Source organism: Humitalea sp. 24SJ18S-53 (assembly GCF_050632385.1).
Taxonomy (GTDB): domain Bacteria; phylum Pseudomonadota; class Alphaproteobacteria; order Acetobacterales; family Acetobacteraceae; genus Humitalea.
The window spans coordinates 1,735,370-1,791,967 of the sequence record NZ_CP192599.1 but is presented as its reverse complement, the minus strand read 5'-3'; the positions used below and the strand labels follow the sequence as shown (position 1 = coordinate 1,791,967).

Annotated in this window: 51 protein-coding genes (2 of these 51 only partly in view); 34 read left to right on the top strand and 17 right to left on the bottom strand. The window is 69.4% G+C overall.

Going from position 1 to position 56,598, the window contains the following annotated elements; translation table 11 throughout:
* The 3 genes in view from ACQW02_RS08665 to ACQW02_RS08655 are tightly spaced (at most 37 nt apart) and all read right to left on the bottom strand, a layout consistent with a single transcriptional unit that may run on beyond the window.
* On the bottom strand, positions 1–540 hold the 5' end (the start) of the coding sequence (locus tag ACQW02_RS08665) for an ABC transporter substrate-binding protein (RefSeq protein ID WP_431284868.1). It extends 990 nt beyond the left edge of the window; the window shows 540 of its 1,530 coding nt (coding positions 1–540); its start codon is at positions 538–540; its stop codon lies beyond the left edge, outside the window.
* 37 nt (positions 541–577) lie between these two features.
* Positions 578–2,212: a hydantoinase B/oxoprolinase family protein gene (locus tag ACQW02_RS08660; RefSeq protein ID WP_431284867.1), complete on the bottom strand. Its 1,635-nt coding sequence runs from the start codon at positions 2,210–2,212 to the stop codon at positions 578–580.
* Positions 2,209–4,278 (bottom strand): hydantoinase/oxoprolinase family protein, encoded by a 2,070-nt coding sequence (locus ACQW02_RS08655; RefSeq protein ID WP_431284866.1) that lies wholly within the window; start codon positions 4,276–4,278, stop codon positions 2,209–2,211. Before ACQW02_RS08655 ends, ACQW02_RS08660 begins: the two co-directional genes overlap by 4 nt.
* A 152-nt stretch (positions 4,279–4,430) precedes the next feature.
* Here ACQW02_RS08655 and ACQW02_RS08650 point away from each other — a divergent pair, with 152 nt between their 5' ends.
* Positions 4,431–5,258 carry an IclR family transcriptional regulator gene (locus ACQW02_RS08650; RefSeq protein WP_431284865.1) on the top strand — a complete coding sequence of 276 codons (828 nt, stop codon included), beginning with the start codon at positions 4,431–4,433 and terminating at the stop codon, positions 5,256–5,258.
* 280 nt (positions 5,259–5,538) lie between these two features.
* Positions 5,539–6,558, top strand: coding sequence for a sterol desaturase family protein (locus tag ACQW02_RS08645; protein WP_431284864.1), 1,020 nt, complete (start codon positions 5,539–5,541; stop codon positions 6,556–6,558).
* Positions 6,559–6,583: 25 nt separating this feature from the next.
* Here the strand turns inward: ACQW02_RS08645 and ACQW02_RS08640 are convergent, their stop codons facing one another.
* Entirely contained in the window at positions 6,584–7,537 is a 954-nt protein-coding gene (locus ACQW02_RS08640) for a glycosyltransferase family 2 protein (protein ID WP_431284863.1), read from the bottom strand.
* Between the two features lie 13 nt (positions 7,538–7,550).
* The gene (locus ACQW02_RS08635) at positions 7,551–8,333 is read right to left on the bottom strand and encodes a class I SAM-dependent methyltransferase (RefSeq protein ID WP_431284862.1); all 783 of its coding nucleotides are present in this window, start codon (positions 8,331–8,333) and stop codon (positions 7,551–7,553) included.
* A 67-nt stretch (positions 8,334–8,400) separates the two neighbouring features.
* Here ACQW02_RS08635 and ACQW02_RS08630 point away from each other — a divergent pair, with 67 nt between their 5' ends.
* Genes ACQW02_RS08630 through ACQW02_RS08620 form a run of 3 tightly spaced genes read left to right on the top strand, consistent with a single transcriptional unit; the run spans position 8,401 to position 13,057 of the window.
* Entirely contained in the window at positions 8,401–9,765 is a 1,365-nt protein-coding gene (locus tag ACQW02_RS08630; RefSeq protein ID WP_431284861.1) for a right-handed parallel beta-helix repeat-containing protein, read from the top strand.
* A 7-nt stretch (positions 9,766–9,772) separates the two neighbouring features.
* Positions 9,773–10,852, top strand: a complete 1,080-nt coding sequence (locus ACQW02_RS08625) for a glycosyltransferase family 4 protein (RefSeq protein WP_431284860.1) — start codon at positions 9,773–9,775, stop codon at positions 10,850–10,852.
* Positions 10,853–10,876: 24 nt separating this feature from the next.
* Positions 10,877–13,057 (top strand): hypothetical protein, encoded by a 2,181-nt coding sequence (locus tag ACQW02_RS08620; RefSeq protein WP_431284859.1) that lies wholly within the window; start codon positions 10,877–10,879, stop codon positions 13,055–13,057.
* 6 nt (positions 13,058–13,063) lie between these two features.
* Here ACQW02_RS08620 and ACQW02_RS08615 read toward each other — a convergent pair whose 3' ends face one another.
* Positions 13,064–14,605 carry an exopolysaccharide biosynthesis polyprenyl glycosylphosphotransferase gene (locus ACQW02_RS08615; RefSeq protein WP_431284858.1) on the bottom strand — a complete coding sequence of 514 codons (1,542 nt, stop codon included), beginning with the start codon at positions 14,603–14,605 and terminating at the stop codon, positions 13,064–13,066.
* 214 nt (positions 14,606–14,819) lie between these two features.
* Here ACQW02_RS08615 and ACQW02_RS08610 point away from each other — a divergent pair, with 214 nt between their 5' ends.
* Complete coding sequence (locus ACQW02_RS08610; protein ID WP_431284857.1) at positions 14,820–15,986, top strand: DUF1972 domain-containing protein; 1,167 nt, start codon at positions 14,820–14,822, stop codon at positions 15,984–15,986.
* Positions 15,987–16,240: 254 nt separating this feature from the next.
* Here ACQW02_RS08610 and ACQW02_RS08605 read toward each other — a convergent pair whose 3' ends face one another.
* Together ACQW02_RS08605 and ACQW02_RS08600 are read right to left on the bottom strand one after the other, a co-directional pair.
* Positions 16,241–17,635 (bottom strand): oligosaccharide flippase family protein, encoded by a 1,395-nt coding sequence (locus ACQW02_RS08605; RefSeq protein WP_431284856.1) that lies wholly within the window; start codon positions 17,633–17,635, stop codon positions 16,241–16,243.
* Between the two features lie 7 nt (positions 17,636–17,642).
* Positions 17,643–18,620, bottom strand: a complete 978-nt coding sequence (locus ACQW02_RS08600) for a class I SAM-dependent methyltransferase (protein WP_431284855.1) — start codon at positions 18,618–18,620, stop codon at positions 17,643–17,645.
* A 158-nt stretch (positions 18,621–18,778) separates the two neighbouring features.
* Here ACQW02_RS08600 and ACQW02_RS08595 point away from each other — a divergent pair, with 158 nt between their 5' ends.
* Complete coding sequence (locus tag ACQW02_RS08595; RefSeq protein WP_431284854.1) at positions 18,779–19,930, top strand: hypothetical protein; 1,152 nt, start codon at positions 18,779–18,781, stop codon at positions 19,928–19,930.
* On the opposite strand, the gene ACQW02_RS08590 is transcribed toward ACQW02_RS08595, so the two are convergent.
* From ACQW02_RS08590 to ACQW02_RS08580, 3 genes are read right to left on the bottom strand one after another with little or no spacing between them, the layout of a single operon-like run.
* Positions 19,847–21,376 carry an O-antigen ligase family protein gene (locus tag ACQW02_RS08590; RefSeq protein WP_431284853.1) on the bottom strand — a complete coding sequence of 510 codons (1,530 nt, stop codon included), beginning with the start codon at positions 21,374–21,376 and terminating at the stop codon, positions 19,847–19,849. The genes ACQW02_RS08595 and ACQW02_RS08590 overlap by 84 nt on opposite strands.
* 13 nt (positions 21,377–21,389) lie before the next feature.
* On the bottom strand, positions 21,390–22,346 hold the full coding sequence (locus ACQW02_RS08585) for a glycosyltransferase family 2 protein (protein WP_431284852.1): 957 nt from the start codon (positions 22,344–22,346) through the stop codon (positions 21,390–21,392).
* The gene (locus ACQW02_RS08580; protein WP_431284851.1) at positions 22,343–23,191 is read right to left on the bottom strand and encodes a class I SAM-dependent methyltransferase; all 849 of its coding nucleotides are present in this window, start codon (positions 23,189–23,191) and stop codon (positions 22,343–22,345) included. Before ACQW02_RS08580 ends, ACQW02_RS08585 begins: the two co-directional genes overlap by 4 nt.
* A 450-nt stretch (positions 23,192–23,641) precedes the next feature.
* On the opposite strand from ACQW02_RS08580, the gene ACQW02_RS08575 reads away from it, so the two are divergent.
* The 11 genes from ACQW02_RS08575 (at position 23,642) to hpf (ending at position 34,876) form a co-directional block, all read left to right on the top strand.
* Positions 23,642–24,907, top strand: coding sequence for an ATP-binding protein (locus tag ACQW02_RS08575; RefSeq protein WP_431284850.1), 1,266 nt, complete (start codon positions 23,642–23,644; stop codon positions 24,905–24,907).
* On the top strand, positions 24,904–25,986 hold the full coding sequence (locus ACQW02_RS08570) for a polysaccharide biosynthesis/export family protein (RefSeq protein ID WP_431284849.1): 1,083 nt from the start codon (positions 24,904–24,906) through the stop codon (positions 25,984–25,986). Before ACQW02_RS08575 ends, ACQW02_RS08570 begins: the two co-directional genes overlap by 4 nt.
* On the top strand, positions 25,983–27,557 hold the full coding sequence (locus tag ACQW02_RS08565) for a GumC family protein (protein ID WP_431284848.1): 1,575 nt from the start codon (positions 25,983–25,985) through the stop codon (positions 27,555–27,557). Before ACQW02_RS08570 ends, ACQW02_RS08565 begins: the two co-directional genes overlap by 4 nt.
* A 20-nt stretch (positions 27,558–27,577) precedes the next feature.
* Positions 27,578–28,240 (top strand): CpsD/CapB family tyrosine-protein kinase, encoded by a 663-nt coding sequence (locus tag ACQW02_RS08560; protein WP_431284847.1) that lies wholly within the window; start codon positions 27,578–27,580, stop codon positions 28,238–28,240.
* Between the two features lie 28 nt (positions 28,241–28,268).
* The gene (locus ACQW02_RS08555; RefSeq protein WP_431284846.1) at positions 28,269–29,285 is read left to right on the top strand and encodes a glycosyltransferase; all 1,017 of its coding nucleotides are present in this window, start codon (positions 28,269–28,271) and stop codon (positions 29,283–29,285) included.
* A 45-nt stretch (positions 29,286–29,330) separates the two neighbouring features.
* Entirely contained in the window at positions 29,331–29,981 is a 651-nt protein-coding gene (locus ACQW02_RS08550; RefSeq protein ID WP_431284845.1) for a ribonuclease D, read from the top strand.
* A gap of 171 nt (positions 29,982–30,152) precedes the next feature.
* On the top strand, positions 30,153–30,851 hold the full coding sequence (lptC, locus tag ACQW02_RS08545; RefSeq protein ID WP_431284844.1) for an LPS export ABC transporter periplasmic protein LptC: 699 nt from the start codon (positions 30,153–30,155) through the stop codon (positions 30,849–30,851).
* Positions 30,848–31,840: an LptA/OstA family protein gene (locus tag ACQW02_RS08540; RefSeq protein ID WP_431284843.1), complete on the top strand. Its 993-nt coding sequence runs from the start codon at positions 30,848–30,850 to the stop codon at positions 31,838–31,840. Before lptC ends, ACQW02_RS08540 begins: the two co-directional genes overlap by 4 nt.
* Before the next feature lie 41 nt (positions 31,841–31,881).
* Entirely contained in the window at positions 31,882–32,640 is a 759-nt protein-coding gene (gene lptB, locus ACQW02_RS08535; protein WP_431285880.1) for an LPS export ABC transporter ATP-binding protein, read from the top strand.
* A 43-nt stretch (positions 32,641–32,683) separates the two neighbouring features.
* Complete coding sequence (gene rpoN, locus ACQW02_RS08530; RefSeq protein WP_431284842.1) at positions 32,684–34,234, top strand: RNA polymerase factor sigma-54; 1,551 nt, start codon at positions 32,684–32,686, stop codon at positions 34,232–34,234.
* A 54-nt stretch (positions 34,235–34,288) separates the two neighbouring features.
* Positions 34,289–34,876 (top strand): ribosome hibernation-promoting factor, HPF/YfiA family, encoded by a 588-nt coding sequence (gene hpf / locus ACQW02_RS08525; RefSeq protein ID WP_431284841.1) that lies wholly within the window; start codon positions 34,289–34,291, stop codon positions 34,874–34,876.
* Positions 34,877–35,192: 316 nt separating this feature from the next.
* On the opposite strand, the gene ACQW02_RS08520 is transcribed toward hpf, so the two are convergent.
* Entirely contained in the window at positions 35,193–35,795 is a 603-nt protein-coding gene (locus ACQW02_RS08520; protein WP_431284840.1) for a hypothetical protein, read from the bottom strand.
* Between the two features lie 117 nt (positions 35,796–35,912).
* Between ACQW02_RS08520 and ACQW02_RS08515 the strand changes: the two genes are divergently transcribed.
* The 6 genes from ACQW02_RS08515 to ACQW02_RS08490 all read left to right on the top strand — a co-directional run bounded on the left by ACQW02_RS08515 (position 35,913) and on the right by ACQW02_RS08490 (position 41,401).
* A complete protein-coding gene (locus ACQW02_RS08515) occupies positions 35,913–36,482 on the top strand; it encodes an invasion associated locus B family protein (RefSeq protein ID WP_431284839.1) in 570 nt (189 codons plus the stop codon).
* 158 nt (positions 36,483–36,640) lie between these two features.
* On the top strand, positions 36,641–37,624 hold the full coding sequence (locus ACQW02_RS08510; protein ID WP_431284838.1) for a Bug family tripartite tricarboxylate transporter substrate binding protein: 984 nt from the start codon (positions 36,641–36,643) through the stop codon (positions 37,622–37,624).
* Between the two features lie 14 nt (positions 37,625–37,638).
* Complete coding sequence (locus ACQW02_RS08505; RefSeq protein ID WP_431284837.1) at positions 37,639–39,363, top strand: M28 family peptidase; 1,725 nt, start codon at positions 37,639–37,641, stop codon at positions 39,361–39,363.
* A gap of 14 nt (positions 39,364–39,377) precedes the next feature.
* Complete coding sequence (locus ACQW02_RS08500; protein ID WP_431284836.1) at positions 39,378–40,292, top strand: 2-hydroxyacid dehydrogenase; 915 nt, start codon at positions 39,378–39,380, stop codon at positions 40,290–40,292.
* A gap of 219 nt (positions 40,293–40,511) precedes the next feature.
* Positions 40,512–40,904 carry an antitoxin Xre/MbcA/ParS toxin-binding domain-containing protein gene (locus ACQW02_RS08495; protein ID WP_431284835.1) on the top strand — a complete coding sequence of 131 codons (393 nt, stop codon included), beginning with the start codon at positions 40,512–40,514 and terminating at the stop codon, positions 40,902–40,904.
* Complete coding sequence (locus tag ACQW02_RS08490; RefSeq protein WP_431284834.1) at positions 40,901–41,401, top strand: RES family NAD+ phosphorylase; 501 nt, start codon at positions 40,901–40,903, stop codon at positions 41,399–41,401. Before ACQW02_RS08495 ends, ACQW02_RS08490 begins: the two co-directional genes overlap by 4 nt.
* 122 nt (positions 41,402–41,523) lie before the next feature.
* Here ACQW02_RS08490 and ACQW02_RS08485 read toward each other — a convergent pair whose 3' ends face one another.
* Positions 41,524–42,543 (bottom strand): hypothetical protein, encoded by a 1,020-nt coding sequence (locus ACQW02_RS08485; protein ID WP_431284833.1) that lies wholly within the window; start codon positions 42,541–42,543, stop codon positions 41,524–41,526.
* A 160-nt stretch (positions 42,544–42,703) separates the two neighbouring features.
* Here ACQW02_RS08485 and ACQW02_RS08480 point away from each other — a divergent pair, with 160 nt between their 5' ends.
* Positions 42,704–43,288, top strand: a complete 585-nt coding sequence (locus ACQW02_RS08480) for a transposase (protein ID WP_431284832.1) — start codon at positions 42,704–42,706, stop codon at positions 43,286–43,288.
* 9 nt (positions 43,289–43,297) lie between these two features.
* On the opposite strand, the gene ACQW02_RS08475 is transcribed toward ACQW02_RS08480, so the two are convergent.
* Positions 43,298–44,521 (bottom strand): mandelate racemase/muconate lactonizing enzyme family protein, encoded by a 1,224-nt coding sequence (locus ACQW02_RS08475; RefSeq protein WP_431284831.1) that lies wholly within the window; start codon positions 44,519–44,521, stop codon positions 43,298–43,300.
* A complete protein-coding gene (locus tag ACQW02_RS08470) occupies positions 44,518–45,492 on the bottom strand; it encodes a Bug family tripartite tricarboxylate transporter substrate binding protein (protein ID WP_431284830.1) in 975 nt (324 codons plus the stop codon). The genes ACQW02_RS08475 and ACQW02_RS08470 overlap by 4 nt, the downstream gene beginning before the upstream one ends.
* 160 nt (positions 45,493–45,652) lie before the next feature.
* Between ACQW02_RS08470 and ACQW02_RS08465 the strand changes: the two genes are divergently transcribed.
* The 7 genes from ACQW02_RS08465 (at position 45,653) to lexA (ending at position 51,553) form a co-directional block, all read left to right on the top strand.
* The gene (locus tag ACQW02_RS08465; RefSeq protein WP_431284829.1) at positions 45,653–46,144 is read left to right on the top strand and encodes a hypothetical protein; all 492 of its coding nucleotides are present in this window, start codon (positions 45,653–45,655) and stop codon (positions 46,142–46,144) included.
* Positions 46,145–46,183: 39 nt separating this feature from the next.
* Positions 46,184–47,029 (top strand): alpha/beta fold hydrolase, encoded by an 846-nt coding sequence (locus tag ACQW02_RS08460; RefSeq protein ID WP_431284828.1) that lies wholly within the window; start codon positions 46,184–46,186, stop codon positions 47,027–47,029.
* Between the two features lie 133 nt (positions 47,030–47,162).
* The gene (trpD, locus tag ACQW02_RS08455; protein WP_431284827.1) at positions 47,163–48,188 is read left to right on the top strand and encodes an anthranilate phosphoribosyltransferase; all 1,026 of its coding nucleotides are present in this window, start codon (positions 47,163–47,165) and stop codon (positions 48,186–48,188) included.
* A gap of 2 nt (positions 48,189–48,190) precedes the next feature.
* The gene (trpC, locus tag ACQW02_RS08450; RefSeq protein ID WP_431284826.1) at positions 48,191–49,021 is read left to right on the top strand and encodes an indole-3-glycerol phosphate synthase TrpC; all 831 of its coding nucleotides are present in this window, start codon (positions 48,191–48,193) and stop codon (positions 49,019–49,021) included.
* Between the two features lie 35 nt (positions 49,022–49,056).
* Positions 49,057–49,488, top strand: a complete 432-nt coding sequence (gene moaC, locus ACQW02_RS08445) for a cyclic pyranopterin monophosphate synthase MoaC (protein ID WP_431285879.1) — start codon at positions 49,057–49,059, stop codon at positions 49,486–49,488.
* A 4-nt stretch (positions 49,489–49,492) separates the two neighbouring features.
* Entirely contained in the window at positions 49,493–50,698 is a 1,206-nt protein-coding gene (locus ACQW02_RS08440) for a molybdopterin molybdotransferase MoeA (protein ID WP_431285878.1), read from the top strand.
* Positions 50,699–50,827: 129 nt separating this feature from the next.
* Positions 50,828–51,553 carry a transcriptional repressor LexA gene (lexA, locus tag ACQW02_RS08435; RefSeq protein ID WP_431284825.1) on the top strand — a complete coding sequence of 242 codons (726 nt, stop codon included), beginning with the start codon at positions 50,828–50,830 and terminating at the stop codon, positions 51,551–51,553.
* 3 nt (positions 51,554–51,556) lie between these two features.
* Here lexA and ACQW02_RS08430 read toward each other — a convergent pair whose 3' ends face one another.
* The gene (locus ACQW02_RS08430; RefSeq protein WP_431284824.1) at positions 51,557–53,713 is read right to left on the bottom strand and encodes a ComEC/Rec2 family competence protein; all 2,157 of its coding nucleotides are present in this window, start codon (positions 53,711–53,713) and stop codon (positions 51,557–51,559) included.
* Between the two features lie 90 nt (positions 53,714–53,803).
* Between ACQW02_RS08430 and gltX the strand changes: the two genes are divergently transcribed.
* Positions 53,804–55,186 (top strand): glutamate--tRNA ligase, encoded by a 1,383-nt coding sequence (gene gltX, locus ACQW02_RS08425; protein WP_431284823.1) that lies wholly within the window; start codon positions 53,804–53,806, stop codon positions 55,184–55,186.
* Positions 55,183–55,704, top strand: coding sequence for a hypothetical protein (locus tag ACQW02_RS08420; RefSeq protein WP_431284822.1), 522 nt, complete (start codon positions 55,183–55,185; stop codon positions 55,702–55,704). The genes gltX and ACQW02_RS08420 overlap by 4 nt, the downstream gene beginning before the upstream one ends.
* Positions 55,705–55,971: 267 nt before the next feature.
* Here the strand turns inward: ACQW02_RS08420 and ACQW02_RS08415 are convergent, their stop codons facing one another.
* Positions 55,972–56,598: the final stretch of an NAD(P)H-hydrate dehydratase gene (locus tag ACQW02_RS08415; RefSeq protein ID WP_431284821.1), read on the bottom strand. The gene runs 792 nt beyond the window's last position; the window shows 627 of its 1,419 coding nt (coding positions 793–1,419); the start codon falls outside the window, past its right edge — the gene reads right to left on this strand; it ends in the stop codon at positions 55,972–55,974.

Below are 56,598 nucleotides of genomic sequence, written 5' to 3'. Positions count from 1 at the left end.
GACGAAGGTCCCGCGCGGGGAATTCCGCGAAATGATCGGCAGATGATAGGACGCCATCCAGACCGGCAAGGTCGCGACCGGCCGCTTCATCATGATCCGCACCGTGCGGTCATCCGGCGTCTCGACCCGCTCGACGCCCTGCATCTCGGCACGGAAATAGGCGGTGGAGCGTTCGGCGGCGATCTGCTCGATGGTCCATTTCACATCGGCCGAGGTCACCTTCTCGCCATTCTGGAAGCGCGCGTCGCGCAGCTTGAACTCCCAGCCCTGCGTGCCGATCGCCTGCCAGGATTCAGCCAACTCGCCGCGCAGCGCGCCATCGGGCCCATAGGAGGTCAGCCCGCGATAGATCATCAGCTTGATCGTCGCGGCAGCCGTGCCAGTGTTCTGCCAAGGCTGGATCGAGGGCGGGAAGCTCGACAGGCCGAAGGTCAGGACCCCCGGCGTCGCGGCCCTTGCGCGCGGCATGCCCAGGAAGGGCAGCATCGCGGAAGCGGCGGACCCGGCCAGGACGGCGCGGCGTGAGGCTGACATACGCATGTGATGGCTCCTTCTCATTCCCAGGCGTGACGGCGGGCTATGCGGGTTGGTGGTAGACCTCACGCGCCGTCGCGGCACCGATGACACCCTCGGCCAGGTCGCGCGCCACGGCCTCAGCCTGGCGCTGCTCGGGTGGACCGTAGCCCCCGGCGCCCGGGCTGACGATGGCAAACCACTGTCCCGCCTTCAGTTCCGCATTGTCACGGTCGAAGACCACGCCCGGCCCGCATTCCACGGCGCCATGACCACCCGGCCCGCCACCCAGCAGGCCCCAGGACCGCGAGGACAGGCGCGAGACATCGACCCGCACCCGGCAATCCTCATCGGCGCGATACACGCGGCGCAGACCCATGCCGCCACGGAACGTTCCGACACCGCCGGATTCCTCGACCATCTCGTAGCGCACCAGGGTGATCGGATACTCCGTCTCCAGCGCCTCGACCGGCAGGTTGGAGGTATTGGTGACATGCACATGCACGCCATCCAGCCCGTCCTTGCTCGACCGGGCACCGCCGCCGCCGCCCATGGTTTCGAGGTAGACCCAGATCGCCCCATCCTCGCGCCGCTGACCGATGAAGGTCGCCACGGTGCAAACGGAGTTGGAACAAGCCGTCACCCGCACCGGCACGGCCTGGGCCAGCGCGCCCAGGATCAGGTCGGCGACCCGCTGGCAGGTCTGCACCCGGCCGTTCACCGCGGCCGGATGCTTGCAGTTCAGCACCGTGCCCTCGGGTGCGGTGATGGTCAGCGGCCGCGCCAGGCCGGCATTCGGCAGGATCGTCGGGTCCACCACCGATTTCACGACGTAATAGGCGGTGGCGAGCAACGCCGTGTAGGTCATGTTCAACCCGGCGCGCAGTTGCTCCGGACTGTCGAAATGCAGCGACATCTTGTCGCCCGCCACGGTGATCGACACCTTCAGCGGCAATTGGCGTGTCACCTCGGTGCTTTCGAAGACGTCTTCAAAAACCCAGGTGCCGTCCGGCATCGCGGCGATGCCCGCGCGCATCTTGCGCTCGGCATAATCCAGCAGCGCCGCGCCGGCGGCGAGCACGGTCGCGGTGCCATACTTGCCGCACAGCGCCTGGAAACGCTGCACGCCCACGCGGTTCGCCGCCATCTGCGCGCGCAGGTCCGACAGGCGTTCGCGCGGCACCTGGCAGTTCAGCAGGATCAGGTCCAGCACGTCCTTCTGCAACGTGCCGGCCCGATACAGCCGCACCGGCGGAATCCGCAGCCCCTCCTGGTAGATGTGCTGGTGACCCCGGTCCGCGAAATCCGAATGATGCGCCAGGTTCACCGTCCAGGCGACGATGCGTCCATCGACAAAGATCGGTTCCGCCAGCACGATATCCGGCAAATGCGTGCCACCACCGGCATAGGCGTCATTGCCGACAAACACGTCGCCCGGCTGCATGTCGTCCATGCTGTGCAGCTTCAGGATATGCGGCACGATGCCGATGAAGCTGCCGAGGTGGATCGGGATATGTTCCGCCTGGCACAACGTATTGCCCGCGATGTCGAACAGCGCGGTGGAACAGTCGCGCCGCTCCTTGATGTTGGTGGAATAGGAGGCGCGGATCAGCGCCTCCCCCGTCTCCTCGACGATCGAGGACAAGGCGGCGCCGATCACTTCGACAGTGATCGGGTCCAGCACCGGCGCGTCGGTCATGCCGCCACCTCAAGGATCAGGTTCAGGTAGGAATCCACCCGGGCATGCATGCCCGGCAGGACGACGGTGGTGGTGTCCATCTGCTCGACGATGGCCGGCCCGGTGAAGCGATTGCCCGGCAGCAGCACGTCGCGGCTGTAGATCGGCGTGCGGACGAAAGCCCCGGCCTCGGGGAACCAGACCTCGCGTTCGCCGATGATCGCGCCGGCGCAATCCGGCCCGGCATCGGGGTAGGATTTCAACTCGGCCTTGCGCACCCGGCCCGTGGCTTCCAGCCGCAGGGTCACCAGTTGCACCGGCTCATCCTCGGCGACGAAGCCGTAGCGCTGCTTGTGGGAGTCGGCGAAACCGGCCGCCAGCGCCACGATGGTCTCGGCCGTCACCGGCCCATCCGGCAGCGGCACCGCCAATTCGTAGTTCTGGCCAGCGTAGCGCATATCCGCCGTGCGGGTCAGGTTGCTGTCGCCGGGGACGATCTCCTCGTCCACGAACCATGCCTCGGCCCGCGCCACCAGCCCGTCGAAGGCGGCCGCGACCTCACCCACCGAAGCCGCCGTCGCCGGCAACAGTTTTGTGGCGGCGAAGTCCGCGCGCAGGTCGGTCAGCAGCAACCCCATGGCGCAGAGAATGCCCGGGTTGCGCGGCACCAGCACGCGCTTCATGTCGAGTTCCATCGCCAGCCGCGCCGCATGCAGCGGCCCCGCGCCACCAAAGGCCATCAGCGTATAATCGCGCGGGTCATAGCCGCGCTGGACCGAGATCACCCGGATCGCCCGCGCCATATTGGCGGTCACGACCGATATGATGCCCTGCGCGGTTTCCATCACGCCCAGGCCAAGCCTGTCGGCCAGATTCGCGATGGATTGCTTCGCCAGGTCGTGATCGACCTTCATGCGGCCACCCAGCAGATATTCCGGGTTCAGCGTATGCAGCACGACATTGGCATCGGTCGTCGCGGGTTCGGTGCTGCCCAAATCGTAGCAGACCGGCCCCGGATGCGCGCCGCAGCTTCGCGGGCCAACCTTCAGCAAGCCACCCCCATCGACATAGGCGATGGAGCCGCCGCCCGCGCCAACGGTGTGGATATCCAGCATCGGCGCCTTGATCGGATAGCCATGCACGGTGGCCTCCGACGTCAGCTTGCAGGCCCCGCCATTCAGCAGCGCCACGTCGGTCGAGGTGCCGCCCATATCAAACGTGATCAGGTCGGGAAAACCCGCCAGCGCGCCGATCACCTGCGCGCCGACAACGCCGGTCGACGGCCCGGACAGCACCGCGCGCACCGGCATGTTCGCCGCGGCCTCGAACCCGATGACCCCGCCGTTGGACTGCGTCAGATGCGGCGTCGCCGTCATGCCGAGCGCGATCAACCGCGGCGTCAGCCGCTCGATGTAATTGCGCATCACCGGGCCGAGGTAGGCGTTCAGCACCACGGTCGACAGGCGTTCGAATTCGCGGAACTCGGGCGCGATCTCGTGGCCGGCGCTGATGAAGGCGTCGGGCATCTCCTCACGCAGGATCGCGACCGCGCGCTTTTCATGTTCCGGCCGGATGAAGCCGTAGAGGAAGGACACGGCGACCGCCTTCACCCCTGCGTCCTTCAACGCGCGCGCGGCCTCCCGCATGCGGTCCTCGTCCAGCGCCAGGTCGATGCGCCCGTCGTGGCGCACACGTTCCGGCACCTGGTGGCGCAGGTCGCGCGGCACCAGGGTCGGCGGCTTGTCCGCCTGCATGTCGTAAAGATCCGGCCGCTTCTGGCGACCGATCTCCAGCAGGTCGCGGAACCCGTCGGTGGTGATCAGCCCGGTGCGCACGCCGCGATGCTGGATCAGCGCATTGGTCGCGACCGTGGTGCCATGGCCGAAATAGGACACCGGCGCGCCCGGCTGCGCCGCCTCGGGCGCCACGCGGCGCATGCCTTCCTCGATGCCCTGGGCGATCCCGCGGGACGGATCGTCCGGCGTGGAGGAGACCTTCCACACCTCGACCCGGCCATCGTCTTCGTCGAACAGGCAGACGTCCGTGAAGGTTCCGCCCGAATCAACACCGACACGCCACCGGGCCATCCGAAAAATCCTCTTCGCGTTGCATAACCTCGATGCGGACTATCCGCTTGCATTCTTCGCCGCCGCAAGCACCTATTTCCATCAGCGGTAGTTTTTGTGAATTTTTTTCGACTGATGGAATAAACCTGTTCAGTGGAGGCCTTTAATTCGCCATGACGGAAATACTGCAGGATTCCACGATCAGCGGCGTCGCCCGCGTCTTCACCCTGCTCCGCCTGCTCGGCAACACCGAACCCGCCGGCATCCGCCTGACCGACATCGCCGCCCAGGCCGGCCTGCCGCGCCCCACCGCGCACCGGTTGTTGCGCGCCTTGGCGGCCGAAGGCGCCGTCGCCTTCGATCCGCGCAGCAAGCGCTACACCCTCGGCCTCGGCCTGTTCCTGCTGGCGGCCAGGGCGGGCGGGGTCGCGGGCTTGCGCGACCTGGCCCGCCCCACCTTGCTGCGCCTGACCGCCTCCCTCGGCGAGACGCTCTTCCTGCTGGTGCACAACAGTTACGACGCGGTCTGCATCGAACGCAGCGCCGGGCCGCTGCCGATCCGCTCCTTCACCGGCGATATCGGCGGCCGCGTGCCGCTCGGCATCGGCCAGGGCTCGACCGCGATCCTGGCCTTCCTGCCGCCGCTCGAACAGGATGAAATCATCCGCCACAACCTGCCGCGCATGCATGATTTTGGCGGCCCGGACGAGGCCTCCCTGCGGGCGGAACTCGCCCAGATCCGGCGCGAAGGCTTTTGCGGCGGGGCGAGCGGCCTGATCCCCGGCATGGCCGGCCTGGGGGCCCCCATCCTGGACGGCGACGGGCGGGCCGTGGCGGCGCTGAGCATCGGCACCACGACCGACCGGCTGACGCCCGAACGGCGAGAGATCATCGCCGAGATGCTGAAACGCGAAGCCCTGGCGATCGGCCGCGCGCTCAATCCCTTCGATCCGTCGCTGCGCCGCGCCGGCGCCGCCATGGCGCCGAACGGCGGGCGCTGACGCCGCCGGCGGGCCTTGCAACCCAAGGCCACAGCCAGCACGGCCGGCCCGCCCGATCCGATGCAATCATTTCAGAAATCTTTCTTTCCGGCAGCAACTCCAACGTGTCATGATGCCGCCGCAGCTCGCGCTGTGCGGCATTTTGTGTTCGTGGATTTTCCACCTTCAGCATCACCTAGTCTTTTTTTCTTATTCTCGGCAATCTCACGCCTTGCAGGAGACCCTTCCAATCTCATTGACGCGGGAGACATCCGGCACGGATCACGCCCCCGGGTTGTGGTTGGCGGCAGCATTTCTGCTTTCCGCAACGGGGTCGGTCCTGCTGCTGGGGTTCACCCTGCTGCCGGATTGGCGCGCCGCCGGCGCCAGCGCGATGGACGGCCTGCTCGGCGAACTGCCCTTCGGCCTTAGTGGAGAGGCCGCCTTCGTCCTGGCGTTGAACAAGGCGATGCTGCTCTGCCTGGCGGTCCTGCCGGTGATGCTGCTGGAAACCGCCCTGTGCGGCTGGCACCGTTCCTCCTTCGCGCGGCTGCTGCCGGGGCGCTCCACCTCGGCGGGCTATGACCTGCTGATCTTCGCGCTGCACCTGATGGGCCTGTGGAAGTTTCTCGTCGCGGCCTGCACCCTGGGCGGCATGGTCCTGGTCAGCGCCCTGACGGCCCAGTTGGTCGCGGATTTCACGGCCCAGGGCCTGCGTATCCGCACCGGCAGCGTGCCGGTCGATATCGCGCTGGCCTTCGTGCTGTTCACCTTCGCCGACTACTGGTCACACCGCTTCTTCCACACCCGCACCTTCTGGCCGCTGCACCGGATTCACCATTCGGCGACCGAGATGACCTCCCTCACCCTCTGGCGGAACCATCCCGTGGCCCCGGCGATCGAGGCCTTCTTCAAGGTCTGGCCCTTCGCCCTCTTCGACGTGCCGGCCCTGGCCGTGACCCTCATCGGCTTCGCCTTGCTGGCCTATCTGCACCTGATCCATTCCAACATCGGCTGGCATTGGGGCTGGTTTGGCCGCTGGATCCTGATCCCGCCCGCGGGGCACTGGATCCACCATGCCCATGACGCCGAACTGCATGGCCGCAACCTGGGCATTCCGGTCATCTGGGACCGGCTCTTCGGCACCTTCGCCGACCCGCGCCTGGCCAGCGGCGTGCACCGCCTGGGCGTCTCCGACGCCGCCAGCAACACCGGCCGCCCACATGCCGAGGTCTGGCACGACCTGGTCGAATGGCTCGGCGGCTTGTGGCGGCTGCTGCCGCGCTTCGACCGCCGGAAGGAAGCCAGCGGGTCCGATTGACGCCGGGGGCGAACCCCCTGCCCGTTCAGCCGAACCCGGCCGGCAAGGCCGCATCGATCGCGCGCCGCTTCCGTGCCTGGAACAGCTTGCGATACATCGCCCCGGCCGGCCCGGGCAGCCGGGGCGCCAGCCGCCGTGCCAGCCATAGCGCGACCGGTTCCGTCAGCGGGTTCAGCATCGCATCGGCCACCGCATGCCGCGTCGCGCGCGTGCCCAGCCTGCGGCTGTGCAGCCCGAGTGCGACCAGCTCCTCCCGCAGCGCCGGCTGGCGCACCAGCCAGGCCGCCAGGGCGGTGCCTTCGCGCTCCGCGATGCCAAGCCAGCCGGCCTCGTTCATCGGATGCAGGTGGGTCACGACGGCGGCCGGCGCATGCAGCACCCGCAGGCCCTCCACGCTCAGCCGCCGGCCAAGCTCGACATCCTCATGCCAGCGCAGCCCGGTGTCGAAGCCGCCATGCCGCCGCAACAGCGCGGTCTTGGCCGACAGGTTGAAGGTGAAGAACGCCCCCCAGCCCAGGTCCTCGCCGGCCGGGCGCAGGCCCAGCGCCGCGTCATGGTGCAGCCACTCGAACAAGCCGGGCGGCGGATCCTGCGGCAGCGCCAGCGCGCCCAGCACGGCATCGGCTTCCGCCGGATGCGCCGCGTGCATCCGCAGGTGTTCGGCGACCAGCCCCGGTGTCGCGATGCTGTCGTCGTTCAGGATCAGCACCAGCGGCGCGCTTGCCGCGTCGATGGCGCGGTTGCGCGCGGCATTGGCACCCGCATTGGCCTGCACCAGGCAGGTGACGCGCAGGGCCATCCCCTGCGCGGCGGCCCGGATCGCCTCGGCCGTGCCGTCGCTGGACCCGTCATCGACGATGATGACCTCCATCCGCGCCGGCGCCACATCCTGCGCGCCGAGGGCCGCGATACAGCGCAGCGCGATCTCCCGCCGGTTGAAGGTCGGGATCAGGACGGAGATGTCGGGCGTCACGTCCATCCCGGCGCCTCGTTCATGTCGCGATCGGCCACGCCCCCTCCGGCGTGGTGCCGCCGCGCTTGCGCACGAAGGCCATCATGTAGGGCTTGAACGGCGTCGGCGTCAGCCAGCCGATCGCCTGCCAGGCCCGCGCCACCGGCAGCATGTCCAGGTGGTAGAAGGGGCGGCCGTTGTAGAGGTAGTTGCAGTGCTCATACCGGTCCGTCGGGAACAGCCGGCGCAGCGCGCCCGGGGTGTTCATCCGGTAGACGGGCGGGAAACTGTCCTCTTCCTCGCGCCGCGGTTCCAGCCGGCGCAGCACCGCCGCATGCAGCCGCGACGGGATCATCCGGGCACCGATCGCGATGGCGCCCCATTTGTTCGGCGTCCAGGCGCAGAGCCAACCGCCCGGCCGCAACACCCGGTCCAACTCCCGCGCCCAGAACTCCTCGTCCTCGACATGTTCCAGCACGGAAAAGGCCGAGACCAGATCCACCGACCCATCCGCCAAGGGCAGCGGATCGCCATGCCCCGTCATCAGGATCTTCTCGTCCAACTGCGGATTCTCGGCGATGGCGGGATCGACGTCGACACCGATCACGCGCGCGCAGCGCCCGCGGAAATCACCCAGCCAGCGGCGCAGCGGCACCGGATCCTGCGCCCATTTCCCGCGCCCCGCGCCGTAGTCGAGCACCACCATTCCCGGATGCAAAAGAGCATTGACCCTAACGATGTAGTCCATACGGTGGTCACCGCGCGGGTAGCCACCGGCAGGCAATTCGGGATGGATCAGGTTTTCGACGGAATCATGTGCCATGGAACCGATACCTACCCCCCAAGCCACGCCCCCACAACGGGATCGTGCGGTGAACTGAGGCATGGACATGATGAAGATTTCCCGGCGTGGCCTGCAAGTCATGGCCCTGGCACTGCCGGCACTCACCCTGGCCCGTCATGCGCAAGCCGCCGTGATCGATGTCGGAACCGGCGGGCGCTACGCCTCGCTCGCCACCGTGCCCTGGGCCACGCTGCGCCCGGGTGACGAGGTTGTTCTGCGCGCCGGCACCTATTCCCTGCCCACCGTGATCACCGCCCGCGGCACGGCGGCGCAGCCGATCGTGGTGCGTGCCCTGCCCGGCGCCATCATCCGCGAATCCATCGTCTTCGACGGTGCCCAGCATGTGCGCCTGGACTCGCTGTTCATCGAGCGCACGCGCCATTCCGGCGTGATCATCCGCCGGGCCTCGTCCTTCATCACCGTCGCCGGCTGCACCATCCAGAATTGCGGCCTGGGCATCTGGATCGGCGATGGCGCCGGCGGCGGGCACCGGCTGATCGACAACACGCTGCAGGACACCCAGACCCATGGCATCGCCGTCGATGTCGTGAACGCCCCCCTGGGGCAGGAGACGCTGATCGCCGGCAACCGCGTCGCGCGCAACGCGATGCATGGCATGGAGATCAACGGCAACCGCTACATCGTCGAGGGCAACATCGTCTGGGACAATGGCCACGGCCTGTCCGGCACCTCCGGCATCCACACCTATTCCAAGGATGCCGCGCAGGCCTCCGGCAGCGACAACATTATCCGCTACAACATCGTCTGGGGGCAGAAGGAAACCACCGGGCAGGACGGCAACGGCATCCAGCTCGACCAATGGTGCGATCGCAACCAGGTCTATTTCAACATCTGCTTCGGCAATGACGGCGCCGGGATCGTGCTGTTCGACGCGGCCGAATGCCGCGTCGACAACAACACCCTGTTCGACAACATGCGCGACAGCGGCGGCCAGCATGCCTACAAGGCCGACCTGGTGCTGGCCTCCGACTTCACCAAGAATGTGAACCACACCTACGACAATGTGCTGCGCAACAACCTGGTGGTGACCCTTCGCCGCAACATCGCCAGCGTCTATGTCGATCCCTTCGCATCCTCCCGCACCAGGGAAATGGCCGGCAACATGTTCCACCATGCCGGCGGCGGCACGACCTTCGTCTGGAACGCCACCAGGCTGGCCAACTTGGCCGCCTGGAACGCGGCCAAGCCCGGCCGTCCCGACCTGTCGGCCGACCCGCGCTTCGTCGACCCCCAGCGCCTCGCGCTGGCGCCGCCCGAAGCCACCGGCCTGCGCCCGCGCCTGGCCGCGACCCGCAGCGGCCTGGCCCTGGCCGACATGCCGCCGACGCGCGACCTGCTGGGCGCCGCCCTCACCGCGCTGCCGATCGGCGCGCTGCTGCCGGACGCCTGACCCCCGGATGGCGCGGATCGGGGTCGATGCCCATGTGCTCGACGGCAAGTTCCAGGGCAGCCGCACCTGGATCGAGAATATGCTCGCCCACCTTCCCGGCACCGGCACCGCGCATACCTGGGTGATCTATTCGGCGAACCCCGCGGCAACCCAGGCCCGCTACCCCGCCCCCTGTTTCGAACACCGCCGCATCGGCATGTCGGGGCGCTTCGCACGGCTTTTGCTGTTCTGGCCACTCGCCGCGCGGCGCGACCGGCTGGACGCGCTGATGACCACCTTTGTCGCGCCCCCCTTCTGCACCGCGCGCCAGATGGTCGTGCTCCACGACCTGCTGTTCGAAAGCAATCCCGACTTCTTCCCCACCGCGATGCGCTGGCGCCTCAGGCTCTTGTGCCGGCTCAGTGCCTGGCGCGCCTCGGCCGTCCTGACCATCACCCGCCATACGGCGGGCGAGATCATGCGCCGCTACCGCGTGCCGGCATCGCGCATCCACCTGGCCCCCTGCGCCGCCGCCGTGGGCACCACCCCCTTCCCCGAGGATGTCGCCTACGCCCAGAACCTGCGCCCGTATTTCCTTTGCGTCGGCCGGCTGGACCGGCGCAAGAACATCGGCCTCGCCCTCACCGCCAGCGCCGCGCTGCGCGCCGATGGCGTCCATCTCGTCGTGGTGGGGCGGGAGGATGACGATGTCGGCGACCTGCCCCGCGCCCTGGCCGAAGCCCCGGGCGTCGTGCATCTGCGCGACGCATCGCCCGGCCTGCTGACGGCGCTTTATGCGCAAGCCACGGCGCTGGTCTTCCCCAGCCTCGGCGAAGGCTTCGGCATCCCGGTGGTCGAGGCCCTGGCCCTCGGCACCGCCGTCATCGCCTCCAACCACGGCGCGATCATGGAGGCCGGCGGCCCGGCCGCGCATTACTTCGATCCCTCGGCCCCCGATGCGGCGCCGGCGCTGACGGCGTTGATGCGCCGCGCCGTCGCGGGCGACCTGACCCCCGCGCCCGCCATCGTCGCGGCCCATCTGGCGCAATTCGACTGGGGCCGCGCCGCGTCGGCACTGGACGCCGCGGCAACCGACGCGACAAAATAGCGCGACCCTGACGGAGATTCTTCGATGCGAGCACTGATCCGTCTGTCAGGGTTGGATGTCGCGTTGTTCGCATTGTTCGTCGCCTCCGGTTTTTGTGGCCTGCTGTACCAGGTTGTCTGGGTGCGGCTGGCCTTCGCCGAATTCGGCGTGATCACCCCGGTGCTGTCGGTCGTGCTGTCGGTCTTCATGGCGGGGCTTGGCATCGGCACCTGGCTCGGGGGGTCGGTCGCACGCCGGCTGGGGGCGCGCTTCGGGATCTCGCCCGTCGTGATCTATGCCGCGGCCGAAGCGCTGATCGGCATCGGCGCCTTCGCCGTGCCGATGATGTTCGGCGCCGGGGCCGCCTGGCTGCTGACCCAGGGCGCGTCCAGTTCCTCCGGCTACCTGTTGTTTTCGGCGCTGATCATCGCCGGCGCGCTGCTGCCCTGCTGCATCCTGATGGGTGCGACCTTCCCGCTGATGATGGATTTCCTGCGCCAGGCCAAGCGCGACGACACCCGCAGCTTCAGCTTCCTGTATCTGGCCAATGTGATCGGCGCGATGCTGGGCACCATCGCGACGGCGGTGGTGCTGGTCGAATTGTTCGGCTTCGCCCGCACCTGGATGATCGCCGCCGGCATCAACCTGTGCATCGCGGTGGCGGCCCTGGTCCTGTCGCGCCGGGTGCCGCACGCGCCGCTGGCCGATACGGTCGTCGCCGCGCGGATCGCCCATACGCCCGCCGGCCGCTGGCGGCTGTGGGTGCTCTTCGCCACCGGCTTCACCAGCCTGGCGCTGGAGGTCGTCTGGACCCGCGCCTTCACCTTCGTGCTGCACACCACGATCTATGCCTTCGCCATGATCCTGGCGACCTACCTGCTGGCGACCTGGCTCGGCTCCCTCGCCTACCGCATGCTGCACGGCAGCCCGCGCGAACCCAGCAACGCGGGGCTGATGCAGGCGCTCGGCATCGCGGTGCTGATCCCGGTGGTGCTGAACGACCCGGCGTTGCAGGCCAATACCGCCATCGTCCTGGCCAGCATCCTGCCGGTCTGCTTCATCCTGGGCTACCTGACGCCGCGGCTGGTGGATGAATACGCGCAAGGCAATCCCGATCTCGCCGGCCGTTGCTACGGGTTGAACATCCTGGGCGGCATCTTGGGGCCGCTGGTCGCGGGCTATCTGCTGCTGCCGGTGCTGGATGTGCGCGTCGCGCAGATCGTGCTGGCCGTGCCGCTGCTGGTGATGGCAGCGCTGTCGCTATCCGGCGGCGCCGTCACCGCCATGCGGCGGGTCGCCGTGGCCGTGCCGGTGCTGGCGCTGCTCTTCATCGGCACGCGGATCAGCCACAGCTATGAGGAGGGCGTGGTCCGCGACGGCCCGCGCGAAGTCCACCGCGACCATGTCGCGACCGTCGTCGCCTATGGCACCGGCATGGACCGCGGCCTGCTGGTGAACGGCACCGGCATCGCCAAGCTGACGTCGATCACCAAGGTCATGGCGCATCTGTCGCTGGCCGAACATGGCGCCGCGCGATCGGCCGTCGCGATCTGCTTCGGCATGGGCACCACGCTGCGTTCGATGCGCAGCTGGGGGATCGAGGCGGTGGGCGTCGACCTCGCCCAATCGGTCATCGACGCCTTCGGCTTCTTCCACGCCGATGCCGCCGCGGTCGCGGCCGATCCGCGCATGACCCTGATCGCCGACGACGGCCGCCGCTTCCTGCAACGCGCCGGGCGCGACTACGACGTCATCGCCGTGGACCCGCCGCCGCCGCCCGAGGCCGCGGGGTCCAGCCTGCTCTATTCGACCGAATTCTACGATGCGGTGAAGGGTCGCCTCGCCCCCGGCGGGCTGATGCATCAATGGCTGCAGACCGGCAACCAGCAGATCCTGCGCGCGACGATGCGCTCCCTCGCGGACTCCTTCCCCTATGTCGAGATCTACTGGTCGGTCGAGAACTGGGGCCTGCACGTGCTGGCATCGATGCGCCCGATCCGCGTGCTGACGCCCGAGGAACTGCTGGCCCGCATGCCGGAGGCCGCACGCGCCGACCTGATGGAATGGTTCCCCGGCCGCACGATCGAGGAGGTGACCGCCGCCATCCTGGCCCGCCGCGTCTCGGTGCGCGACATTCTGGCCGATCCGCAGGCCACGCCGCGGATCACCGACGACCGGCCCTACAATGAATACTACCTGCTACGCCATCGCGGCTGGGCGCCGTAGCCCGCGTCAATAGGCGTTGCGGCCGCGGATCATCGCCGTGACGGTGCGCAGGATGATCATCAGGTCCAGCCCCACCGACCAGTGGTTGATGTACCAAAGGTCGTGCTCCACCCGGCGCTGGATCTTGTCCAGCGTATCCGTCTCGCCCCGCCAGCCATTCACCTGGGCCCATCCGGTCATGCCGGGGCGCACGCGGTGCCGCGCGGAATAGATCGCGACCGCATCCTCGAAGGCCAGGCCCGCGGCGCGTGTCTGCAACGCATGGGGCCGCGGCCCGACCAGCGACATGTCGCCCAGGATCACGTTCACCAACTGCGGCAGTTCGTCGATGTTGGACCGGCGCAGCCATACCCCCACGCGGGTCACGCGCGGGTCGCGGCGCACCGTCTGGTGCAGGCCGTCCGAATCACGCAGCGCATGCTGCATCGTGCGGAACTTCAGCACGGTGAAGTGCCGTTCGCCGGCCCCGACGCGGCGCTGCCGGAACAGCACCGGCCCGGGGGAATCCAGCCTGATCGCCACCGCCGTCGCCAGCAGCACCGGCATCAGGAACAGCAGAAGCAGCGGCGCCAGCAGCAAATCCTCGGCCCGCTTGATCGCCCGCGCCAAGGCCGGCGGCGGCGGCTCGCAGATCACCACCAGCGGCACGGCGCTGCGATGTTCCAACTGCTGCATCGGGATGCCCTGCATCACCAGGTCGGGCACCAGCTTCAGCGCAACGGGCAAGGGCGCCAGCAACCGCGTGACCGTTTCCAGCACCGCGCCATCCGACATCCGGCAGGACAGCAGGACACAATCGGCATGCAGCGCCCCCACCCGCGACGCCGCCTGGTCGTCGAGCGGCACCACCGGCAAGCCATCCAGATAAGCGGCCTCGGTCCCGCCCGGCATCGCCCCGGGCATCGCCCCTGGCATCGCCACGAAGCCGACCACGGCAATGCCCGATGCCCGGTTCTGCGCCATGGATGTGGCCAGCCGCCGCGCTTCCGCGTCGCTGCCGAAGATCAAGGCGCGGGATGCGGCGCGGGCGTAGAGGCCGGTGGACTGGCAGATCGCGATCAGCCCGGCACGGCAGACCAAGACCACTGCCGGCGCCGCGAAAAGCAACATGACCAACGCATCGCGCTGCCGCAGCAGCGCGCGCATGTCATCGACGATGCTGGCGACCACCCCAGGCGACGCGACATCGATCAGCAGCGACACCAGGGCCATCAGGCCGCAGGCCTGCAACCAGGTTCCCGTCACGCCGCCGATCGGCAGGTCGTGCATCAACGCCGTCTCGGATTGGTACAAGCCACGCATATCGGCGAGCAGGGAAAAGAGGCAGGCCAGACTAAGCAACACCGCCAGCCTGACATCATCCGTCAGCACCGCGGCATCGCCGGCGATCGCCTGGGTGAACAGGCCGGCCAGCAGGACGGCCACAAGGTCGCTGCAACGAAACAGCGCTTTCACCCGCAGACGGCGACGGGGCGAGGCAGGCCGAGCCACCGCATCCTCGGCGCGCGGCGTGCCTGCCCAAGGTCTGTAGACGGTCGGCTCGGACACGTGCGACTGCCCTCCGATTGCTGGTCGGATTTCCGCGGGCACAGCAACGTAAGGCTGTGACGTCTAATTTTGAGACAAATGCGAATTCATTTACACAATTCATTAATATCTCTGGCGTGCCGATCGCACAAGATATTTTTTTGGCACTGCACCATTTCAGGAGTGACGATATGGTGAGTGATGCGAAGGACGTGAAAAAATGTGGCCAAGAGCGGTGCCCGATGTTCCTGCAACGCAACAGGCCGCGCCTTTCTCGCCAGGCCGCGCGCCGCGGATCGCGATCCTGGGCACCCGCGGCATTCCCGCCGCGCACGGCGGCTTCGAAACCTTCGCCGAACGCCTCGCCCTGCACCTCGCCGCGCGGGGCTGGATCGTCAGCGTGGCCTGCCAGGCGGATACGCCGGGGCCCCATCCGGCCGAATGGCGCGGCGTGCGCCTGACGCACCACAGGCCGCGCACCGGCGGCGCCCTGGGCACCATGGAGACGGATCTGCGGGCCGTCCTGGCCAGCCTGCGCCACAACGACCTGGTGCTCACCCTGGGCTACAATACCGCGATCTTCGGCCTGCTGGTCCGGGCCGCGCGCGTGCCACACCTCATGAACATGGACGGCATCGAATGGCGCCGCGACAAATGGTCAAAGCCCGTGAAAGCCTGGTTCTGGCTGAATGAACGCGCGGCCCGCCTCACCACCGACCACATGATCGCCGACCACCCGGCCATCGCCGCCCACCTGGCCCGGCATACGCCGGCCGACCGGATCACGGTCATCCCCTATGGCGCCGATCCGCTGCTTTCGGCCGACCCCGCGCCCCTCGGCGCCCTGGGGGTGACACCGCATCGCTACATCACCTTCATCGCCCGCCCCGAACCCGAGAACTCCCTGCTGGAGGTCGTGACGGCTTTTTCGCAACGCCCCCGCGGCGTCGATCTCGTCGTGCTGGGGCGGCTGGGTGACAGCCGGTATCACGACGCCGTGAGGGCCGCCGCCTCGCCCGAAGTCCGCTTTGTCGGCGCAATTTACGACACCGCAATCGTCGCGGCGCTACGCGTGCATGCTGCGCTGCACATACACGGCCACCGTGTAGGCGGCACCAACCCCTCCCTGGTCGAGGCCCTGGGCGCCGGCAACCCCATCCTGGCCCACGACAACCCCTTCAACCGCTGGGTGGCCGGGCCTGGGATGGCATATTTCTCCGATACCCAAGGCTGCGCCGCGGAATTGGACCGGCTGCTGGCACCGCGCGCCGACCTGGCACAGATGGCCGCGGCCGCGCGCACCCGCCACGCCGAAACCTTCACCTGGCCCGCCGTGCTGGAGGCGTATGAGGCAGTGCTGGCAGGCTGGCTGCCGGGTCGTTTGAAGAACGGGGGGAAGTAGCGCCTTGAAAGGGGCTTCGCCCCTCTCAAACTCTCCCCACCAGGGGCCGCCGCCCCTGGACCGGCGGAGTATTGGTAAAATAAAGAGAGGGGCATCCACTGGAACGCTCTTGATCGAGGGCGGGCCATGCCCCTCTCTTTATTTTACCAAATGCCGTGGGTTCCAAGGGGCCACGGCCCCTTGGTGGGGGAGGCGTGGAGGGGGCGAAGCCCCTTCCACTGGCGCAACCTCCCCGTTTCTTCACCCACCCAGCCTCACGACCGCGCCATGGCCAGCGCCGGCAGCGGATTGCCCGGCAGGGCGCGCAGCAGTGCTAGCAGCGCCACGAACAGCGCGACCGCGGCCAGTGCCGCCAGCGGCCCCGGCACCGGCGCGAAGCACAGGGCCAGTGCCGGCGCCGCCGCCAGCAGGAACCGCCCCCACCACCCGGGTTCCAGCCCCCGCCCGACCGCCCGCCGCGCCATCACCAGATTGACCGAAAGCTGCCCGCATTCCGACGCCAGGGTGGCGATCGCCGCCCCTTCGATGCCGATCCAGGGCACCAGCAGCCAGGACAGCCCCGCCGTCACCAGCAGCGCCAGCAGCATGTTCCACACCGAATAGCCGATCGGCGCCAAGGTCAGCACCAGCGCGAAAACCGTCAGGTTGACGAAGACGACGCCGATCCTCCAGCCGAACAGCGCCAAGGTGCTCGACGCCGCTTCGAAGGCCTGGCCGAACACCACCCGCAGGACCGGCCCGGCGAAGCCGATCGCAAGCAGCCCGCACAGCACCGCCACCGTGGCCATGATCCGCACCATCATGTCGAAGCTGACGAGCAACCGCGCCCGGTCGCGCGATTGCGACGCGAAGACCGCCATCAGCGGCGCCAGCACCGTGATCGCCGCCGCGGCCCCCAGGTCCACGAAGCGCGCCGCGGCACCATACAGCCCCAGCATTTCCGGCGTGCCGACCTCCGCCACGATGAACACGTCGATGCGCGACGACAGCGCCGCCACCAGCGACGACAGCGCCAGCGGCAATACCGCCCGGCCAACCTCGGCCATGCCGGCGCCGCTGACCGCGCCAAACCGCGGCCGCACCAGCCGGATCGCCAGGCCAAGGCCCATGACCCCATACAGCACCCCTGCCCCGACATAGGCCAGCACCGTCCACGGCACCGGATCGGCCGCCAGCGCCGCCGCGACCGAGGTCGCGATCGACACGACCGCGAAGGTGACGGCGACATGCAGCGACAGCCACGGGCGCGCGATCACCTGGAACACCGGGTCGAAGAAACGTGCCGCGAGCAACGGCAACAGGGGCGCGCAGAACACCAGCACGCCCTGCACCGGCTCCGGCGCCAGCAACTGTGCCACGACGGCCGCCACGGCCCCGGCCAGCAGCCCCAGCAGCAGCCGCAACGTCAGGAAGTTGGCGAAATACGCCCCGCGCCCTTCGCCGGTCAGCACCAGGTCCCGCGCCAGCACCGGCGTCATGCCCAGGTCCGCCAGGGTGCAGGCGACCGACAGGAAGGTCACCGCCCAGGCATAGGCGCCCAGCTGTTCGGGCCCCAGCATGCGCGCCAGCACGACGAAGACCACGGCACCCGCCAATATATAGACGATCCGGCTGATCGCCTGCGCGCCAAGGCTGCGCCCGTAGTTCATCGCATCCTCAGCCGGTGCAGCCGATCCAGAAGGAGCTCGGCGGCGTCACGCCCGGGCGTTGCTGCTGCGGGCACAGCCGTGCCGTCTCCTCCGGATGGGTCGCGTGCAGGTGATGCAGCGGCAGCAGCACGCTGAACCGCGCGTTGAACGCGAGGAAGGCCTCCACCAGGTACTGCTCGTTCCAGAAGAACCGATAGGTGCGGACCATCGCATCGGGATAGTCGCGCGGCGTGAACACGTCGTGAATATGAACGATCACGCCCGGACGCAGCCGCCCGAGCCAGTGCAGCACCTCGGTCAGCACGTCGCCCTGCGGGCGGATCATGTGCGAACTGTCGATGAACAGGATGTCCCCCGCCTCCAGTTCCTCGATCAGCGACAGGTCGGCGGTCTCGGCGGTGGTGCGCACCAGCCGGACCGGCAATTCGGCGAGCCAGGGGTTCTCATAGGGTTCGATGCAGGTATGGACGCAAGGGGGCGCGCCATCGGCGGTATTCATGGCGGCCGCGCGCAGGGCCACCAGCGTGGACATGCCGCAGCCCACCTCCAGGATGCGCCGCGGCCGGTGGCGCCGGACCATGCCATGCAGGACCCAGGCATCGAGCGGCCCGAACAGCGTGTTGTCCCAGTGATAGACGGGCCTGTCGCCTGCGACGCGGGTGGCGGGCACATCGTCCAGCTCGGCGATCGGCGCCAGGTCCTCCAGCATCGCCATCGCCGCCGGCACGTCGAGCACGACCCCCGGAAGGTCGCGCGGCTGGTCCAGCGGATGGCGCAGCCGGTTCATGTTGATCAGCGGTTCGTAGTAGTGGTCCACCAGCGGATACAGCCCGATCCGATCCAGCACCCGCATCGCCCGGGGGGCATGCGGTGGCGTCAGGCGCCGCACCATCATCAAGGTCTGCGCCGCGACCCAGACCGCCGGCGCCAGCATGACATCGATGACTGGCGCCGCGCGGTGAAAGGCCCGACCTGTCCACGACATGTTAAGGACCCTCCTGTACCCGCCTACGGGTTTCCAAAGCGACATCATCCTATTGCCGCGACAAGGGCAACCCACTTGCCGCGTTGATCCGGCGCATCGCCCGGCGCTAGCCTGACCCGCGGGAGCGCCAACGGCATACGAGACGAGGTAGGAGCCGCATGACCGATTGGACGACAACGCGCGCGGCGATGGCCGCGGACCACGATCGCTTGGCCGCGGTGCTGGGTCGCCCGCCGCGGCTGCATGCCGGGCTCTGGGCGCTGCGGCTCTATCGTGTCGGCCACTGGCTGCATCGTCGCGGGCACAAGACACCGGCCCGGCTGTTGTGGTCGTTCAACCTGCTGCTGACCGGGGCCGACCTGGAATGCGCCGTCGTCATCGGGCCGGGCTGCGTGATGCGCAAGCCACGCGGCGTCATCATGTATGGCGCGATCGGGCCCGATTGCACCCTGGGCACGCAATGCGGCGTCGGCGGGCTGTTGCGCGGCGCCCCGGCACCGCGCGGGGAACGCGGGCTTCGCCCGGACGTCGGCGCCCGTTGCGTGCTGGGCGACCGGTCCCTAGTCCTCGGCAGCGCCGTGATCGGCGATGACTGCACCATCACGGCTGGCTGCACGGTGCTGCAGGACCTGCCGGCCGGCAGCACCATCGAACGCCGCCCGGGCGCATGGCGGACCATGCGCATGGGCCTGCACCGCCGCCCCCGCCCCGCCCACGCGGGCGACGCCACCTTGGGCGCCGTGATCCGCACCGATGTCGCGCGCAGCGTGATGGAGAATGCCGGCACCCACGCCGCCGTCGGCGCCATCCGCTTCTGGGCCCACCTGATCCTGCCGGCGGTGCAGGGCGTCGTCCTGTTCCGCCTGGCGCATGCGCTGCATGCGCGTGGCTGGCGCCGCGCCGCCGCCCTGCTGGCGCGGATCAATACCAAGGTCTACGGCCTGACCATCCACCCCGGCAGCCGGATCGGACCCGGCATCTTCATCCCCCACACGGTCGGCGTCAGCTTCTGCGGCAGCGCGGGGCCGCTGCTGTCGCTCTTCCCCTTCTGCAGCGTCGGACCCGGGACCTGGCCCGGGCTGCGGTCGGACCTGCCAGCCGACGCCCCCGTGCTCGGCACCGATGTCGGCATCGGCGCGCAGGCGGAGGTGGTGGGCGCCGTGACCCTGGGCGACCTCGTGCTGGTGGGCGTGCAGGCCCGCGTGGAACGCGACATCGCCGAGGGGCTAACCGTCGTCCCGCGCCCCAACTGGCATCACGTCCCGCCCCCCGCCGACATCGCGGGCATGCAGCCACAGGCAGCCAATTAACCCCAGCTGCGCCGCGACAAGCTGGGAGATGGTCAGGCTGAGCTTGAAGCCAGGATCGACCATGCCGTGCCCCAGATGCGCCAGCAGCCCCGCGAACGCCGCGACCGCCAGGCCCTGCGCCGTGCGGTCGCCATTCGTCGTGAAGGCCAGCCAGCCCGCCCCGGCAAACACCATGATATGGGCGCAGAACCCCACCAGGCCGGTTTCGGTCAGGATCAGCAAGTGCAGGTTGTGCACCACATGGTCGCCACCCGGAAACACGCGGGAATACCCCGTCGCGTCATAGGTGGTGAAGCTGACCGCGAAGTTGTTGAGCCCGACGCCAAGGGCCGGAAACTGCCCAAAGATGCTGAGCGCCGCCTGCGCCAGCGGCCAGCGATGCGCGACACTGCCGTCGTCATCGCCAAAGATCCGCCGCTCGATCAACGGCCAGAGCCAGATCATCGCCACCGCCAGCGCCATCGTCAGCACGACCAGCACGATGGCGGTCCGCAGCGACACCACCCGCCGCCCCAGGATGCGCAGCGTGACGAAGGTCACGCTGACCGGCACCGTCATCCAGGCGGCACGCGAATAGGCCGCGACCATGCCCGCGGCGGCCCCCAGGGTGGCCAGCGCCGCGACCAGCCGCGCCAGTTCATGCCGCGCCAGGTAGAACATCGCCAGCATCACCGGAAAAGTGATCTCGAAGAAATAGGACAGCATGTTGGCATCGCCGATCGTGCCGGTCGGCCGTGCCACCTGCACCGCCGCGATCCGGTAGTTCAGCAACTTCGCCTCGCCGAAAACGCCAAGGCCCAGTTCGCGCCCGGTGACGAACTGCACCCCGGCCAGCCCCGCCTGCAACAGCACGCTCAGCGCCAGCACCCAGAGATAGACGATCATCTCCCGCCGGGTCAGGTTCATCACGACGACGCTGATCATCAGCAGCCCCGCCAGGCGCAACATCTCAAGCCACATCAGCGCCGGATACATCGCATTGGCCAGCGACAGCACGCCGGCCGCCATGAACAGAAGCTGCGGCCAGAACACCAGCGGCACCAGCCGCACCGGCCGCCGCCGCCCCACCAGGCGCGATTCCAGCAGCCAGCAGGCCAGGTACCCCGCCGCCGCAAGCTGGGCCAGGGCCACGGTCACCGCCAAGGCACCGCCGACGAAGGTCGCATAGCGCCCCGGCAGTTCCGTGTGATGCAGGAAGGAAATGCTGAGCCCGAGCGAAAGCCCCAGCGCCAGCGCCGCCACCAGCGCCATCCGCACACGCTCCAGGCTGCCCAGCAGCGCCAGGCCCACCAGCCCGGCCAGCGCCGCCAGGACCGCGATCATGTAGCGGGATTCGAGCTGGCCGATGATCACGGCGATCGGCACGCAGATCGCGCCCGCCGCCAGCGCCATGGCGAAACCGAGCACCCCGCGCAGGCGCGGCGCCTCGGCCCGGCCGGCATTCATGTCGCGGGCTCGTTCATGCCACAGGGCCCGGCGCCAGCCGCCAGGCATGGCGCGCGAACTGCCACATGACCCGGGCCCTGCCCCGCGCCGCGGCCCCGCCCGGTCGCAACGCCACAAGGCGATACGCCAGCGCCCGCAGCGCGAAGCCGGTCGCCAGCACCGGCCGCAGCAACGGCAGGCTGCCCCGCCCGTTCAGCACGCAATGCAACCGCACGAGGTTGTCGAGCCAGCGCGTCGAGGCCACCCCCCCCTGGGTCCCGCCCTGCAGGTGCAGCACGCGCGACCGCGGCAGATAGGCCACGCCAAGGCCGGCGGCGCGCAGCCGGCAGCCCCATTCCACATCCTCGGCATACATGAAGAAACCGGCGTCCAGCCCACCGACCTGCCGCACCGCGTCCATGCGCACCAGCATGCAGGCGCCGCAGATCCAATCGACCCCGACCGGCCCGGGGCCCAGCGCATCGGGCCGCACCAGGAACACGCCACGCAACCGGCGCGGCAACACCTGCGTCAGGCCCAGCGCATGCAGCGACAGCGACCAAAAACCCGGGCGCCAGCCGGCGTCGCCGACCTGGTGCCGCCCATCCTCATGCACCAGGCGACAGCCGGCGGCGGCCAGCCGCTGATCGGCGTCCAGGCAGGCGACCAGGCTGGCCAGGCTATCCGCCGCGGTCGGAAAGGCATCGGGGTTCAGCAACAGCGCATAACGCCCGCGCGCCAGGGCCAAGGCCTGATTGTTGGCGGCGGCGAAGCCCGTATTGGCGGTATTGGCGATCACCCGCACATCGGGAAAGGCCTGCGCCAGCGCCGCGGCCGTGCCATCGGCCGAGGCATTGTCCACCACGATCACCTCCCGCCCCCCCGGCAGGTCGGCGGCCGCCAGTTCGCGCAGGCAGCGCAGGGCGAGGTCGCGGCAATTCCATGTGACGATGACGACAGTGACGGCCGGGATGTCCCCGGCCGGGATCAAGCCTCCCTCCGCACCAGCGCCATCACCCAGGGGTTCAACGCCGTCGCCAGCAGCGGCTTGGGCAGGTGCTTCACATAGCCGCGCGCCAACGCGCCGAACGGCGCCGGCACCCGCGTGTAATTCGCCAGCCCATCGACCGACAGTCCCTCGACCTTGCAGGGCAGCCCGTCGAGGTAGCGCCGCACGTCATCATAGCCCCACAGGAAATAGGGGCCCCACGGCTTGTGGATGGACACCCCGACCTTGCGGCTGAGCCAGCGTTCCGCCGGCGTCGCCGCCGCATCCAGCGCATGGGCGGTGTCGACCGGGAAGCCCTTGTTCGGCCCCCCCAGCAGCAGATGCCCGCCGGGCGCCACGACGCGGAACAACTCGCGCGTCCATTGTTCGCGGATCGCGTGGTAATCGGGCCGGCGCGTCGCGTGCCCATCCTCGGTGCCGACGTGTTCCAGCACGCCAAAACTGAAGACGCAGTCAAAGGCACCGTCGTCGAAGGGCAATTCCAGCCGCAGCGGATCGGTCACCAGGTAGCGGTCGGTCGACCGGCCGGCCGCGACCCATAGCGGCGTCTGCTCCATCAGGTCGAAGCCATAGGCGTCGTAGCCAAGGCCAAGCAGGCTTTCCACCATCGCGCCGACACCGCAACCGGCATCGAGCAGCCGCCTGGCGCCGATGCGGTCCAGGATCGGGCGCAGGTAGCGCTGGACCTTGCCGGCGTTCTCCCGCTCCTGATCCTCGGCGTAGCCGTCGATGAGGGCGTGGTACACCACCTCCTGCTGCGCGGGCACCATCGCGGCGTAGCCATCGAGGCTGGTGGTGGCCCGTTCGCGGCGGATCAGGCTCGACATGGTGCAGCATGCATGTTGTGCAGGATCCGTTGGCTGAACACACAATCGCTTGCGTGTTTGGTTTGTAGCGACGGCAATGCTTGTCAACAATGGTCGTCGGATGTGATACGTGACACGTTGTTGCGATGCCAGTGTTCTTGCGAGATTTTTTGGAAGGCTCCTGACCGGGCAATGCGTTTCTTCTCCCTCCGCGGCCGGACCCGGCCGGACCCGGCCGACCCCGGACCGGCCACGATGCGCGCCGCGGCATCGGCCATCGCCGCGGCACGCCTCGCCGGACAAGCAACACCTTCGCCAGCATCCAAGCCGCCGACAGCAGCACCGATCGCGTCAGGATCGTTGACACCAGGATCACCATCCGCGGGTTCCACCACCCACGGCGCCCCCACGGCCGATGCCGCCACACAAGGCCCCGCGCCATCGGTGCCTGCCGCAACAGGATCCGCGACCTTGCGTGCTGCCGCCTCCACCATCGCCTCGACACGCCCGGCCATGCCCCCCGCGGTCAACGGCTTTCGCGTCCTGGACGCCATGCGTCCCGCGGCCGAGGCTGGCCCCGCCTTTCGCGCGACCGGCCCCGAAACCGCGGCCGAGGGCCTGCGCGAAATCTTCACGCCCACCCGCCCGCGCGCCCTGGGGCCGCTGTTCATCGGGCGCGAGGTTGAACTGAAGCGCCTGATCGCCGCGATCGAGGAAGAACGCGCCCATGTCGTCCTCTACGGCGACCGCGGGCGCGGCAAGACCAGCCTGGCCAATGCCTTCGCCGACCTGGCGACCGAGGCCGGCGTGCTGACCGTGCGCCGCGCCTGCGGCGCCGACACCGGCTATGAACGCCTCTTCCGCGGCCTGTTGTCGGCCGTGCCGCCGCGCCTGCTCGATCCCGGCGCCACCGGCCATGCCGCGACCCTGCTGCCCGACGGCCCCTTCGGCCCCGAGGATGTCGCCGACGCGCTGGCGCGCGTGCGCGGCGGCCAGGTCCTGTTCCTGATCGACGAATTCGACCGCGCCGAAAGCCCGGCCCTGCGCAACGCCATGGCCGAGACGATCAAGAACCTGTCGGACCAGGCGCTGCCCGTCACGCTGCTGCTGGTCGGCGTCGCCGGCAGCCTCGACGATCTCCTGGGCCACCAGCCCTCGATCCAGCGCAACCTTGTCGCGATCCACGTGCCGCCGATGCGTGACCTGGAGGTCGCGCGCCTGGTCACCGCGGGTGCGGCCGCCGCGGGCCTGGCCTTCGCGCCGGATGCGGCGGCGCAGGTTGTGCGCCTTGCGCGTGGCATGCCGTATTACGCGCATCTGCTGTGCCTGTTCGCGGCGCGTGCGGCCAGCGCACGCAAGGCGCGCGAAGTCACGGTGAACGACGTCACCGCCGCCATCGCCGAAGCGGTGCGCAAGCAGGAACCGGAACTGGGCGGCGTCTACGAACGCGCGATGGCGCTGCCAGGTGCTGCCGCCGTGCTGCGCGCCGCGGCCGAAGCGCCGCGCGATGCCGACGACCGCTTCGCCGAAACGGCCCTGCCGCCCGTCGCGGCCCCCATCCTGGCCGCCCTGGCCCGGCCCGCCTTTGGCCCGGCCCTGGTGGTCGAAAGCACGCCCGGCGGCTTGCGCTACGCCTTCGCGCTGCCGGCCCTGGCGCACCACATGCTGTTCCGCGCGGCGCTTTCCGCGGCACCGCCCACGGCGCCAGCCGCGACCGACGCAGGGGCACCGGCATGATCCCGCGCGCCATCCTCCGCCTGTGCTGCCTGGGACTGCTCGTCCTGGCTGGCTGCGCTCCCGGCCGATCCTTCGACCAGGTGCGCGGCGGCGCCCCCGCCTATGTCGAGGACGCGGACCCCGCCGCGCGCGAAGCCGCCGCCGCCGACCTGTCGGCCGCGATGCTGCGCGGCACCCGCAACTGGCGCCTGCAACCCGGCGACACGATCGAGGTGATGTACGCCATGAACCGGCGCGCCTCCGTGCGCGACTACCGCATCGGCATCGGCGACCAGATCGACGTGGTGTTCCAGCACCATCCGGCCTTGAACCGCATCCACACCGTCCGGCCCGACGGTCGCATCTCGCTGAACATGCGTGGTGAGATCAACGCCGCCGGCATGCGCCCCACCGACCTCGGCCGCGCGATCGCCGCCCGCTACAACGACGAATACCTCGACCCCGCGGCCACGGTGCATGTCGTGCGCGCCTCGGACGAGGCCGAGATGTTCATGACCATGGTCGCCGGCACCGCGGCCCCGCGCGCGCAAGCCATGGTCATCGCCCCGGACGGCACCATCGCCCTGCCGCTGCTGCAATCCATCCGCGTCAGCGGCATGACGGTGGACGAAGTCGCCGAACGCACCTCCGACGCCTATCGCCAGCGGATCGGCGGCCTGGCCACATCGGTCCGCCTCGCCGCCGCGACCGGCCAGCAGGTCTTCGTCTTCGGCGAGGTCCAGCGCCCCGGCCCGCAACCCGGCACGCCGGTGCGCAGCATCCTGCAACTGGTCGCCTCCGCCGGCGGGCCGACCGAATTCGCCGCACTGGACCAGGTCCGCGTGCTGTATTGGGACGAAGCCGGCCAGGGCCGCCTGCGGGTCGCCAACCTGAACAACGTGCTGCAACGCCTCTCGCTGGATGAGGACATGGCAGTGCCGCCGGGCTCGGTGATCTACGTGCCGCCCAGCCAGCTTGCCATCGCCGGCCGCCTGGTGGACCAGATCGTACGCCGGCTCTTCCTCTTCACCGGCACCAACGCCGGCATCATCTTCGAAGCCAACCGCGTCAACCTGAACTCCGTCACGGGCATCCGATGAGCGGCGGCGGCCTGCGCCAGCAACCGCCGCCGTCGTCCGACCTGGCGCCGACGCGGCGCACGATCGACATCGACGCGCCCATCGGCCTGCCCGGCGTCTCGCTGCACGACATCCTGCGTACCCTGCTGCGGCGGCGTTGGCCGATGGTCGGCATCATGCTGGGCGCGGTGCTCTGCTCGCTGGTCTACCTGTTCCTGGAATCCCCAAGCTACGTCTCCAGCACCCGGGTGCTGGTCCGCGTGGGGCGGGAAAAACTCTCCTCCGTCAGCATCCCGCAGATCAGCGCCGGCAACTTCATGTTCTCCGAACGGCCGGAGAACGTGAATGACGAGGTCGAGATCATGCGCAGCCCCGCGGTGATGCAGCGCGCCTATCCGCTGCTGCGCGAGCGGCTGGAGGAAATGGCCGCCGCCGCCCCGCCGCCCTCGCCCCTGCGCCGGTTGATCAACCAGGCCAAGGGTATCGCGCGCGACGCCGCCAAGCTGGCGCAATGGCCGCTGCGCGTGATCACCGGCCGGCGGGACCTGTCGCCGGAGGAAGCGCTCTACGAAACCATCTCCCGCTCCCTCGTCGCGGCCCCGGTGCGGGAGACCAATGTCTTCGGCGTCGGCTTCGGCTGGGCCGAACCGCATTTCGCCGCCTTCGCGCTGAACACCATCCTCGACGCCTTCATCCAGGAACACATCCGGGTGCAATCCTCGGCCGCCCAGGCCGTGGAATTCTACCGCGAACGGGAAGCCGGCGCGGTCGCCGAACTGGCCGAGGTGGATGCGGGGATCGAGGCCGCCGCCCGCACCGCCGGCATCGCCGACCCGGGCGCGGAAAAGCAGGTCATCATCTCGCTCATCACGACGCTCGAGCGCGACATCTCCCAGGCCCGCATCTCCGAGGACCAGACCCGGCGCCGCGCGGCCGAATTGCGCACCCAGGTCGAAACCGGGCAGGACTGGCCCGCGACCCCCGGCGTGCCGCAGGTCCAGCTCACCCAACTTGCCGACATCGACGCGCGCTACGCGGAAATCTCCGGCCGGCGCAACGCGGCGCTGACCCAGCTTCGCCCGACGTCGCGGGAGGTGCGGGATCTCGACCAGCAGATCGCCAACCTGCGGCGCCAGAAATACGCGGCGCTGATCGGCTACCTGGACGACAGGATCGCGACCGAACAGCAGGTGCAGGTCGCGGCCCAGACGCGCCTGGTCGAAACCCATGCCCGCCAGGCCCGGCTCCAGGCGATCGAGGCCCGCTTCATCGCCACCCAAAGCCGCCGCGACCAGTTGCTGCAACGCATCCGCGAATACCGCCAGCAGATCGACCACATGCAGATGCTGCGGGCGATGGATTCCGACGACCAGACCAGCGTCCGCATCCTGTCGCCGGCGCTGCCGCCCTTGCTGCCCTCCTGGCCGCGCGCGACGCTGCTGCTGGGGCTGGCGCTGGGCTGCGGCCTGTTGCTCGCCATCGCCTATGCGGTCTTCGCCGAATTCTTCGACCGCACCGTCTCGACCGAACGGGATGCCGAACGCGTCCTCGGCCTGCCCGTGCTGGCGCGGGTGCCGGAGATGCGGCGTTGAACGCGCCCGGGCCCCGCGCCATGCCCCTGACCCCGACCCCGCGCAAGCTGCCGGTGCTGGAGGAAAGCGCGCTGATGTCGCTGGCCGTCGGCATCGCGACCGGCGCGCATACCCGCGCCCCCTTTGTCGCCCTGGTCGCGAGCCACCCGCGGGAGGGCACGACGACCGTCGCCGTCAACCTGGCGCGCACGCTGGAAAGCGGCCTGCGGCGCAGCGTCGCGGTCATCGATGCGAATTTCGCCGCCCCCGGCCTCGCCACCGCCTACGGCCTGCCGGCGGAGCCCGGATTGTTCGAGGTCCTGCGCGGCGACGTGCCGCTGCGGCGTGCGCTGCACGTCGCGGTCTCGGGCCAGTTCGCCGTGCTGCCCGCCGGCGCGGGCACCGCGGCCGACCAGGGCGGGCTCTTCGCCGCGGGCGGCATCGTCGGGCTGTGCCAGCAGATCCGGCGTGAGGGTTTCGAGTTCTGCCTGGTCGACTGCCCCGCCGTGCTGGCCTACCCCGAGGCGGCGGTCCTGGCCGGGCAATCCGGGGCGGCGTTCATGGTCTTGCGAGCGGAGCACACGCGGTGGGATGCGATGCGGGAGTCGGTGGCGATCCTCCAGGCCGGCGGCGCGCCCCTGCGCGGCACCGTGCTGAACCGCTACCAGCGCCACCTGCCCCGCTTCCTCGATCGACTCCTCTAGGCGCTCCCGACATGGATGATCCACCGCAATGAGCCGTCGCTTGCGCATCGGCATGATCTCGACGGTCAACCTGCCGACCCCGCCGGTCGGCTACGGCGGGATCGAACGCGTCGTCCACGCCTTCGTCGAAGAACTGATCCGCCAGGGCCACCACGTCACCCTGTTCGGCCGCCCCGGCAGCCATTGCTCCGGTGAAACGGTGGAGGTCGCGGGCTATGGCCAATCCATGGCGGTCAGCGGCGGCCGCCACCGGCTGGACGAGGAACTGCTGGCCGATGCGGTGCAGGCCCATGTCGCGCGCGAGAAACTGGACGTGCTGCACGACTGGTCGCTCGAAAACATCTTCGTCAACCGCAACCCAGACGCCCTGCCCTTCGTCGTCTCGACCTGCGTGCCGCAGCCGCCGGGCTATGCCCAGCGCAATGTCATCGCCGACAGCGCCGCCCATGCCGCCACGCTGAAAGGCGGCACCGCGCCCTTCGTCCATTTCGGGATCGATGTCGCGAAGGTGCCCTGGTCGCCGAATGGCGGCACCCGCCTGGTCCAACTGGCCAAGATCTCCTGGTACAAGGGCCAGCACCTGGCCATGCTGGCCGCCGCCATGGCCCTGCGCCCGCTGGACGTGGTCGGCAACGAGGAAGGCCGCCGCTACGGCCGCTACCTCGTGCGCCCCCTGGCCGCGATGCTGCCCAACGTCCGCCTGCTGGGCGAAACCAAGGACGTCGAGGGCGTGCTGATGGGCGCCCGCGCCCTGGTGCTCGCGCCGCGCTGGTTCGAAACCTACCCGCTGGTATCGATGCAGGCGCTCTGCGCCGGCACGCCGGTGGTGGCGCTGGACAGCGGCGGGCTGGACGAACAGGTCCGCCAGGGGGAAAATGGCTTCCTGGCCAAGAACGTCCTGGGCCTGGCGCGCGCCATGCGCGACGTGGACGACATCTCCCGCACGCGCTGCCGGGAGATGGCGCTTGAACAATTCGATGTGCGGCACATGGTGCGGCACTACCTGGAGTATTACGCGCGGGTGATGGATGGGGAGACGTGGTGACGCGCCCCCAGCCTTCGCCTGACCTTCTTTCCTGACAGGATCACCGTGACAACGCTCTTCACCGCCGGCGGCCAGATCCGCCTGCACCGCCATGACCTGCCCGCCGACATCGACTTCGGCCGCATGGTCGCCATCGACACCGAGACCATGGGCCTCGACCCCCGGCGCGACCGGCTGTGCCTCGTGCAGCTTTCGGCCGGCGACGGCCATGCGCATTGCGTGCAGATCATTCCCGAGTCGCTGGGCGGCCGGGGTGCGGATTGCCCGAACCTCAAGCGCCTGCTGACCGATCCGGCCTGCGTGAAGCTCTTTCATTTCGCGCGCTTCGACGTGGCGGCGCTGCAAAAGGGCCTCGGCATCACCGTATCCCCGGTCAAATGCACGAAGATCGCCGCCAAGCTGGTCCGCACCTTCACCGACCGGCATGGGTTGAAGGACCTGTGCCGCGAACTTCTGGGGGTGGATCTGTCGAAGCAGCAGCAGACCTCCGACTGGGGGTCGCCGGACCTCAGCCCGGAACAACTGACCTATGCCGCCTCCGACGTGCTGCACCTGCATGCGCTCTGGGCCAAGCTGGAGGGGTTGTTGCGGCGCGAGGGCCGGCTGGAATTGGCCGAGTCCTGCTTCGCCTTCCTGCCCACGCGCGGCGCGCTGGACCTGATGGGCTACGACGAGCCCGACATCTTCCATCACTGACGGCGTCGGGGGGGCGGCCGTGCAAGGCCGAAGCCCCCGAATAACGCAAACGTCATTCCTGGCACGATTTTTGTCCGGCTTGCCGCCGTGTGGCATGTCGGGCGTTGACCCCTGCGGTCGGGCGCCGCATATCCAAGCGGTGACCGACCTTCTCCTATCGCGCGGCTGACCATGGATACGCCGCCCCCCATTCCCTTGCCGGTGCCGGACCGCTTGCCGGACCAGGCCGCCCGGCGTGGCATGCCGTCGCTGACGCGCGAACGCCGCGCGCCGACCCCGGGCCAGATGCTGCGCCGCCGGCTGACCGTCGGCGCGCTGAAGTGGCTGCTGCCGGGGGCCGCGGTGGTGCTGCTCGCCGCCATCGCGCTCTGGCCGGAATTCGACCGGTCGGAGGATCGGGGCCGCCTCTCCTTCCGCCGCCTGACCGGCGGCGTGCCCGATGCGATGCGCGTGGTCAGCCCGCGCTACGATGGCGTGGACGAACAGCAGCGGCCCTATACCGTCACCGCCTCGGTCGCCGCGCAGCAGGGTGCCGACCCCAACATCGTCCTGCTGACCGCGCCGCGCGCCGACATCACCTTGTCCGGCGGCGAATGGATCATGCTGGAAAGCGATGACGGCCGATTCTACCGCAATACCAATATCCTCGACCTATGGGGGCGGGTGACCCTGTTCCACGACAATGGGACCACGATGCTGACCGAACGGGCGCATGTCGAACTCAATGCCGGCAGTGCTGAGGGCGATGCCCCCGTCGCGGCCCAGGGCCCCTTCGGCACCCTGGTGTCGGAGGGCTTTCGCCTGACCGAACGCGGCGCCGTCGTCGTCTTCACCGGCCGCGCCCGCACGGTGCTGGAGGGCGGCCGGTGACCCTGCGCACAACCCTGCTCGCCTCGGCCGCCGTCATCTGGGCCGGGGTCGCCCTCGGCCAGGCGCTCGACCTGTCGCGCGGCGGCCCGACCGAGGTCACCGCGACCGATGGCATCGAATGGCGCCAGGCCGACCAGGTCGTGATCGCCCATGGCAATGCCAAGGCGATCCGCGACGGCGTGACCATCGACGCCGACCGCCTGATGGCCCGCTACCGCCCGCGCGGCGGCGCCGCCGCGGCCCCCACGACGGGGGAAAGCCCGGCCTCCTCCTCGGAAATCTGGCGGTTCGAGGCTGATGGCCAGGTGCAGATCTCGACCGCGACCGATCGCGCCGCCGGCGACCGGGCGGTCTATGACATCGACCAGGCCGTGATGGTGCTGACCGGGCGCGACCTGTGGCTGACGACGCAGGACAGCCGCATCACCGCCCGCGACAGCCTGGAATACTGGACGCCCCGCCGCATGGCCGTGGCCCGCGGCGCCGCCGTGGTGACGACCCAGGACGGCCGCCGCATCCAGGGCGACACCATCGTGGGCTATTTTCTGGAAGCCGCCCCCGAACCGCCCGTGCGCGGCGCCAGGCCCGCCGCCGCACGCCCCGGCCAGCCACCCGCCGGCCAGCAGGCAGCGACCCTGGCCGGCGCCCCCGCCAGTGGCCCGCCCTCGGTGCCCGGCGCCGGCAGCAAGCTCGATCGCGTCGAAGCCTTCGGCAATATCGAAATCCGCACCGCGACCGAGATCGTCCGCGGCGACCGCGCCGTCTATTCCCCCGTCTCCGGCATCGCCCGCGTCCTTGGCAATGTCCGCATCACGCGCGGGGAAAACCAGTTGAACGGCCAGGAAGCCATCGTCGACCTGACCGCCAATACCGCCCGCCTCGTCTCCTCCCCCGGCGCACGGGTGCAGGGGCTGATCGTGCCGAACAGCGAACAGCCCGGCGCCGACCAGCCCGGCGGCACGCGGCCGCGCCCGGGCGGCCGCCCGTGACCCCCCCCAACGGCCGCCCGCCCCTCAGCGGCGATCCGGCCCTGCGCGTGGTCAAGGGCGGGCTTGCCGATGGCACCCCCGGCGGCCTCGTCGCGATCGGCCTCGGCAAGCGCTACAAGAAGCGCCCGGTCGTGCGCGGCGTGTCGCTGCATCTGCGGCGGGGTGAGGCTGTCGGCCTGCTCGGCCCCAATGGCGCCGGCAAGACCACGACCTTCTACATGATGACGGGCCTCGTCATGCCCGACGCCGGCCGCGTCCTGATGGACGGGCATGACGTCACGCGCCTGCCGATGTATCGACGCGCGCGCCTCGGCCTCGGCTACTTGCCGCAGGAGGCCTCGATCTTTCGCGGCCTCAGCGTCGAGGACAATATCCTGGCCGCGCTCGAGGTCGTCGAACCCAGCCGCGACCGCCGCCACCAGATGCTGGATGCGCTGCTGGCCGAATTCGGCATCTCCCACCTGCGCCGCGCCCCCGCGCTGGCTCTGTCGGGTGGCGAACGGCGGCGCTGCGAAATCGCCCGCGCCCTGGCGACCCATCCCGCCTACATCCTGCTGGACGAACCACTGGCCGGCATCGACCCCATCGCGGTCGGCGAAATCCGTGATCTGGTCAAGCATCTCAAGGATCGCGGCATCGGCGTGCTGATCACCGACCACAATGTGCGCGAGACGCTGGAGATCATCGACCGCGCCTACATCCTGCACGACGGCCAGGTGATCAAGGAAGGCAGCCCGGCCGAGATCGTCGCCGACGAAAAAGTACGCCGCGTCTACCTCGGCGAGCGGTTCAGCCTCTGACCGCGATGCGCTTGCCCTCTTTGCCGCGACAGGGCTGACGCACATGGCGATGGGCCCGCGCCTCGACCTGCGTCACACGCAATCGCTGGTGATGACGCCGCAATTGCGGCAGGCGATCAAGCTGCTGCAATCCTCCAACATGGAGGTCATCGCCTTCGTCGAGGAGGAGTTGGAACGCAACCCGCTGCTGGAACGCGACGACCGCGCCCTGGCCCCCGGCGCGGATGCCTTTGCCGAGGACGCCGGCTTCGCCGCCCCGCGCGAGTTGTTGGCCGCCTCCTCCGGCGACGGGATGGATGCGCCCTCCGTCCCCGATGCCTTCGACGCCGCCAGCGCCGGCACCCTGGAACCGGTCGGCGAATCCCCCCTCGACGCCCGCGACTGGTCCAATTGCAGCGATGGCGGCACCGAGGCGGGTGAGCCGCAATATTCCGGCCAATCCAGCGGCACCGGCGGCCGCTCCGATTTCGGCGAGGATGACCGCGGGATCGACGACCTGGCCATCGCGCGCCCGGCCAACCTGCGCGAATACCTCGCCGAACAGGTGCGCCTGACTTTCGGCGACCGCGTGGACCGGCTGATCGCGGCGCAGTTCCTGTCGATGCTGGACCCCGCCGGGCGCTGCGCCATCACCTCCGACCGGGTCGCCGCGGCCCTTGGCACGACGCTGGACCGCGTCGTTGCGGTTCGCGACCGGTTGCAGCGCTTCGATCCCACGGGGATGTTCTGCCTCGACCTGCGCGACTGCCTCGCGGTGCAATTGGCCGAGAAGAACCGGCTGGATCCGGCGATGGTCGCGTTGCTGGACAACCTCGAAATGTTGGCCCGGCGCGACATGCGCGGGCTGATGCGCGTCTGCGACGTCGATGCCGAGGATTTGGCCGACATGATCGCCGAGGTGAAGCGGCTGAACCCCAAGCCCGGCGCCGACTACGACCTCGCCCCCGCCCCCCCGATCGTGCCCGACGTGCTGCTGAAGCGCGCGCCGGACCAGTCGTGGATCATCGAACTCAACCCCGACACCCTGCCCCGCGTGCTGGTCAATCGCGGCTTCCTGGGGCGCGCGCTCGTGGGCGCCGATAAGGAATCCAAGGCCTACCTCGCCGAACACGCGCAAAGCGCCAATTGGCTGGTCAAGAGCCTGGAACAGCGCGCCAATACCATCCTGAAGGTGTCGGCCGAAATCGTCCGCCGCCAGGATGGCTTCTTCCGCCACGGCGTCGGCTTTTTGCGCGCGATGATTCTTCGGGATGTGGCCGAGGCCGTTTCGATGCACGAAAGCACCGTCAGCCGCGTCACCGCCAACAAGTACATCGCGACGCCTCGTGGCACCTTCGAACTGAAATACTTCTTCACGACCGCCATCGCCGGCACCATGGGCGGCGAAACCCACAGCGCCGAAGCCGTTCGCCACCGCATCAAGACCATGGTCGAGGCCGAGGGAGCGGAGGACGTTCTCTCCGATGATGCGATTGTGCTGCGTTTGCGTGACGAGGGTGTGGACATCGCACGACGAACGGTGGCGAAATACCGGGATGCGCTGCGCATCCCAAGTTCGGTGCAGCGCAAGAGGGAGAAGGCCGTCCCGGCCTGACCGCAGTACCCCCGGGGTGGCCCGATCCGCGATAACGCAGGAGGGTTGCCAACCATGCACGTCACCGTTGCCGGCAAGCAGGTCGAAACTGGCGAAGCGCTGAAGACCCATGTCACGGACGGCCTCGCCGCCGTCACCGCCAAGTATTTCGACCATGCCCTCGAAGCCAACGTCACCTTCAAGCGTGACCGGGCCTTCTTCGGCTGCGACATCAACCTCAAGGCCGGGCGCGGCCTCTATGTGCGCGCCGAGGGCGAGGGCACCGACGCGCATCGCGCCTTCGACATCGCGGCCGAGCACCTGGGCAAACGGCTGCGACGCTACCGACGACGCGTGAACGAACACGCCCGAAGCCTGGCCGAACGCGAAAGGCCGCAGGCGGCACGCCAGATGATCCTGCGCCACGAAGCCCCGCTGGGTGCGGAGGAGGTCGAGGAGCCCGAACTGACCGGCGAGTCCGCCGCGATCGTCGCCGAGCAGCCCACGGAAATCGCCCTGCTGTCGGTGGGCGAGGCGGTGATGCGGCTCGACCTGGCGCAGGCGCCGCTGCTGATGTTCCGCAACCAGCAGACGCGGGAGATCAATGTGATCTACCGCCGCGCCGATGGGAACATCGGCTGGATCGACCCTGACGGAAAGTAAGGGGAAGCTTGCACCGCGGTCGCTCTTTTCACACCAGCCGGGCGATCGCGGTGACGGCCGGGGCGTGCAGCGCCTCCGCCGACGAATGGTCCCAGGGTCGACCAGCGCGTGGTCGACCAGCGCCCGTAGCGCCGCGATCGGCCGGACCAGCCGCTCCGGACCGGCTTCCGGTGCCGAGCGTCTCTATTCCGGCCTGACCCCGGCATCACGGATCAGCTTGCCCCATTTCTCGGTCTCCGCCGCCAGCCATCGGCGAAGATCCTCGGCGCCGCCGCGCGTCACGCGCAGCAAGACTTCCTCCAGCCGCCGCCTGCGGTCAGGTATCGTCGCCGATCGCGCGTCGGCGCAATTCGCGCAGGCGCTGCTGGCCGCCGCGCAGATGGGGATGGATCGCCAGCGCCGCCTCGTAGCTGCGCAATGCCCCGGTCAGGTCGCCACGGTCTTCCTGCAATTGCGACAGCGCTTCCAGCGCCATGAAGTGGCGCGGTTCGATCCGCAGCGCCTGCTGGATGTCGCGCGCCGCCGCGGCCGGTTCGCCGACCGCGCCCAGGGCCTGCGCCCGCAGCAGCCAGGCATCGGCGTAGTCGGTCTGCAGGCTCAGCGCCGCGTCCAGGTCCTCCACGGCCTCATCCGGCGCGCCGCCGGCCAGGTTGCGTTGGCCGCGCCGCAGCAACAGCGCGGCGACGGGGCTGGCTTTCTGCGCCCACAGCGCCTGGATGCGGCGTTCGACCAGGGCCGCGCCCGCTTCGTCCGGCGCATCGCGCAGGGCGGCGAACAGCCGGTCCAGTTCGGCGGCGCGGGCCTCGGCCCCGCGCGGCGCGGGGGATGGCTGGGCCTGGCTTGGCTGGGCCTGGCTTGGCTGGGCCTGGACCGGAAGGGCGGCAAGCAGCAGGGCGGCAAGGACAGAACAACGACGCATGGCCCAGTTTCGGGCCGATCGCCCCCGCGATGCAAGTCTTTCGGCAGGCGCCGGGGGGCTTGCCGAGGCGGCGCGGGCGCGGCATCCCAACCGCCAGCACCCCTGGGGGATCACCCGATGCCGAACCTTGCCCGTCGCCTGCCCCTCGCCGTCCTGGCGCTCCTGGCCGGCCCGGCCGCCGCCCAGACCCCCCGCGCCACGCCGACCCCGCCCCCCGCCGCCGACGCCAGCGCCGAGCCGGAACGCAGCGTCGCCGTCTTCGGCGACTGGGCGATGCGGTGCGAGGGCCGCCCCCCCGCCCGCGCCTGCGAATTGACCCAGACCCTGCAGAACGACCGCAACCAGCCCGTCGCCCTCTTCGCCATCGGCCGCAGCAACCGCGCCGATCCGCTGAAGCTGGTGGTGCAGGTGCCGCTGAACGTGGCCTTCCCCGCGGCCCCCCGCCTGGTGCTGGACGGCGGCAATACCACCGGCTCGCCGCTGGCCCTGGCCTGGCGCCAATGCATCCCGGCCGGCTGCACCGCCCAGATCGAGTTGCGTGACGCCGCCCTGCTGACCCGCCTGCGCGCCCGCACCGCCGAACAGCCCGGCCGCCTGCTCTTCCAGCAGGCCAGCGGTGGCGAGGCCGCGCTGCCCTTCTCCTTCCGCGGCCTGTCCGCCGCATTGGACGCCCTGCCGCGCGACTAGAGCGTGATGGCCGTAGGCGCGAATGCGCCGCAGGGCTGAATCACGCGACAAACAACAAGCTAGACCGCGATGCGTGATCGAATGCGAACGCATCGCGGTCTAGGGCCGCGTGGCACCGGCTTTGCTGGGCGTTGTCAGTACATTCCGGAGTGACCGCCATGCCGCTGACCCGCCGCCTCGCCCTCGCAGCCCTTCTCGCCCCCGCCGTCGCGCCCGGAATCGCATGGGGGCAGGCCGCGCCCTGGCCCAGCCGGTCGCTGCGTTTCGTCTCCTCCTCGCCGCCCGCCGGCGCGTCGGACATCCTGACCCGCACCCTGGCCCAGGCTGTCCAGGACCAGACCGGCCAGTCGGTGGTGGTGGAAAACCGGGCCAGCGCCGGCGGCGTCGTGGGCTCGGACTACGTCGCCAAGTCGATGCCGGACGGGCTGACCTGGCTGACCACCAATGTCGGGCCGCAGGCGATCGTGCGGGCGCTGCAACCCTCCCTGCCCTACGACACGCGGGCCGATTTCCGCCATGTCACCATCATCGGCACCCTGCCGCTGGTGCTGGTGGTGAACCCCAACACCATCCCGGCGCGGGACCTGGCGGGCTTCATCGCCCTGGCCCGCGCGCAGCCCGGCGCGATGAACTACGGCACCGGCGGCAATGGCACCCTGCATCATTTGACCGGTGAGATGCTGAAACTCGCGGCCGGCATCGACGTGGTCCACGTGCCCTATCGCGGCGCCCAGGCCGCGACGCAGGACCTGATCGGCGGGCGGATCCAGGCGATGTGGGACAGCCTGCCCTCGGCCGCCCCCCACATCCGCGCCGGCACGCTGATCCCGCTGGCGGTCAGTGGTGCGGCGCGCAGCCCCGCCTTCCCGGCGGTCCCGACCGTCGCCGAACAGGGTTTCCCGACCGTCGTCACCACCAACTGGTTCGGCATGGCCGGCCCCGCCCGCGCGCCGGAGGACTCCGTCCAGGGCCTCTACCGCGAACTCTCCCGCGCCCTGGCCACCACCGCCGTCAAGGACCGCTTCGCCAGCATCGGGGTCGAGCCAGGCGGCATGCCACCCGCGGAAACCCAGGCCTTCGTCCTGGCCGAAATCGCCCGATGGGACGAAGTTGTGAAACGCACCGGCGTCACGCTGGACTGAGGGGAAACGAAACCATGGACGGCCTGACACCGCCCGAACGCGCCCTGTTGGACAGCGCCACCCTGGCCGACGCCTGGCCGCTGGTCGAAGCCTTCGCGACCCTGCGCCGCGAAGCGCCCGAAGACTGCAACCGCGCCGCCGCCATGATCGCCGACCGGCTGCGCGCGCATGGCGTGCCGGTCACCATGCACGAACCGCAGCTCTTCCTGTCGATCCCCAAGGGCGCCCATGTCCAGGCCGGAGACCGGCGCTGCTTTGCCAGGCCCGCCCCCCTGGCCAAGCCCGCGCCGGATGGCGTCACCGCCCCCCTGGTCTTCGTCGCCGAACCCAAATCCCCGCCCGATGGCTGGGCGCCGCATACCCAGCCCTATTTCGGCCCGGGCTTCGACCCCGCCGCCGGGCTGCCGGCGATGGCCGGCTGCATCGTGCTCTATCGCGGCATGATCTCCTGCGAACGCATCCTGGGGTTCCAACGGCTGGGCGCGGTCGGCGCCATCGCCATCAACCCCGGCGACGCCGCGCATTGGGGCAGCGGCAGCCCCGTATGGGGCAGCCCCGACACCGACGACCTGCCCTGGAAACCCTCCATCCCCGCCGCCGCCGTGGGCAAGCCCGATGGCGACGCCCTGGTCGACCTGGCCGAGGCCGGCGGCCAAGCCACCCTCGTCACCGCCATGGACGAAGGCTGGTTCGACTGCCGCCTGCCCGTCGTCGACATCCCCGGCACCGAGGACCCCGGCAAATTCGTGCTGCTGCACGGCCACTACGACGCCTGGGATGTCGGCGTCGGCGACAACGCCACCGGCGACGCCTGCATGATGGAGGTCGCCCGCGCCCTCTGGCAGCACCGCGCGCAACTGAAGCGCGGCGTCCGCATCGCCTGGTGGCCCGGCCATTCCACCGGCCGCTTCGCCGGCAGCACCTGGTACGCCGACCATGCGGCGCGTGAGATCGCCGATGGCTGCGTGCTGCACATGAACTGCGACAGCCCCGGCTGCCGCGACGCCACCGAATACAACGCCATCCCGCTGATGGCGGAGAACTACGGCTTCGTGAAATCCGTCGTCGCCGACGCCACCGGCAAGACGGCAAAAGGCAAGCGCCCCACCCAATCCTCCGACTTCTCCTTCAACAACCTGGGCGTCTCCGGCTGCTTCTCCGCCTCCTCCCGCATCGCGCCGGAGGAGATCGCCCGCCGCGGCTGGTATTTCGTCATGGGCAATGGCGGCAACATCGCCTGGCACACCGACAACGACCAATTGGAAGTCGCCGACCCCGAGGTGCTGCTGCGCGACATCCGCCTCTACCTCCTCGCCGCCTGGCGCGCCGCGAATGCCGAGATCCTGCCCTTCGACTTCGCCCCCCTGCTCGACGAATTCGCCACCACCCTCGCGGGCTATGCCAAATCCGCCGGCGACCATTTCGACCTGTCGCCCGCCGCCGATGCCATCGCCGACCTGCGCGCCGCCCTGGCCCACCTGCCCGCCCTGCCCCCGGCCGCACGGAACGCGGCGCTGCTCGGCCTGTCGCGCCACCTGGTGCCGCTGAACTACGTGCGCGGCGAACGCTGGCGGCGCGACATCGGCCTGCCGGCGCCCCCCCTGCCGCTGCTGGCCATCGCGGCGGAGCTGCATCGCTACCCAGGCGCCGCGGCAAACTTCGCGCTGACCACGCTGCGTCGTGGCCAAAACCGCTTCCTGGCCGAAATGGCCGCCGCCCGCGCCGCCATCCCCAGCTGACCCACAGGACCCCCATGACCACTGTCCATCACCGCATCGTCCTGCAACCCCCCGTGATGGCGGCGCTGCACGCGCGCTTCGACCAGGTCCACGGCCCCGACGTGCCCCTCGGCCAACCCGGCACCATCGCCGTCGTCACCAACGGCATGAACGGCCTGACCGGCGCGCAGATGGATTTGATGCCGGCGCTGAAAATCATCTCCTGCTTCGCCGCCGGCCACGAGAACGTCGACCTGGCCGCCGCCCGCCAGCGCGGCATCTGGGTCACCCACGCCCCCGGCGAGAATGCCGAGACCGTGGCCGATACCACCCTGGGGCTGATGATCGCCGCCATGCGCGGCATCCTCCCCGGCGATCGCGCCGTCCGCCGCGGCGAATGGAACGCGGCGCGGTCGGTCATCCGCCCGACCCTGCATGGGTCGCGCCTGGGCATCGTCGGCATGGGCAAGGTGGGGCATGCCATCGCCCGCCGGGCGGCCGCCTTCGGCATGATCATCGCCTACCACACCCGCAATCCGCGGCCCGACCTGGCCTGGGCCTGGAACGCCTCCCTGCGCGACATGGCGGCGGATAGCGACATGCTGGTCCTGGCCTGCCCGGGTGGCGAGGCGACCCGCCACATCGTCAACGCCGATGTGCTGGCCGCCCTCGGCCCCCAGGGGTTTCTGGTCAATGTCGCGCGCGGTTCGGTCGTCGATACCGCGGCCCTGGTCACGGCGCTGCGCGAAAAAACCATCGCCGGCGCAGCACTGGATGTGATGGAGGGCGAACCCGTGCCGGTGCCCGACCTGCTGACGGTCGAGAACCTGGTGCTGACACCGCATTTTGCCGGGCGGTCGCCGGCGGCGCAGCGCGGGCAGTTGAACACCCTTTTGGCGAATATCGAGGCCGCGCTGTCGGGTGGGCGGCCGCCGCAGGCGATTGGCTAGGGTTTTGGCGGCGGCGGTCCAAATCGCCGCATCCGCCACGACCCTGGCGGAGGGTCCGCCCTGCTGCCGACGAGACCATCATCGACAGCACGGCTCCTTTGAGCGTATAAAATGCTCAAAGGAGCTTTCCCAATGGCCCCAACCTCATCCCGACCCGCCGGGCCATTCTTCGCCCGCACATCGACCGCCCCATACGCCTCGCTCTACCGGACCCCGGTCATGGAGCGCATCCGCCTGATCACCACGGGCGTGCTGGCGACCGACGCCAAGCAATGGCTTGAAATCCCCGAGCTGGGGCGGAACACCACCCTCAAGGCCCTGGACCTGCCGGTCGCCACCTTCAACAAGAAGGTGAAGGCCAATGCCAAGCTCTCCCCGGCGGAAAGCGAAAGGGTCATCGGTTTCGCGCGGCTGGTCGGCCAGATCGAGACCATGATCGACGAAGCCGGCGGCCCGGCCGGGTTCGACGCGGGCGCCTGGCTGGCACACTGGCTCAGCGCCCCCCTGCCCGCCCTGGGCAATGCCCGGCCCATCGACTTCATGAACACGATGGAAGGCCAGGCGCTGGTGTCGCAAAAACTCGCCCAGATCGGCAGCGGCGCCTATGCATGAGCCAGGTCGTCTGGCGGATCGCTGCGGATACGACGCGCTACCCGGCCGACGATCTGTTGGGGGGCGGCGCCAAGGCGACGGGGGGGCGATGGAACGCCCCGGATCATGCGGTGGTCTATGCTTCTACGTCGCGGGCGCTCGCCTGCCTCGAGACCGTGGTCCACCTGAACGCGGGTGGCCTGCCGCTGAACCGGTATTTGGTTGAGATCAGCATTCCCGATGCGGTTTGGGCGGCGGCGCGGCGGGAGACGGCGGCGAGCCTGCCGGTGGGGTGGGATGCGGAGCCGGCCAGCATGACCAGCATCGAGTTTGGGACGGACTGGCTGAGGGGGATGGGGTCAGCGGTGCTGGTGGTGCCGTCGGTGATTGTGCCGGAGGAGGTGAATGTGTTGATCAATCCGGCGCATGCGGATGCGGTGGGGATTTTTGGGAGTAAGGTTAGGAAGTGGCTGTTTGATCCACGTTTGATGGGAACAGGATCGGGGCCTTTTCCGTAGCCGTCGCATACATTCCCGACGCCGATGGGGTTCTCTTCACTGATCAGGCTCAAGGCAGCGAGCAGTCGCTGATCACAAATACATTTCAACAATTTATTCGTCGTGAAGATGAGGAACGTTTTCTATTCATTTTCGTCTTTTCGATCATCACAATTACTTATAAGAAAACTGCGAAGCTCGCTATGAGTCGCTCGTTGGATATCTGCCTCGCAAACAGTGAAGTCCATTGAGGAATGTGTCACTCCAGTTGATCGCCGCCATGGCTTATCGAAGTCTCCGGCATCCCGACATCTTTGAAAAATGACTTCACTAGGTGAGCGTCCATTTGCGATCGACAAGCATGCCCTCAAGTTGTGGATAGATTGGCATGCCAGGAGCATGCGCCCGGCTGTGCTGTCTGGGAGCCAATTCAAGGAATGCTGCCTTAGCATAAAATGTGGATCCCTTTTTACCTTCGGAGCACCGTAAACAGCCTCTGCCATATAGAACGAGGTACCGAATTCACTCCCTCCAATACTTTCCATCTCTTCTTCCGGAGGAGGCACACCAAATTCGTGCTCGCGACCGACGCGGACAGAAAATCCCCCAGAACGCATCCTAAATCCGTGCTTTATACTGTTATATTCCGATATGGCGTGAGGATCCAAAAAATCTACTGCCAATCTACCCCAAAGAGTCGCGAATTTTTCCACTGTATTATCTTCTATTTTATTTGACCAAACCGTATTTCCCATTACTATTTTAGCAACTTCAGTGAATCCAATACCTTTGAATTCCGTCGAAATTTCCCATTTTACAGGAAAATTCATATTATTATTACAAAGACTAGACACTAACGTTCTAAGCTGATAGGTATTTGCTTTAAGTACCCAACCAACAACACAATCAGGCGCCTGGAGTGTTGCACCAATCAGTCCAAATAATGTCTCGAGGCAAAGATGGTAATTGGCCCTTAGCGCAATCGACGCCTGTTGAGCGTATTTGCCGTTGAGATGTTGTTGATGGGTATCTGCGATATAATCGAAATAAGCGTCATCGATACCATTCACAAATCGTATATTTCTTTCAGCTAAATCCCAACCCCAAACACAGTGAGGCTCATCGCAAACTGAAAATATACTGTATTGGATTGAATCGGTCATTCGGCCCATCACTATCAAGAAGGCAAGTATGAATCCCTACCTTGCCGTGACCCTCACACTACCGACGAATGTCCGCAAGCCAGCGCTGGTTTGAGATGGGATTGGCTAAATCGGATTATATTCCTTGACAAATCGAGGAATTTTCCCCTAGGTTTCTACCATGCACCGCCACTACACCCCCACCCGCCCCTGGACCCCCCTCACCGATCCCGAATGGGACGCCCTCCGCCCCCACATCCTCTGGCTCGGCGCTGGCCGCCCGGTCAAAAACCTGCGCGCCCGGGTCGATGGCATCTTCTGGGCCGCCACCACCCGCAACCCCTGGAAAAACCTGCCCGAAGAATTCGGCAAACCCGGCACGGTCGCCCGCCATTTCCGTCGCCTCACCCTCCGCCACCTCTGGGCCAAGCTGCTGCACCTGCTCGCGTCGAAAACATGCCCCCCGGGCCTCGCCTCGCTCGAACACTACATCTGCCGCGCCTGCCAACGCGCCTGCCGCTCCAGGGGCCTCGCCCTCATCACCACGGCCCGGCGCCTAGGCTTCTTATCCGCCCTCCGCGCCCCCTCCTGGCTGCTGCCCAATCCCGATTTGTCCGAAACGATCCAACGCCTCATCAACGGCGTCCTCGAAAGGGTCCTCAGCGACTGGCGTAAGGTCCCAAAGGGCCTTTTGACCCTCTACGGCCGCGCCCTGGTCATCGCCGGGGGGCGAAAACGCTTGCCGACCTGCCTGATGCCTGACTGATGCACCCAGTTACGCCCGCGCCACCCGCACCGTCGCATCCGCGCGATGCGCAACCTCGGGCCGCAGCACCGTCCCCAACCCCGGCGCATGCGGGGCCGCCACCATCCCCCCCGCGATCCGCGGCAGTTCCGTCACCAAATCCCGATACCAGGTCGCCAGAGTCGCCCGCACCACCTCCTGGAAAATCGCCGTCGGCGCATGGATCGCCAGGTGCAGGCTCGCCATCAACGTCACCGGCCCGGTGCAATCATGCGGCGCCACCGGCTTGTTATACGCCTCGGCCAGCGCCGCGATTTTCCGCGCCTCGGTCAACCCGCCGCACCAAGTCAGGTCCAGCATCACGATATCCGTCGCATCCGCGGCCAGCAGGTCGCGGAACGCCACCTTGCCCCCCAGAGTCTCGCTCGCACAGACCGGCACCCGCGTCCGCCTGCGCAAATCCGCCAGCCCCCGCACGTCATCCATCTTGTGCAACGGGTCCTCGGCCCAGAACACATCCACCTCTTCCAGCGCCCGGCAAATCCGTTCGGCCGCCGCGGTGGACCATAGCGAATGCAGCTCGGCCATCACCTCCATCCGCTTGCCCACCGCGGCACGGATCGCCCGGAACGGCGCCATCCCCGCCTCGATCTCCTCGGCCCGGATGGTCAGCCCGCCATCGCGCGACGCGAACGGGTCGAACGGCCAGATCTTCATGGCCGAAAACCCTTCGCCCAGCAGCGACAACGCCAGCCCGCCCGCATCGCGCGAAAACGCGATCTGGTCGTCATACGGCCCCGCCACCGCCTCATCGGCTTGGCGTTCGCGCCGCCCGGCATGACCGCCCGCGTGCTGCCGACTGTTGTAGTCGTAGCCGGCGCAGGTGTTGTACGCGCGCACGCTGTCCCGGCACGCGCCCCCCATCGCCTCATGGATCGGAATGCCCGCCCGCTGCCCGGCCAAATCCCACAGCGCCAAATCCACGGCACTGGCCGCCCGCACCTCGGCACTCGACCCGCCAAACCCGACATAGGGGTGCAGCAACGCCCGCGACACCGGCTCGATCTGCCGCGCGTCACGGCCGAGCAGATACGGCGCGACGCTCTCATGAATGACCGCCTCCACCGCCGCCGCCCCGCGAAAAGCCTCGCCCAGGCCCACCAGCCCATCGTCGGTGGTGATTTCCAGCCACAGCAGGTTGCCACGCTCGGCGATGCGGATGGTCCGCAGCGCGGTGATCCGGGCGGCGGTCATTCCGCGCGGATCCCGGCGGTGCGCACGACCTCGGCCCAGCGGGCGACCTCGGCGGCGACGAAGCGGTTCATCTCGGCCGGCGTGCCGCCCAGCGGGATGACGCCCAGCGACCGCATCCGCTCCAGCACCGCGGGATCCGCCAGCGCCGCGGTGAAGGCCGCGTTCAGGGCTGCGATCGCCGGCGCCGGCGTGCGGGCCGGGGCCATGAAGCCGAACCAACTGTCGATGACCACGCCCTCCACCCCGGCCTCGGCAAAGGTCGGCACATCCGGCAGTTCCGGCAACCGCGCCGCCGCCGGCACCGCGATCGCCCGCACCGTGCCCGCCCGCAGATGCGGCAGGATCGATGGCAGGTTGTCGAAGAACACATCGACCCGGCCGCCGACCAGGTCGGTGATCGCGGGCGCGCTGCCGCGATACGGCACATGCGTCCAGGAAATGCCAAGCTTGGACCGCAGCCACTCGGGCCCGAGATGATTGGACGCGCCGACACCGGAGGACGCGAAGGTCAGCCCGCCCGGCGTGCTGCGCTCCAGCGCCACGACCTCGGCCAGCGTCGTCGCCGGCAGGTCGCGCCGCACGCTCATGACGTTGCGGACGGCGCCGCTCAGGATCACGCCGGTAAAGTCGTTCAGCAGGTCGTAGCCTGGCGCGCTGTACAGCGCGGGGTTCGCGCCGCAGGGGCCAAAGGCGCATTGCACCAGGGTGGTGCCATCGGCGGCGGCGCGGGCGGCCTCGGCCATGCCGATGTTGCCGCCGGCGCCGGAGCGGTTTTCCACCACCGCGCCACGCGGCAGGCGGGGGGACGCGGCCTCGGCCATCACGCGCGCCACGATGTCGCTGGTCCCGCCCGGGGGGAAGGGCACGATGATGCGCACCGGCCGATCCGGGAGTTGGGCGGGAGTCTGGGCCTGGGCCATCAGCGGGAACAGCAGCGCGAACGCCGCGACGAAAAGCCCTTTGCGGGTCATGGTGCACTTCCTCGGTGTCTCGGCGCGATCCTAGACACGAACCGGCCCCTCGCGTCAGCCCGGCGGGGCCGATTTTCCTGCCCCGCCATGATCACGCAGATGCGTTTTGCCGGGGCGGATGCGCAAGGCGAAATGCGTATCGCACGAGAAGGAGACGACCTTGGCCAGCACCGTCATCACCTACACACGGGGCAATACCTATATCGAGAACACGCCGGGCGCGAAGACGACCACCGCCACGGCGCATGGTCTCTGCGGGCTGATCACGGTCGGCGGGCACAGGATCGATGCCGTCGAACGGATGGATGGCTACGTGACCATGGCGGGCGGGAAGGACTACCCGAACTCCACCATGTACTGGAATGCACACTACGATTCCTATGTCATCAACCCCTGGCTCGGCAAAGCCGTCGAGGCGACCAAGCGCAAGAACATCCTCTTCCACCCGGCCAATTATCCCTCCCACCTGGAGGGCTGCATCGGCCCCGGGCTGCTGGAGAACGGCATGCTCACCTCCAGCAAGGAGATGCTGGAGTTCATGTGGTACCTGTCGGGCGGCAAGTACAACGTGAAGACGGGGCATGTGATCATGACGCTGCGGGTCGTGGGCGACATGAAATCCCTGGCGGCCTGCACGAAGTGGACAGCCTAAGGCAGCGCGCCGACCGTAGGCTTGGATGCGATCCAGGCCATGATGGGACTCCGCGGCACGGATGGCGCGGTGCTGTGCGGCGCCCTCGAAATGGGCGGGCACCGCAGGCGATGCTGGATCGCCACCTGGCCAGCCTGCCCGCCCGCGAAGCGCGCGACCGTGCTCCAGATCGCGAAGGAAACCGCCATGGCGACGCAGCAGAAACCGGAACTGCTGTTCCTGCACGCCCTGCCGCTGGATGGCTCGATGTGGGCGGGGCAGAAGGATCTGCTGCCGGGCGCGACCCACATGCCGAACCTCTACCCTTTCGGCGACAGCGTTCAGGCATGGGCCGCCGCGGCGCTGAGCCTCGTGACAGGCAATCGCCTGATCGTGGTCGGCTGTTCGGTGGGCGGGTCCTGCGCGATCGAAGTCGCGGTCGCCGCACCGGAGCGGATCGCAGCCCTGGTGCTCATCGGGACAAAGGCCGCGCACCGGCCCGACCCCGCCTTGCACGCATCCGCGCTCGGGATCATTCGGGACCAGGGGCTGGACCACGCCTGGGCACGCTTCTGGTCTCCGCTGTTCTCCCGCGCCGCCAGCAGCGCGGTGATCGGGGACGCGAGGCGCGCGGCACTTCGACAGTCGCCGCGGGATGTCGCGCGGGGCGTGACCGCCTTTCACAGCCGGCCGAGCCGAGACCAGTTCCTCGCGGCCTTTCCCCGCCCTGTCATCATCGTCACCGGCGCGGAGGACCGCATGCCAGGTCCGGAGGCGAGCGCGGCGCAGGCCCGTTCAACGCCGCAAGGACGCCTGCATATCGTCCAGGACTGCGGCCACTACGTGCCGTTGGAACGGCCGGGGCCGTTGAACCTCATCCTGCGCGACCTCATCGCCGCGCGATGATGACGATAGGCCCGGCCCATCGGCCTTTTTCACCCGCCCGGACGCCATCCCGCCCACCCGCATCCTTGACGCGCCCGCCGCGCCGCGCGACGTCTCCGCGCGTGACACACCCCGTCCCCGGCAAAACGCGCCCATGTCCCTGAAACCCATCCTGGCGCGCCTGGCCGCCGGCGAGCGCCTGGCCGAGTCCGAGGCCGAGCACGCCTTTGGCATCATCATGGCGGGCGAAGCCACGCCCGCGCAGATCGCCGGGCTGCTGATGGCCATGCGCGTGCGGGGTGAGACGGTGGCCGAAATGACCGGCGCGGTCCGCGCGATGCGCGCCCGCATGACCGGGATCGAGGCGCCGCCGGACGCCATCGACGTGGTCGGCACCGGGGGGGATTCGGCCGGCACGCTGAATATCTCCACCGCCGCGGCCCTGGTCGTGGCCGGGGCCGGCGTGCCGGTCGCCAAGCACGGCAACCGGGCGCTATCGTCCAAATCCGGGGCGGCGGATGCGATGACCGCCCTTGGCGTCACCCTGGATGTGCCGATCGAGCGGCTGCCGCAGGTGCTGGCCAGCGCGGGGATGGTCTTCCTCATGGCGCCCCGCCACCACGCCGCCCTGCGCCATGCGGCCGGGCCACGGGTGGAACTGGGCACGCGGACCATCTTCAACCTGCTGGGGCCGATGGCCAATCCGGCGCGGGTGACGCGCCAGATGACCGGCGCCTTTGCCCCGGAATGGCTGCGGCCGATGGCGGAGACCCTGCTGCGGCTGGGCACGACATCGGCCTGGCTGGTGCATGGCCAGGGGCTGGACGAATTGACCATCGCCGGGCCGTCGCAGGTGGTCGCCATCCGCGACGGGCTGCTGCACGAATTCAGCGTCTCGCCGGAGGATGCCGGCCTGCCGCGCGCGCCCGCCAGCACGCTGAAGGGCGGCGACCCGGCGGAGAATGCCGCGGCTCTGCTCGCCCTGTTGGAAGGCGCGCGCACCCCCTATCGTGACTGCGTGGTGCTGAACGCCGCCGCCGCCCTGGTCGTCGCCGGCCGTGCCGCCGACCTGCGGGAGGGGGCGGTGCTGGCGGCGCAGAGCCTGGACAGCGGTGCCGCGATGAACGTGCTCGACCGATTGAAGACCGCCACCGCCCCCCTCACCGCGCCAGCAGGCTGACCATGCCCGACATCTTGACCTACGACCTGCATGCGGACGTCCCGGATGTCCTGAAGCGCATCCTGGCCGACAAGGCGAAGGAGGTGGCGCTGCGTGCCGCCGCCATGCCGCAGTCGGCCGTCGAATCCGCTGCGCGCCACGCGCCGAAGATCCGCGATTTCGTCGGCGCCTTGTGCGAGCGGCTATCGGATGGGCGGATCGGGCTGATCGCCGAGATCAAGAAGGCCTCGCCCTCCGGCGGGCTGATCCGCGACCCGTTCGAGCCCGCGGCGCTGGCAAAAGCCTACCAGGCCGGTGGGGCCGCCTGCCTGTCGGTGCTGACCGACGGCCCCTGGTTCCAAGGCTCGGTCGAGGATCTGGTCGCCGCCCGCGCCGCCTGCACCCTGCCCGTGCTGCGCAAGGACTTCATGATCTCGCCCTGGCAGGTGTTCGAGGCCCGGGCGATGGGGGCCGATTGCGTGCTGCTGATCATGGCGGCGCTGACCGACGAACAGGCGCGCGAGTTGGAAGCCGTCGCCCGCAGCCTGGACATGGCGGTGCTGGCCGAAGTGCATGACGAGCGTGAGCTGGAACGCGCCCTTGGCCTGGAAACCCGGCTGATCGGGGTGAACAACCGCAACCTGCGGACCCTGGTGACCGACCTTGCCACCACCGAGCGCCTGGCCCCGCTGGTGCCGCCCGAACGCCTGCCGGTCGCCGAATCCGGGATGCGCGGCCCGGCCGATGTGCGCCGCATGGCCGATGCCGGCGCCCGCTGCATCCTGGTCGGCGAACATCTGTTGCGCGAGGCCGATGTCGAAGCCGCCGCCCGCGCGATGGTCGAGGCAGCGTGACCCTGACGCATTTCGACGCCGCCGGCCGGGCGGCGATGGTCGATGTGTCGGACAAGCCGCCGACCGCCCGCATCGCCACGGCCCGCGGCCGGGTGGTGATGCTGCCCGCCACCCTGGCGTTGGTCGAGGCTGGGCGCGCCGGCAAGGGCGATGTGCTGGGCGTCGCCCGCCTGGCCGGCATCATGGCCGCCAAGCGCACCGCCGACTTGATCCCGCTGTGCCACCCGCTGGCGCTGTCCAAGGTGACCGTGGACCTGGTGACCGTGGCCCCCGATGCGGTCGAGATCGAGGCGACCGTAAAGACCACCGGCCCGACGGGCGTGGAGATGGAGGCGCTGACCGCCGTCTCCGTCGCCGCGCTGACCGTCTATGACATGCTGAAGGCCGCCGACCGCGCCATGCGGATCGAGGATGTTCGCGTGGTCCACAAGGCAGGCGGGCGGTCCGGCGAATACAATGCCGCCTGAGCCCATGCTGTCGGTCGAGGCAGCGCGGGCGAAAATCCTGGCCGCCCTGTCGCCGCTGCCGGCCGAGGTCGTGGCGCTGCATGAGGCGGCCGGGCGCGTGCTGGCCAGCGCCGTGGTGGCGCGGCTGACCCAGCCGCCGGCGGATGTCTCGGCGATGGACGGGTATGCCCTGCGCGCCGCCGATGCGGTGCCTGGCGCGGCGCTGGCGGTGATCGGCGCGGCCCCGGCCGGGCATCCTTTTGCGGGCACGGTTGGTCCGGGTCAGGCCGTGCGGATTTTTACCGGCGGCTTCATCCCGGCAGGCACCGATGCGCTGCTGTTGCAGGAGGATGCCGAGGAGGCCGATGGCCATGTCATGGCGCGCGAACAGCCCCGCGCCGGGCGTTGGGTGCGGCCCGCGGGGCTGGATTTTTCGGCTGGCGACACCTTGCTGGCCCCGGGCCGGCGGCTGACCGCCCGCGACATCGGTCTGGCGGCCGCGGCCAACCATCCCTGGCTTGCGGTGCGTCGCGCGGCCAGAATCGCGATCCTGGCGACGGGGGATGAGATCGCCCTGCCCGGCGAACCGCTGCCGCCCGGGGGCATCGTGTCGTCCAACGCCCATGCGCTGGCGGCGGTGTGCCGCGCCATGGGGGCGGTGCCGAGCATCCTGCCGATCGCCGCCGACACCGCCGACGCCTTTGCCGGCATGGCCGAGACGGTGCGCGGCCACGACCTGCTGGTGACCACCGGGGGGGCGAGCGTCGGCGCGCATGACCTGGTGCAATCGGCCCTGGCGCCCGAAGGCTTCGAACGCGGTTTCTGGCGCATCGCCATGCGGCCGGGCAAGCCGCTGATCTGGGGGCGCCTGGGGTCCGTGCCGCTGCTGGGGCTGCCGGGCAATCCGGTCTCGGCCCTGGTTTGCGCCGTGCTGTTCCTGATGCCCGCGCTGCGGCGGATGGGTGGTGAGGCCGCGACCGACCCGGTGTTCCAGCCCGCCATCGCCGGGGTCGACCTGGCCGAGAATGACGGGCGGGAAGACTACCTGCGCTGCGCCCTGGCGCGCGACGACGCGGGCCGCCTGGTCGCGACGCCGGCGGCCAAGCAGGACAGTTCGATGCTGCGCACCCTGGCCGGTGCCGATGGGCTGCTGCGCCGCGCGGTGCGGGCGCCGGCGCTGGCGGCGGGGGCCGCGGTCGAGGTGATCGACCTGGGCGCCCTTGGCGTTTGATTCACTGTTGCGAATCAAGCCCCTGGCCTGTGGAAAACGGTTGACGGGCGATTTGGAACCTTCCTAGAACATCGGCACAGGTTGCCGCTTTGTTCGCGGCGATTCGCCTTTCGGGAGATGTCCGCGCCTATGCTGACCCGCAAGCAGCACGAATTGCTGATCTTCATCGACCGCCACCTGGCCATGACCGGCTATTCGCCGTCGTTCGAGGAGATGAAGGCGGCACTGTCGCTGAAATCCAAGTCCGGCATCCATCGCCTGATCACGGCGCTGGAGGAACGTGGCTTCCTGCGCCGCCGCGCCCATCGCGCCCGGGCGCTGGAGGTCATCCGCGTGCCGGAAAGCCGGACGCAGAGCGGCACGCCCGACCTGACGGTTGTGCCGCCCGATGGCGTGGGCTTCACCCCCAATGTCATCCGCGGCAATTTTGCCCCCAACCTGCCGGGGGCGGCGCGCGCGGCGAATGACGCGGCGGCGGTGTCGTTGCCGCTCTATGGCCGCATCGCCGCGGGCCAGCCGATCGAGGCGCTGCGCGACAGCGGCAGCACGATCGAGGTGCCGAGCGCGATGCTCTCGGGCGGCGAACACTATGCGCTGGAAGTCTCCGGCGATTCGATGATCGACGTCGGCATCCTGGATGGCGACAAGGTGATCATCCGCCGCGGCGATACGGCAGAGAACGGCGCCATCGTGGTGGCGCTGGTGGATGAGAACGAGGTGACCCTGAAGCGCCTGCGCCGGCGCGGCAATTCGATCGCGCTGGAAGCGGCGAACCCGCGGTATGAGACGCGGATTTTTGGGCCGGATCGGGTGCGGGTGCAGGGGCGGCTGGTGGGGTTGGTCAGGACGTACTGACCGCTACCCTTCCTCGGCCATCGGCAGCAGGGACGGTCGCGGCAGCGGCCGCCCCGGCACCCAGGGGCGGTCGCCGCGATAATCGCGGTCGCTGACCACCCGCGCGCCATCCGGCGCCAGCCACACGGCATGGGCGCCGTCGCGCCAGACGGAAAACCGGTCCACCACCTGGCTGCCGTCGCAGCGTCCGCGCATCGGTTCGGGCGCGATGACCACCGCCGCGATGCCGCAGACGCCGGGGGGTGGTGGTAGCCGGTCGGGATAGACCCCGGCGCGGGCCGCGCCACGGACGGGGGGGGCCGGGCGGACCAACACCGCCTCGGCCCCGCCCGGCGTCGCGCGCAACCGGCACAGATCGGTGGTGCAGGCCAATAACCCGCCAGCGGCGTCGCTGGCGGGCAGTTCGGCGGCGGTGTCCTCGCCAAAGCCGCGCAGCCAGATGTCGCGCACCATCCGGCTGGCGCCGGCGGCGCGCCAGACAAAGACCTCTCCATCGGCGCGCAGGGCCACTTGGCGGGCATCGGCCGCGACCAGCACATCGGGCGGCCGCACGACATAGGCGGACAGCAGCCCGGCCAGGATGAAGGGCACGCCCCAAAGCCGCGCCGGCCGCTTCCACAGGCACAGCCAACAGAACCCGGCCGACAGCACCGCCAGCCCAGCCACCGGCGGCGGCTGGGCGACCAGCGCGGCCCCCGGCCAGGCGGCGACGCCATGGGCGACCCAGAGGATCGCCTCCACCCCCCAGCCCATCGGGACCAGGGCGATGCCTTCCAATCCGAAGGGCATCAACAGCAGCGCCAGCATCCCCGCCGGCATCACCAATACCGAGGTGATCGGCACCGCCAGCGCATTCGCCGCGACGCCAAACACCTGCAGCCGGCCAAAGTGATACAGGCCGAAGGGGGTGGTCGCGGCGCCGGCCAGCACCGAGGTCAGCATCAACCCTGCCACCACCAGCAGCCCCCGCCGCCACCAGGCGCCATCGCCGCGCCACAGCGCGATCCGCCCGCGCAGGGCCTCATACCCCGCGATCAGGGCGAGCACGGCGGCGAAACTCATCTGGAAGGACGGGCCCAGCACCGCCGCCGGATTGACCAGCATCACCGCCACCGCCGCCACGGCCAGGACCCGCAGCGAGATCGCCCGGCGCCCCAGCATGACCCCCAATGTCACCAGCGCCGCCATGGCGAAGGAGCGCAGCATCGGCACCTGGAACCCAGTCAGGACCAGGTAGCCAGCCCCCGCCGCCAGCGCCACGACGGAGGCCACCGGCTTGCCCGGCACCCGCAGCGCCAGCCAGGGCACCGAGGCGATGCCGAAGCGCGCGAGCCAGAAGGACAGGCCCATCACGATGCCGATATGCAGGCCGGAGACGGACAGCAGATGGGCCAGCCCGGAATCCCGCATGGCGGTCAGGTCGGCGGCCGGGATGGCGCTCTGCCCGCCCGTCAGCAGGGCGCCGGCGATCGCGCCGGTGGCGCCGGGCAAGGCGGCGGTGACGCGCGCCTCGATGCTGGCGCGCAGCCCGGCGAGAGGTGGGGCGGCGCCATCGCCGGGGGTGACCTCGGCCGGGCCGATGCCGAAGCCCGACCCCGCCTGCCCGGCGAAGAAGGCGGCGCGCTGGAAATCCCAGGCCCCCGGAAAGGCCGGCGGCGCGGGCGGGCGGACCAGGGCGCGCAGGGTGATCGTGTCCCCCGGCGCCGGACGGGCGGCGTCGCCGGCGCGCAGGCGGATGCGCAAGGAGCGCGGGATGGGATGGCCGCCATCGAGGCGGGCCTCGGCCAGGGTGACGCGACGCCCCTCGGGCAGCAGATCGACCGCCTGCACGATACCGGTGACGAGGGTGGCCCGCGTCGGCAGCGACACGACCGGCGCGGCCCGGCCCGCGTGCCACAGCGCCACGGCGAAGCCCAAGGTCCCGGCAGCGAGCAGCCCGATGCCCAGGGCCGCCAGCGGCGCGCGGCGCAGCAGCAGGACGGCCGCGGCCAGGAACGGCACCGGCAGCCAGACCCAGCGCGGATCGGGTTCGCTGGCCGCGGCGAAGTAGGCCAGCACCCCCGCCCCCATCGCGACCGCGAGGAATGGCGGCAGGTCGCGCCAGGATTCAGCCAGCGCCAACCGCACCGCTTCCGGCCAGCGCGCGGCCGGGCCGGCCAAAACCTGGCTCAGGCGCGCGCCCCGCTAGGCCACGCGGCATCGCGCGTGCTACGGCCGCGCGACAATGCCTGGACTTTCGTGACACACGCCATGACCATCCGCACCCGCTTTGCCCCCTCGCCCACCGGCTACCTGCACATCGGCGGCGCCCGCACCGCCTTGTTCAACTACCTGTTTTCCCGCCACCACGGTGGGCAATTCCTGCTGCGGATCGAGGATACAGACAAGGCGCGCAGCACCGATGCCGCCGTCAAGCAGATCCTGGAAAGCCTGGACTGGCTGGGGCTGAACCCCGACGAACCGCCGGTGCTGCAATCGAGCCGCGAAGCCCGCCATGCGGAGGTCGCCCGCGAATTGCTGGCCAGCGGCCACGCCTACGAAGCCTATGACACGGCCGAGGAACTGGCCGCGATGCGCGCCGCCGCCGAGGCGGAAAAACGCTCCTTCCGCTACGACGGCCGCCGCTGGCGCGATGGCACCGCGACGCCGCCCCTCGGCATCGCCCCGGTCATCCGCATCAAGGCGCCGCTGACCGGCGAGATGCATGTGCCCGACCTGGTCCAGGGCGATGTCCGCGTCGGCTACACCGAATTGGACGACCTGATCATCCTGCGGTCCGACGGGTCGCCGACCTATCTGCATGCGGTCGTGGTGGACGACCACGACATGGGGATCACCCATGTCATCCGCGGCGACGACCACCTGACCAATACCTTCCGTCAATGCCTGATCTATGACGCGATGGGCTGGAAGCGGCCGGAGTTCGCGCATATCCCGCTGATCCATGGGGCCGATGGGGCGAAGCTGTCCAAGCGGCACGGCGCGGTGTCTGTGCTGGATTTCCGCACCCAGGGGCTGCTGCCGGAGGCGGTGTGCAACTACCTGCTGCGCCTCGGCTGGGGTCATGGGGATGAGGAGTTCCTGACCCGCGAGCGGGCGATCGACCTGTTCGACCTGCCGGGTGTCGGGCGGGCGGCGTCGCGGATGGATTATGCCAAGCTCAGCCACCTGAACGGGCTGTGGATGCGGCAGACCGCGCCGGAACGCTTGACCGCAGAGGTGGTCGGCAGGCTGGGGCTGGGCACCGCATCGCCCGCCGCGGCCCGGGTCGCGGCCTTGGTGCCGGACCTCGCACCACGCGCCAGGAACCTCGTGGAACTTGCTGAACAGGCACGTTTTGTGGTCGACATGCCCGCGATGGATGCCAAGGCCGCCGCAGCCCTGGATGCGACCGCCCGCACCCGTCTGCCGGCCTTGGCCGAGGCCCTGGCCGCGACCGACTGGAGCCGCGAGGCGCTGGAAACCACGCTGCGGGCACAGGCCGACATCCTCGGGATCAAGCTGAAGGATCTGGCGCAACCCCTTCGCGCTGCTTTGACCGGCAGCCTGCAAAGCCCGCCCCTGGATGCGACCCTGGTCGCGCTGGGGCGGGAGGAAAGCCTGGCCCGCATCGAAGCGGCGCTGGCCGCATGACCCTCGTCGGCGCGGCGCTGGAGAGCATCCTCTGGAGCCTGGTCGCGCCGGCGATCTTCATCCCCGCCATCGTGCTTGGCTGGTTGGCACGCGGCTTCTGGGTCGTCATTTTCGGCGCGGTGGTCATCGCGGGGGCGAATATCGTCATGTCGCTGGCGGAGACCCTGCCCCGGGGCGCCGAAAGGGTCTTCTGGCTGGCGCCCCTTGGCGTCGTGGCCCCGCTGGTCATCGGCAGCGCCGTGTTCCTGCTGCGCCGCTGGCTGACATCCCGCGACCAGGCCGCCCCCGGCAGCATCGGGCCGCGCCTGGTGCGCTGCCTGATCGGGCTGGTGCTGGGCGGGGTGATCGGCTTCGGCATCGGGCTGGGGGTGGGCCTCGCCGTGATCGTGATCGGCGGGGTCGCCAACCAGGCGGGCGGCGCAAGCGCCCTGGTGGTCTTCGTCTTTGTGTTTCCGGGCATCCTGATCGGGATGATCGTCGGGGCCATCATCGGCTGGGTCCGGTCCCGCCGCGTGTGAGCGGCCGGTTAGGAAAGTTCTGAAGTATTGGGAAGTTGTGCCGTGGAGAGGGCTTCGCCCCCTCCATACCTCCCCCACCAAGGGGCCGTGGCCCCTTGGAACCCACGCGATTTGGTAAAACAAAGGGAGGGGCTTCATTGGCGGTTCATTCGCCGGTGTTGTGACATGCCCCTCCCTTTATTTTACCAATACATTGCGCCGATCCAGGGGGCGGCGCCCCCTGGCGGGGAGAGTTTGAGAGGGGCAAAGCCCCTTTCAAAGCGCAACTTACCAATACTCGGCACCCTGCCCCATCGCCACCCCGATCCCGGCCAGCACGTCCTCGGCCAGCACGCCAGGCCCGGTTGGGGCCGCGGCGCCGTGGACCCAGGCCGCGGCGCAGGTGGCCTCGAAGGGCGGCATTCCCTGGGCCAGGAAGCCCGCGATGATGCCGGCCAGCACGTCGCCGGCGCCGGCGGTGGCGAGGGAGGGTGGTGCGTTGTCGTTGATCGCGGCGCGCCCGTCGGGGGCGGCGATGATGGTATCCGCGCCTTTCAGCAGCACCACGGCGCCGGTCGCGGCGGCGGCGGCGCGGACGGCGGCGATCTTGTCGGCATTCGGGTCGCCGAACACGCGCAAGAATTCGCCGGCATGGGGCGTCAGCACGGCGAAGCCGGCCAGGGTCGCGGGCTGACCCGAGGCGGCGGCGAAGAGGGAGGCGTCGCCGACGACCTGGCGCCCGGCCGCGACCAGGGTTTGGGCGCGCGCCAGGGTTTCGGGCGTCGCCGGCAGGCCGGGCCCGACCACCCAGACGCGGTGCCGGGGGTCGTCGGACGGACCATCGGCGACCAGCAGCCCTGGTTCGCAGCCGCGCAGGAGGGTGGCGATGGTGGGGTTGGGGGCCTCGATCGCGAC

Coding starts and splice junctions, on each gene's coding strand:
- ACQW02_RS08660 (WP_431284867.1), bottom strand. CDS start 2,212: ATGACCGACGCGCCGGTGCTGGACCCGATCACTGTCGAAGTGATCGGC.
- ACQW02_RS08655 (WP_431284866.1), bottom strand. CDS start 4,278: ATGGCCCGGTGGCGTGTCGGTGTTGATTCGGGCGGAACCTTCACGGAC.
- ACQW02_RS08650 (WP_431284865.1), top strand. CDS start 4,431: ATGACGGAAATACTGCAGGATTCCACGATCAGCGGCGTCGCCCGCGTC.
- ACQW02_RS08640 (WP_431284863.1), bottom strand. CDS start 7,537: ATGGACGTGACGCCCGACATCTCCGTCCTGATCCCGACCTTCAACCGG.
- ACQW02_RS08635 (WP_431284862.1), bottom strand. CDS start 8,333: ATGGCACATGATTCCGTCGAAAACCTGATCCATCCCGAATTGCCTGCC.
- ACQW02_RS08630 (WP_431284861.1), top strand. CDS start 8,401: ATGATGAAGATTTCCCGGCGTGGCCTGCAAGTCATGGCCCTGGCACTG.
- ACQW02_RS08625 (WP_431284860.1), top strand. CDS start 9,773: ATGGCGCGGATCGGGGTCGATGCCCATGTGCTCGACGGCAAGTTCCAG.
- ACQW02_RS08620 (WP_431284859.1), top strand. CDS start 10,877: ATGCGAGCACTGATCCGTCTGTCAGGGTTGGATGTCGCGTTGTTCGCA.
- ACQW02_RS08605 (WP_431284856.1), bottom strand. CDS start 17,635: ATGAACTACGGGCGCAGCCTTGGCGCGCAGGCGATCAGCCGGATCGTC.
- ACQW02_RS08600 (WP_431284855.1), bottom strand. CDS start 18,620: ATGTCGTGGACAGGTCGGGCCTTTCACCGCGCGGCGCCAGTCATCGAT.
- ACQW02_RS08595 (WP_431284854.1), top strand. CDS start 18,779: ATGACCGATTGGACGACAACGCGCGCGGCGATGGCCGCGGACCACGAT.
- ACQW02_RS08590 (WP_431284853.1), bottom strand. CDS start 21,376: ATGAATGCCGGCCGGGCCGAGGCGCCGCGCCTGCGCGGGGTGCTCGGT.
- ACQW02_RS08580 (WP_431284851.1), bottom strand. CDS start 23,191: ATGTCGAGCCTGATCCGCCGCGAACGGGCCACCACCAGCCTCGATGGC.
- ACQW02_RS08570 (WP_431284849.1), top strand. CDS start 24,904: ATGATCCCGCGCGCCATCCTCCGCCTGTGCTGCCTGGGACTGCTCGTC.
- ACQW02_RS08565 (WP_431284848.1), top strand. CDS start 25,983: ATGAGCGGCGGCGGCCTGCGCCAGCAACCGCCGCCGTCGTCCGACCTG.
- ACQW02_RS08560 (WP_431284847.1), top strand. CDS start 27,578: ATGCCCCTGACCCCGACCCCGCGCAAGCTGCCGGTGCTGGAGGAAAGC.
- ACQW02_RS08555 (WP_431284846.1), top strand. CDS start 28,269: ATGAGCCGTCGCTTGCGCATCGGCATGATCTCGACGGTCAACCTGCCG.
- lptC (WP_431284844.1), top strand. CDS start 30,153: ATGGATACGCCGCCCCCCATTCCCTTGCCGGTGCCGGACCGCTTGCCG.
- rpoN (WP_431284842.1), top strand. CDS start 32,684: ATGGCGATGGGCCCGCGCCTCGACCTGCGTCACACGCAATCGCTGGTG.
- hpf (WP_431284841.1), top strand. CDS start 34,289: ATGCACGTCACCGTTGCCGGCAAGCAGGTCGAAACTGGCGAAGCGCTG.
- ACQW02_RS08520 (WP_431284840.1), bottom strand. CDS start 35,795: ATGCGTCGTTGTTCTGTCCTTGCCGCCCTGCTGCTTGCCGCCCTTCCG.
- ACQW02_RS08515 (WP_431284839.1), top strand. CDS start 35,913: ATGCCGAACCTTGCCCGTCGCCTGCCCCTCGCCGTCCTGGCGCTCCTG.
- ACQW02_RS08510 (WP_431284838.1), top strand. CDS start 36,641: ATGCCGCTGACCCGCCGCCTCGCCCTCGCAGCCCTTCTCGCCCCCGCC.
- ACQW02_RS08505 (WP_431284837.1), top strand. CDS start 37,639: ATGGACGGCCTGACACCGCCCGAACGCGCCCTGTTGGACAGCGCCACC.
- ACQW02_RS08500 (WP_431284836.1), top strand. CDS start 39,378: ATGACCACTGTCCATCACCGCATCGTCCTGCAACCCCCCGTGATGGCG.
- ACQW02_RS08495 (WP_431284835.1), top strand. CDS start 40,512: ATGGAGCGCATCCGCCTGATCACCACGGGCGTGCTGGCGACCGACGCC.
- ACQW02_RS08490 (WP_431284834.1), top strand. CDS start 40,901: ATGAGCCAGGTCGTCTGGCGGATCGCTGCGGATACGACGCGCTACCCG.
- ACQW02_RS08485 (WP_431284833.1), bottom strand. CDS start 42,543: ATGACCGATTCAATCCAATACAGTATATTTTCAGTTTGCGATGAGCCT.
- ACQW02_RS08480 (WP_431284832.1), top strand. CDS start 42,704: ATGCACCGCCACTACACCCCCACCCGCCCCTGGACCCCCCTCACCGAT.
- ACQW02_RS08475 (WP_431284831.1), bottom strand. CDS start 44,521: ATGACCGCCGCCCGGATCACCGCGCTGCGGACCATCCGCATCGCCGAG.
- ACQW02_RS08470 (WP_431284830.1), bottom strand. CDS start 45,492: ATGACCCGCAAAGGGCTTTTCGTCGCGGCGTTCGCGCTGCTGTTCCCG.
- ACQW02_RS08460 (WP_431284828.1), top strand. CDS start 46,184: ATGATGGGACTCCGCGGCACGGATGGCGCGGTGCTGTGCGGCGCCCTC.
- trpD (WP_431284827.1), top strand. CDS start 47,163: ATGTCCCTGAAACCCATCCTGGCGCGCCTGGCCGCCGGCGAGCGCCTG.
- trpC (WP_431284826.1), top strand. CDS start 48,191: ATGCCCGACATCTTGACCTACGACCTGCATGCGGACGTCCCGGATGTC.
- moaC (WP_431285879.1), top strand. CDS start 49,057: ATGGTCGATGTGTCGGACAAGCCGCCGACCGCCCGCATCGCCACGGCC.
- ACQW02_RS08440 (WP_431285878.1), top strand. CDS start 49,493: ATGCTGTCGGTCGAGGCAGCGCGGGCGAAAATCCTGGCCGCCCTGTCG.
- lexA (WP_431284825.1), top strand. CDS start 50,828: ATGCTGACCCGCAAGCAGCACGAATTGCTGATCTTCATCGACCGCCAC.
- gltX (WP_431284823.1), top strand. CDS start 53,804: ATGACCATCCGCACCCGCTTTGCCCCCTCGCCCACCGGCTACCTGCAC.
- ACQW02_RS08420 (WP_431284822.1), top strand. CDS start 55,183: ATGACCCTCGTCGGCGCGGCGCTGGAGAGCATCCTCTGGAGCCTGGTC.